The sequence below is a fragment of the Pseudomonas sp. FP2294 genome, from assembly GCF_030687625.1.
GTDB classification, from domain to species: Bacteria; Pseudomonadota; Gammaproteobacteria; order Pseudomonadales; family Pseudomonadaceae; genus Aquipseudomonas; species Aquipseudomonas shahriarae.
This window is the reverse complement of record NZ_CP117441.1, coordinates 3,606,945-3,662,757: the sequence shown is the minus strand read 5'-3', so window position 1 is coordinate 3,662,757 and position 55,813 is coordinate 3,606,945. Positions and strand designations below refer to the sequence as shown.

Genomic DNA, 55,813 nt, shown 5'->3' with positions numbered 1-55,813 from the left:
CAGGCGGCGCAGTTCGAGCGCATCGACGCCGAAGTCGCGCAGTTGATCGACGACGCCGTGCGCCTGGCCAAGTCCGATCCCAAGCCCCAGGCCGCCGACCTGCTCAGCGATGTCTACGTCGCCTACCGCTCATAACAACAAGACCCGGAGAGAATTTCATGGCTCGTAAAATCAGTTATCAGCAGGCAATCAACGAAGCCCTGGCCCAGGAAATGCGCCGCGACCAGAGCGTCTTTATCATCGGCCAGGATGTGTCCGGCGGCACCGGGGCCCCTGGCGAGCAGGATGCCTGGGGCGGCGTGCTGGGCGTCACCAAGGGCCTGTACCCGGAGTTCCCTGACCGCGTGCTGGATGCGCCGCTGTCCGAAGTCGGTTACGTGGGCATGGCCGTCGGCGCCGCCACCCGGGGCATGCGCCCGGTGTGCGAGTTGATGTTCGTCGACTTTATTGGCTGCTGCCTCGACCAGTTGCTCAACCAGGCCGCCAAGTTTCGCTACATGTTCGGTGGCAAGACCACCACGCCCCTGGTGGTGCGCGCCATGTACGGCGCCGGCCTGCGCGCTGCGGCCCAGCATTCGCAGATGCTCACCTCGATGTGGACGCACATCCCCGGCCTGAAGGTGGTGTGCCCGGCCACGCCCTATGACGCCAAGGGCATGCTGATCCAGGCGATCCGCGACAACGACCCGGTGATTTTCCTTGAGCACAAGATGCTCTATAGCCTGCAAGGCGAAGTACCGGAGGAGCTGTATACCGTGCCCTTTGGCGAGGCCAACTTTGTGCGCGAAGGCAACGACGTGACCCTGGTGACCTACGGGCGCATGGTGCATGTGGCCCTGGAAGCTGCGGCCAACCTGGCGCGCCAGGGTATCGACTGCGAAGTGCTGGACCTGCGCACCACCAGCCCGCTGGATGAAGACAGCATCCTTGAAAGCGTGGAAAAAACCGGGCGCCTGGTGGTGATCGACGAGTCCAACCCACGCTGCTCGATTGCCACGGATATCAGCGCCCTGGTGGCCCAGCGTGGGTTTTCCTTCCTGCGTGCGCCGATTGAGATGGTCACCGCGCCGCATACGCCGGTGCCGTTTTCCGATGCCCTGGAGGACCTGTACATCCCCGACGCGGCGAAGATCGAGGCCGCGGTGCGCAAGATCGCTGACAAGAGGACTGCGGCATGATCCATACCTTGACCATGCCCAAGTGGGGGCTGTCGATGACTGAAGGCCGGGTCGATGTCTGGCTCAAGCAGCCGGGCGACCGGGTAGAGAAGGGCGAGGAAGTGCTCGACGTGGAGACCGACAAGATCTCCAGCAGTGTCGAGGCGCCGTTCAGTGGGGTGTTACGCCGAGTGCTGGCGCAGAGCGATGAGACCTTACCGGTGGGTGCATTACTGGGGATTGTGGTGGAGGGTGAAGCCACCGAGGCAGAAATCGACGGCGTGATCGACAGCTTCAATGCCGGCTTTGTCTCCAGCAGCGCCGAGGCGCAGGCGTCGGGGCCGAGTGCGCAGAAAGTCGAGCTGGGCGGGCGCCTGCTGCGCTACCTCGACCTTGGCGAGGGCGGCCTACCGCTGGTGCTGATCCACGGGTTTGGCGGCGACTTGAACAACTGGCTGTTCAACCATCCGGCCCTGGCCGCCGAGCGCCGAGTGATCGCCCTCGACTTGCCGGGGCATGGCGAGTCGGGCAAGCACTTGCACAGTGGCGATGCTGAGGAATTGAGCCAGGCGGTGCTGGCCTTGCTCGATCACCTCAAGCTCGACCGGGTGCACCTGGCCGGGCACTCCATGGGCGGATTGGTTTCGCTGACGGTGGCGCGTCAGGCACCGCAGCGGGTCGCCTCCCTGGTATTGATCGCCAGCGCCGGCCTGGGGGCGGATATCAACGGTGATTACCTGCAGGGATTCACCGAGGCCAATAACCGCAACGCGCTCAAGCCGCAGCTGGTGCAACTGTTCAGCGACCCGGCGCTGGTCACGCGGCAGATGCTGGAGGACATGCTCAAGTTCAAGCGCCTGGAGGGGGTTGATCAGGCGTTGCGTCAACTCAATGCCAAGCTGTTCGACGGCGGGCGACAGATGCTTGACCTGCGTTCGGTGGTGGGGCAGCAGCCGAGCCTGGTGATCTGGGGCAGTGACGACGCCATTATCCCGGTACGGCATGCCCAGGGGTTGCAGGCCCAGGTGGAGGTCTTGCCGGGGCAGGGACATATGGTGCAGTTGGAGGCGGCGGAGCAAGTGAATAAGTTGCTGAGTCTCTTCCTCAAATCTCAAGCCTGATAGCAATCAAATGTGGGAGCGGGCTTGCTCGCGAATACGGTGGGTCAGTCAGACATTCATTGCCTGACACACCGCTTTCGCGAGCAAGCCCGCTCCCACAGGGTTGACCTTGTATCAACCATGACGCTTGAGGGTTTCGCTGGGCAGTTCCTTGAACAACGCGCGGTAGCTATTGGAAAACCGCCCCAGATGCCAGAACGACCAATTCATCGCCACCTCGGCCACCGTGGTCTCGGTTGAGCTCAACAACTCGCGCCGTGCGCCGTTCAACCGGCGCAGGCGCAACCACTGCGCCGGGCTCATCCCGGTGTAGGTCTTGAAGCCCTGTTGCAACTGGCGCAACGGCACGCCGGCAATCTGCGCCAGTTGCAGCAGGTTGACGGTCTCATCCGGCGCATCCGCCGCCCACGCGCCGATGCGCGCCATCAGCCGGCGTTCTTCACTGCGGCGCTGCAATGAGTAGCGATCCAGGCACACGCAGGCGTTGTCGAGGATAAACAGGCAATCGTCGAGCAGTTGCCGGGTGAGGGCGTCGCGGCTGATCGGGTCGATCTCACTGGACAAGCGCGTCAGGGTGCCACTGAGCCAGCGGCTGAACAGCGCGTTCTGTTGGCAGGTCAACGGCGCCATGAACAGGCCTTCGAGCCTGGCCACATCCAGGCCATGGCGTTGCACGAACTGCGGGCCGAACACCACGGCCACTTCCCGGTAGTTTTCCGGGGTGATCCAGGTGTTGCGGCTTTCGCCATTGAGCAGGTACAGCGCGTTGTCGCTGCCGTCGAAACAGAACGCCAGGGCGCCTGGCGGCGCGTTGAAGTGCTGCTCGACGCGGGTGTTCATGCACTCTTCGTACACCTGCACTCCCTGCAGGTCGAGGTAGCGGATCTGCCCGGCAAAATGTCCCGGGGACATCTGCTGGTACTGCTGTACCCAACCGGGTGTCGCACTGCATTGGGCGGCCACATCACCGGTGGTGAAGGCCTGTACGCGCAAAGCTGTTGCCTGTGTCATGGGTGATCCGTGCGCACTCTATTGGTGCGTTGTGGGTCGTGCAAAGTGGATAGATGCCTGGGTAAGGCTGGCCCAAGATAGACCTCAATGCGCCGGGAGTACAAGTCGGCGCAGCACCCAACCCATGCCGAGGTCTTTATGAATGCCCCTTTCGATCAGCTGTCCACCTGGCTGAAAGAACACAAGATTACCGAAGTCGAATGCGTGATCAGCGACCTGACGGGCATTGCCCGCGGCAAGATTGCGCCCACCAACAAGTTCCTGCATGAGCGCGGCATGCGCCTGCCGGAAAGTGTGTTGCTGCAAACGGTAACCGGGGATTTTGTCGACGACGATATCTACTACGACCTGCTGGACCCGGCCGATATCGACATGATCTGCCGCCCGGTGGCCAACGCCACCTACGTGGTGCCGTGGGCCATCGAGCCCACCGCCATTGTGATCCACGACACCTTCGACAAGCAGGGCAACCCCATTGAGTTGTCGCCGCGCAATGTGTTGAAAAAAGTCCTGCAGCTGTATACCGACCAGGGCTGGCAGCCGATTGTCGCGCCGGAAATGGAGTTTTACCTGACCCAGCGCTGCGAAGACCCGGACCTGCCGCTGAAAACCCCGGTGGGCCGGTCCGGGCGTGCCGAGACCGGGCGCCAGTCGTTTTCCATCGACGCGGCCAACGAGTTCGACCCATTGTTTGAAGATGTCTATGACTGGTGCGAAGCCCAGGGCCTGGACCTCGACACGCTGATCCATGAAGACGGCCCGGCACAGATGGAAATCAACTTCCGCCACGGCGACGCCCTCGACCTGGCCGACCAGATCACCGTATTCAAGCGTACCCTGCGTGAAGCGGCGCTCAAGCACAATGTGGCCGCGACCTTTATGGCCAAGCCGGTGGCCGACGAGCCAGGCAGCGCCATGCACCTGCACCAGAGCGTGGTGGAGATCGCCACCGGCAAGCCGGTATTTGTCGACGCCGACGGGCAGATGAGCCCGTTATTCTTGCAGCACATTGGCGGCTTGCAGAAATACATCCCGATGCTGCTGCCGATGTTTGCGCCCAACGTCAACTCGTTCCGCCGCTTCCTGCCCGACACCTCGGCCCCGGTCAACGTGGAGTGGGGCGAAGAAAACCGCACCGTCGGCCTGCGTGTGCCGACTTCCAGCCCCGACGCGATGCGCGTCGAAAACCGTCTGCCTGGGGCCGATGCCAACCCCTACCTGGCCATCGCCGCCAGCCTGTTGTGCGGCTACCTGGGGATGATCGAGAAGATCGAACCGAGCGCTCCGGTGGAAGGCCGTGCCTATGAGCGGCGCAACCTGCGCCTGCCGATCACCATCGAAGATGCCCTGGCGCGCATGGAGGCCTGCGACACGGTCAAGCAGTACCTGGGGGACAAGTTCGTGCGCGGGTATGTCGCGGTGAAACGCGCCGAGCATGAGAATTTCAAGCGGGTGATCAGCTCCTGGGAGCGTGAGTTCCTGTTGCTGAGTGTCTGACTCCACCATCAACCATAAAAAAAGGTGTCGATATGCGTCTCGTCAAACAGCTCCTCCCACTGGCCCTCGCCGCAGTGTTCAGCAGCGCCAGCCATGCCGCGCCGACGGTCAGTGTCTACAACTGGACTGATTACATCGGCGAGACCACCCTGGCCGACTTCCAGGCCAAGACGGGAATCAAGGTGGTCTACGACGTGTTCGACTCCAATGAAACCCTGGAGGGCAAGCTGCTGGCGGGGCGTACCGGGTATGACGTGGTGGTACCGTCCAATCACTTCCTGGGGCGCCAGGTAAAGGCCGGGGCGTTCCTTGAATTGGACCGCGCGCAACTGCCCAACTACCCGAACCTGGACCCCAAGTTGCTCAAGCTGCTGGAGCAGAACGACCCTGGCAATGCCCATGCGGTGCCCTACCTGTGGGGCACCAATGGCATCGGCTATAACGTCGACAAGGTCAAGCAAGTGCTGGGCATCGACCACATTGATTCGTGGGCGGTGATGTTCGAGCCCGAGAACCTGAAGAAACTGCAGCAATGCGGGGTGGCGTTCCTCGATTCGGCAGATGAAGCATTCCCGGCGATCCTCAACTATATGGGCATGGACCCGCGCAGCGAGACGGCCGGCGATTATGCCAAGGCCGAGGCCAAGCTGCTGACCCTGCGTCCGTACATCACCTATTTCCATTCCTCCAAATACATCTCGGACCTGGCCAACGGCGATATCTGCGTGGCCTTCGGTTACTCCGGCGATGTGTTCCAGGCCGCCAACCGCGCCAAGGAAGCCAAGAATGGCGTGAACATCGCCTATGCAATTCCCAAGGAGGGCAGCAACCTGTGGTTCGACTTGCTGGCGATTCCCGCAGACGCCACCAACCCGAAACAGGCCCACGCGTTTATCAACGACCTGCTGGACCCCGAAGTCATCGCCAAGATCAGCACCTATGTCGGCTACGCCAACGCCAACCTGGCGGCGAAGACTTTCATGGCGCCGGAACTGGTGAATAACCCCGAGGTGTACCCGCCCCAGGACGTGCTCGACAAACTGTACATTTCCACCACCCCCAGCCCGGCCATCATGCGTGTGATGACCCGGGCCTGGAGCAAAGTGAAGTCCAACCGATGAATCAGTCCCAAGACCATGCCCGTTCCTATTACCTGGCGTCGGCCAATGCCATGCCCCAGCGCGCGGCGCTGGCCGAGGACCTGAGCGCCGATGTGTGTGTGATCGGCGGCGGCTTTACCGGCGTCAACACCGCGATTGAACTGGCCCAGCGCGGCCTGTCGGTGATCCTCCTGGAAGCCCGGCGCATCGGCTGGGGCGCCAGCGGGCGCAATGGCGGGCAGTTGATCCGGGGGATCGGCCATGACGTCTCGGGTTTTGCCCGGCATGTGGGCGAGGAGGGCGTGCGTTACCTGCAACGGGCCGGGATCGACTCGGTAGCGTTGGTCGGTGAGCGCATCCGGGAGCATGGGATCGACTGCGACCTGCGCTGGGGCTTTTGCGAGTTGGCCAATACACCGGCGCAATTTGCTGCGTTCAAGGGGGAGCAGGAAAGCCTCGCGGCCCTTGGGTACCTGCCTGAAACCCGCCTGGTGGCGGCGCAGGATATGGCGCAGGTGGTCGGCTCTCAACTGTACGCCGGGGGCCTGGTGGACATGGGCTCGGGCCACTTGCATCCGCTGAACCTGGTATTGGGCGAGGCCCGTGTGGCCGAGGCGCTGGGTGTGCGGATTTTCGAGCACAGCGCGGTGCTGCAATTGATCCATGGCGACACCGTGCAGGTGCGCTGCGCCGGCGGCAGCGTGCGGGCTGGTAGCCTGGTGTTGGCGTGCAATGCGCACCTCGACGAACTGGAGCCGCGCCTGAGTGGCAAGGTGCTGCCGGCCGGCAGCTATATCATCGCCACCGAACCGTTGCCGGCTGCGCTCGCCGACGAACTGATCCCGCAGAACCTGGCGCTGTGCGACCAGAAAGTCGGCCTGGACTACTACCGGCTTTCCGCCGACCGTCGGCTGTTGTTCGGTGGCGCCTGTCATTATTCGGGACGTGACCCGGTCGATATCGCCGCGTACATGCGGCCGAAGATGCTCAAGGTATTCCCGCAACTGGCCAACACCGCCATCGACTTCCAATGGGGCGGCAAGATCGGGATTACCGCCAATCGCTTTCCCCAGGTCGGGCGGTTGCAGCAGTACCCCAACGTGTTTTACGCCCAGGGCTATTCCGGGCATGGGCTTAACGTCACGCACTGGTGCGCACGGCTGCTGGCCGAGGGGATCCACGCAGGTGTCAGCCAGGGCCTGGACACCTTCAGCCGGGTGCCGCACATGACCTTTCCCGGCGGCAAGGCTTTACGCTCGCCGTTACTGGCGCTGGGCATGGTGTGGTACCGGCTTCGGGAAATGCTGGGATAGGTGGGTAGCGGTTTAAAACACTGCATGATCGGATCCAATACGCTATAACCCCTCGGTCGCTGTGTCATTCCGAGGCCCCGCTTTTCATGCAGAACCCTTTGCAACGCCCGTTGTGGCAGGTGTACCTGTTCTTTCTTGCGCCGATGGTGCTGTCCAACTTCCTCCAGAGTTTTTCCGGCACCCTCAATGGCATTTATGTCGGGCAGATGCTCGGCACCCAGGCGCTGGCGGCGGTGTCGGGGATGTTTCCCATCGTGTTCTTTTTTATCGCCCTGGTGATTGGCCTGGGGGCGGGCGCCTCGGTGCTGATCGGCCAGGCCTGGGGCGCGGGGGAAACCGCACTGGTCAAGGTCATCACCGGCGCGACCCTGACCCTGGGGGCGTTGATCGGGATTCTCGCCGCCGTGCTCGGCAGCCTGTTCGCCCGCCCGGCCATGCACGCGCTGGGCACGCCGCTGGATGTGCTGGACGACGCCGTCGGCTATGCCCAGGTGATGATGCTGATCATGCCGTTGCTGCTGGTGTTCATCCTCTACACCCAATTGCTGCGAGGCGTGAGCGATACGGTGTCGCCGTTGCTGGCGCTGATGGTTTCAACGGTGGTCGGCCTGGTGCTGACCCCGGCCCTGATCCGCGGCTGGCTGGGGCTGGCGCCCATGGGCATCCAGAGCGCGGCCTATGCCGGCCTGGTGGCCAACGCCGTGGCCATGCTGTTTCTGGTGCTGCGCCTGCGCCATAAAAACCATGTGATGGCGCCGGACCGCGCATTACTGGCGGCCTTGCGCCTGGACCGGGCGATCCTCGGCAAAGTCCTGCGCATCGGCCTGCCCACCGGCTTGCAGATGGTGGTGCTGTCGTTGTCGGAGCTGGTGATCCTGGCACTGGTCAACGGCCACGGCTCCCAGGCCACGGCGGCGTATGGCGCGGTGACGCAGATCGTCAACTATGTGCAGTTCCCGGCGCTGTCGATCGCCATCACCGCCTCGATCCTCGGCGCCCAGGCTATTGGCGCCGGGCGCCTGGAACGCATCGGGCCGATCCTGCGCACCGGGCTTGCGATCAACCTGTGCCTGACCGGAGGCCTGATCGTGCTGGGCTACGCCTTGTCCCACTGGCTACTGGGCCTGTTCATCACCGATGATCAGGCGCGGGTCCAGGCCGAACACCTGCTGCACATCATGCTCTGGAGCATTCTGGTGTTCGGCTTCCAGGCAGTGATTGGCGGCATCATGCGCGCCAGTGGCGTGGTGCTGATGCCGGTGGCGATTTCGATCTTCTGCGTGCTGGGCGTGGAACTGCCGGTGGCGTACCTGCTCAATGCACGCTTTGGCCTGGAAGGGGTGTGGATGGCGTTTCCGGTGACTTACCTGGTGATGTTGGGGTTGCAGACGGCGTATTACCGGTTGGTGTGGCGGCATAAGCAGATCAAGCGGTTGGTCTAGAGAGGGCGAGGCGACGGTCAGTAATTGCTCCCATTAATAGGAAGCATTACTATTCACGCCCCGCCTACCCAGTGCACCGTCGATGACTCCCCAGCCGCCCCGCAGACCAGGCTTTTTCGCGTACTACGAAGAGTTGGTCGGGACCTGGACGCGTCGCTTGCGCAATCGCCAGCAGGCCGAGGACCTGGCCCACGATACGTTTGTGCGGGTATTGGAGTCCAAGTCGGCGCGGGTCGAGCAGCCGCGTGCCTATTTGCACCAGACGGCGCGCAATATCGCGGTGGATGCCTATCGGCGTGCAGACCGGCGCGAAGCACTGGAACTGCAAGGCCTTGACCAGAGTGCGCCGCACAGTGGCGACCCGGAGCATTTCATGCACGCCGTCCAGTTGGCGGACTCCATCGAGCGGGCCCTGGCCGAATTGCCCCTCAATTGCCGCAGGATTTTCATCTGGCAAAAAATCGAAGGCATGACCCAACAGGAAATCGCCGAGCGCCTGGGGCTTTCTAAAAACATGGTGGAAAAGTATATGATCCGCACCCTGCGGCATCTGCGCGAGCGCCTGGATGCGCTGGCCCCATGACCAATGCCCGCTTTGAAACAGGACCTTCCATGATGGATACCCGCGAGTGTGCCTGTGGCAGCGCAACGGTGCGCGACGAGGCGGCGCAGTGGTTTGTGCGTCTGCAGGACCCGCCCCTGAGCGTTGAGGACCAGGGTCTTTTTGACAGTTGGTGTAGGGAGCATCCCGCGCACCAGTATGAGTTCGAGGTGCTGCAGGGGCTGTGGAGCGCCGCCGACCTGCTGCCCAAGGTGCGTTTGCAGGCCCTGCTCGATAGGCCTGTGCCGCGCAAGCGTCGCGGGGCCGCGGGCTATGCCATGGCGGCCAGCGTGCTGGCGGTGGCCGTCGGCCTTGGGTTGTTCAGTGGCCTGGACCACCCGCGCGGCTATGAGGCGGAATTCAGCACCGGGTTGGGCGAGCAGCGACAGGTGGCGTTGCCGGATGGCTCGCTGATGGACCTCAACAGCCGTAGCGTGGTGGCGGTGCATTACGAAAAGGGCCGGCGTGGGATCGAACTCAAGCAGGGTGAAGCGCTGTTCAGCGTTGAGCACGACACTCACCGGCCTTTTGTGGTGCAGGCCGGGGCAGGGCAGGTGACGGTCACCGGGACCCGGTTTGACGTGCGCCGCGACGATGACCAGACCCGCGTGGTGGTCGAGGCCGGAACGGTCAAGGTACAAGGGCAGGCTGCCCAGCCAGCGGTCACCCTGACCGCCGGCCTCGGTACCTCGATCGACCGTCAGGGCGCGGTCGCGGCGGCCCGCCCGGTCAACGCCCAGGCACTGCTGGCCTGGCAGACCGGCAAGCTGGTGTTCAACGATGCCAGCCTGGCCGAGGTGGCCCGGGAAGTCTCGCGCTACCGCGAAAAACCCTTGCGGGTCAGCGCTGCCGCCAGCGAGCTGCGCCTGACCAGCGTGTTCAAATCCGATGACACCGATGCCTTGCTCAAGGCCCTGCCGCACATTCTGCCGGTGGCCCTGCGCACGCTGCCCGACGGTAGCCAGGAAATAATTTCACGCTAGGTTCAGGTTTTTTCCGAGTTCTTCGTCTTCTTGTCCAACTGCAACTGGTTTGCATTAACAGCCGCGCTTTCTTGGGATTACGACGTGACAAAACTCGCTGCGAACAACAATAAAACTGCCCGCTGGGCGCCATTGGCCCTGGCCCTGGCGATCAGTACTGCGGCCTATGCCGACGATGCCATCCACATCAAGGCCCAGCCACTGGGGGCGGCACTGAGCCAATTGGGCCAGCAAACCTCACTGCAAGTGTTTTTCAGCCCGCAGATGGTGGCCGGCAAACAAGCCCCGGCCGTCGATGGCAACCTGTCGCCGGAGCAGGCCCTGCGCCAGTTGCTGCAAGGCAGCGGCCTGGACTACCAGATCGACTCGGGTTCGGTGACATTGCATCCCCTCGCCACTGGCACCGGTGAAGCCGGTTCCCCCCTGGAACTTGGCACGACCGCGATCCAGGTGGTGGGCGACTGGCTGGGCGATGCCAACGCCGAAGTGGTGCAGAACCATCCCGGCGCGCGTACCGTGATCCGGCGCGAGGCTATGGTAGAGCAGGGCGCGATGAACGTCGGTGACGTGCTGCGCCGGGTGCCTGGGGTGCAGGTGCAGGAATCCAACGGTACCGGTGGCAGCGATATTTCCCTCAACGTCGGCGTACGCGGTCTGACATCGCGCTTGTCGCCGCGCTCCACAGTGTTGATCGACGGCATTCCTGCGGCGTTCGCACCCTATGGCCAGCCCCAGTTGTCGATGGCACCGATTTCCGCCGGTAACCTGGAGAGCATCGACGTGGTACGCGGCGCCGGTTCCGTGCGGTATGGCCCACAGAACGTCGGCGGCGTGATCAACTTCGTGACCCGGGCGATCCCCGAGACCTTTTCCGGTGAAGTCGGCACCACCCTGCAGACCTCGTCCCATGGCGGCTGGAAACATGTCGACAACGCTTTTATCGGCGGCACCGCAGACAACGGCATTGGCATGGCGCTCCTGTATTCCGGGGTCAATGGCAACGGTTATCGCGACAGCAACAACGGGAACGACATTGACGATGTGATCCTCAAGACCCACTGGGCGCCGACCGATCAAGACGATTTCACCCTCAATTTCCATTACTACGACGCCAGCGCCGACATGCCCGGCGGCCTGACCCAGAAGCAGTTCGACGCCAACCCTTACCAGTCGGTGCGCGACTGGGACAACTTCAGTGGCCGGCGCAAGGATGTGTCCTTCAAGTACATCCGCCAGATCGACGACCGCACCCAGGCCGAAGTGCTGACCTATTATTCCGACAGTTTCCGGGGCAGCAACATCGCCAACCGTGACCTGAAAACCCTCAGCTCCTACCCGCGGACCTACTACACGTTCGGCATCGAGCCACGGGTGTCCCATGTGTTCGAGCTGGGCCCGACCACCCAGGAAGCCAGTATCGGCTATCGCTACTTGAAAGAAGGCATGCACGAGCAGGCCACCAGTCTCAACCTGATCAACAACGTGCCGACGCCGGGTGGCCAGAGTGACGGCCATGTGTACCAGGACCGCACCGGTGGCACTGAGGCCAACGCGTTCTATATTGATGACAAGATCGACGTGGGCAAGTGGACGATTACCCCCGGTATCCGCTTTGAAAGCATCCGCACCCAATGGCATGACCGCCCGGTGGTGGCGCTCAATGGTTCCCGCACCCAGGAGAAGCACCGCGCGATCAAGAACAACGAACCGTTGCCGGCGCTGAGCGTGATGTACCACGTGTCCGATGCCTGGAAGCTGTTCGCCAACTATGAAACATCCTTCGGCAGCCTGCAGTATTTCCAGCTGGGCCAGGGCGGAAATGGCGACCAGACGGCCAACGGCCTGCAACCGGAAAAGGCCAAGACCTACGAGATCGGCACCCGCTACAACGACAACGTCTGGGGCGGCGAAGTGACGCTGTTTTACATCGACTTCTCCGATGAGTTGCAATACGTCAGCAATGACGTGGGCTGGACCAACCTGGGCGCGACCAAACACACGGGTATCGAAGCTTCGGCCCATTACGACCTGGCCGACCTCGACCCACGTCTGGAGGGCCTGAGTGCCAATGCCGGCTTTACCTACACCAAGGCGACCGCTGAAGGTGATGTGGCGTTCAAGGGCCGTGACCTGCCGTTGTACTCCCGGCAAGTGGCGACCCTGGGGCTGCGTTATGCCGTCAATCACTGGACCCATAACCTGGACGCGTATGCCCAGTCCGGCCAGCGCGCGCCAGGCACCACCAACACCTATATCACCGAACCGACCGCCGACGGCCAGTACGGGGATATCCCGGGGTATGTTTCCGTCAATGTGCGCAGTGGCTATGACTTCGGCCCGCAACTGTCGAACCTGAAGTTGGGTGTCGGGGTGAAAAACGTGTTTGACCAGCAGCACTTCACCCGTTCCAGCGACAACAACGCCGGGATTTACCTGGGTGAGCCACGCACCTTCTTTGTACAGGCGAGCGTGGGGTTCTGACGGGGAATCGTCGCCTGCCGGCGACGATTTTTCTATTGATGGGGGGCGTCGCTGCTGACGCCCTTCCACGCGCTTTTCCTCTTGGCCTTTCTCTTGCTCCTTACGATCCTTCAGCCGAGGTTGAAGGGGACGTTGGCGGGCTTCCTACCTTTTTTAGGCGATTTTCGTCGCTTTCCGGAACCGAACTCCCCCAGTCCGCCACATACACAATTAGCCCACTGTGCACAGACATCCGGTGATCAATTTATCGCCTGGGTGCTTCGGACGGTGAGGTACATCGTGTCAACAAGCCGCACTGGAGAACATTATGTCGGTACCTGCGTTCAATCAGCCTGTCGTCAATCTACCGAATGACGCCATGCGTCACGAGGCCGAGGCCAACACCACGGGCGCTGCGGCGTCGGCCGCCGGGCCAGCCGCCAAGGGGCCTAGTTTCAGCGGGCCAGAGAGCAAGTCTGGGCCGGTGTTTGCGGCTGCACAGCCGATGGCACAAGGCGCCGCCGGCGTACAGGCCGATGCCGCCCGGGGGGGCAGGCCCCCGCTCCCTGGGAGCCCGCCGCCAAGGCCCTTCCCGCAGCAACCCGATCCGATCTATTCAAAGCGCAGCCATGATCAGTTGGCCCAGCAACTTCTGGATAATTTCAAGGCGTTCAACGATCCGAAAAACCCGGACTACATTACGCCGCAGGGGTTGAAAGCAAAGGCTGAAACACCCCTGACAAAGTACCCGCACAAGAATCAGGACATCCGGCTGGCCAGGGAAATCATGAAGCGTCCGGACCTGCTCAAAGCGCTTGACCGTGATGGTCGTACGGGGGGGCTGGATGCTCAGATCAGCCGTCAAAACATCTATGACGTCATCCGCTCTGATAACCCCTTGAAGTACAAGGACGATGAACAACTCGCCAAGGACATGCTGAAGAATTTCAATCAGCTCAAAGGCAGTTTCTGGAGCAAAGACATCAAGGTCGCCGATCTCAATGCCAGGGCCCAGCGCCCGTTGACAGGTAACCCTCATCGGGACCAACTCACCCACCTGGCGAGGGAGGTCTTCAACCGCTCCAACTTGCTGCAACAAATGGACAACGTTGCTAGCCCCGACTATGACGGCAGGATCAGCAAGCGTGGGTTGAAGAAGTTGTCCCATTAAACCGCCGGTATTGCACTGGGAGCACACAACCGGGAAGCGCCGCGAGTCTTTCGCGGTATTTCCCGGTTCGACCAGGGTTGCCAGTCTTGCGGATGACCGCTCTGGCTGGGGCTGCACGTGTCCACTTATCGCCTGCCACTTCGCTGATCAGGAACTGTTTTCAGCGGTTTGCCACATAACGTGTATCTGACGGCCTTTATGACGCCGGCAGTTTCACTCAAAGAGAGGGTGTTGACATGACTTCAACGTCGTTTGGAACTCAAACTCCCGGCCTGCCGCAATCCCTTCTTGCTCCACCTTGCGAAAACACGACGCAGAGACAACTTTTCGATGCCCAGAATCAGGCTGTGCCGGGAGGGGAAGGCACCGAAGCCCAACGGGTAAGGAATTTTTCCGGCCAGTACACCTTCAAGGCCCCGGCGGCGGATGACTTCGCCAAAGGCATGCAGTCCTACCGCGCCACTGCCGTCCCAACCACCACCATGCAGACGCCTGCGGGTACGACGAGCGGGTTGATCAATGCCATAAAAGCCTTGCTGGGCGGTTCTCGATCAGGAGCATTGTCGCCCCGAGAACCTGACTGAGGGCCGCGCCCAGGACTGACCATTGTTTACATACAGACATCGAAATTGATCGGGTGCCCCGGAACCATTGCCGGTGGTTGGCCACATACTTTGCGCTTGCTGGAAACCCACCCTTGCACTGACGGTGGTGGCAGCCGGTCTGAGTATGGATCTAGAAAAGGTGGATATGAACATGGCAATTGACGGTGGGGTACCTCTCCTGCGGCCCGATGTTACGAGCCGCCATGAAGCGATACCGGATGACGCACAACAGAAAGCTCATGCTGCTTCAAGCGAGACCACGCCGCGTGGCTGGCAGGCCGATAATCAACCTTTGCCCAGCACTATCCGCTCTTCGGGATTCCGCCGCCCGTTGCGGTGGGCCACGCCCGATGAGGTCATGCTGCATCATCAGGAGCTGAGAAACGCGCCCTCGACGCGTACCCCCAATGTGAACCCCTACACCCAATTGCCGGACCGCCAGTTAGTCAAGGCGCTGGGTGACCATTTTTCCGTGCTGGAAAATTTTCATGAAAAATGAAGGACTGAAACTGTCGTCGCTGCGGCGAATTGCCAGTGCAAAAATGACTGACACACCGGCGCTCAACAACGCCATTCTGCTGGCCAGGGCACTGGTCCAGCGCCCGCGGTTGATCGAAGCGATCCTTGACGAAGAGGGGTTTATAACGCGGCAAAGTCTGGAGCGGGCGGTACAGGGTGTGTTTGGCAACAGCGACCCCAATGCCTTCAGTCCGGATCCTTTTCACGCCAAGACCAATGTCGAGTTGGTGCTGGCGTTCAGGGCCGCTTTTGATGAACTGCGTGACAGATCCCGGGACCGCACGGGCTTTTTTGAGAGTGTCGGCTACGTCCAGATCGAACGGCTTGTGTCAATCAGTAAGGATCCGGATGAAACGGACCAGAACGGTGCCGTTATCCGAGACCCTGCCACGGGGTTACCGAAAAAAATGTACAGCGAACAACTGGTGTATATGTCAAAAAACCTGGTGGACCGTCCCAGGCTTTTGAGTTCCCTGGAACGCATCCATTCTGGCTGGCGACGTATTTACGGTAGTCATTACCAGAAGGGATGGCTGAGCAACAAAGACCTTGACGGCTGGCTTGAAAACACTAGAGACCTGTAGCGCCTGGGGGCCTTACACCCGCAGTATTTTGCCGCTGATCGCCACCGCCAACAGCAGCACGGCGATCAACACAAAGGCCACGCTCAGGCTGCTGCCGTGGGCGATAAAACCAATCAGCGCGGGGCCTGCGAGAATACCGGCATATCCCAGGGTGGTAATGGCGGGCACCGCAATGTGCTCCGGCATGACCGTTTGCTTGCCCACCGCGGTGTACAGCACCGGCACGATATTCGAACAGCCGGCACCGACCAGGGCATAACCCAGCAGGGCGGTTTCCCATGCCGGGAGCAGGGTGGCCAGCAGCATGCCGGCGGTGGCCAGCAAACCACCGATCACGATCACCCGTTTGGCACCCAGGCGGCGCACAATGGCATCGCCGGTCAGGCGGCCGAGGGTCATGGTCAAGGCAAACGCCGCATAACCCAGGCCCGCGTAGGCTTCGTCGAGGCCGCGTTCGTCACTGAGAAACACCGCGCTCCAATCGAGCACGGCACCCTCTGCCAGGAATACGATAAAACACAGGCAGCCGATAAACAGCACCACCCCATGGGGGATGGCGAAGGGCGGGCCGGAGCTTTCGCTGCCGTAGGGCAACAAGTGCGGGGCCGCCTTGAGCAAGGCGCCCAGGGTAATCACGATAACCACCAGGGTGGCCGAAAGCGGTGACAGCCCCAGGCCGAGCAGCGCACTGACACCTGCCGCCCCCACAATCCCCCCCAGGCTGAACAGCCCATGGAAGCCCGACATCATGGTTTTGCCACTGGCCCGCTCAACAATCACTGCCTGCAGGTTGACGGTGGAGTCCACCGTGCCCAGGCCTGCACCAAACAGAAACAATCCGGCCATCAGCAAGGGTATCGAGCTGACCGTGGCCAGCATCGGCAAGGCCACGCAGAGCAGCAGCGTCCCGGCGCTCAACACGCGGCGGCAGCCGAAGCGTGACGCCAGCGCGCCGGCCACCGGCATGGCAATGATCGACCCCACTCCCAGGCACAACAGCAACAGGCCCAGGGTGCCTTCGTTGAGCTGCGCGCGGGCCTTGGCATAGGGGACCAACGGTGCCCAGGCCGCGATGCCGAAGCCGGCAATAAAAAACGCGATACGGGTCGACATTTGTTCCAGGCGTCCCGGAACCACAGGCGCCTGGGGGGGGATGGCAGTCATGAATATCCTTGGTTTTGCGTTCAGCGAACGATGTCCAGCGCGACATCCTTGCACATCAGGCCCTATCGAGCGAGCCAGGTTCCCTTGCGGGCCGCGAAGTTTTTACTGACAACACGGAACACTTTTACCGTGGATCACCACACAGAGGTTATCGGGCCTGCTTGAGGTGGCCTGGAGGGTGCGTAATCCCTGTGAGTAGCGTTGAACCCCAGGCTGCTTGCACAGGATTACCACCTTCCAGGCCACTTCTGCGCGTGGGTCAGTTGGGGGTTGGGAGATATGCCCTGACTTGCACCACGTCGGCGCCAGCGACCCGCACCAGGAGGGTGCCACGGGGCGTGGTTTCCTGGCCGATGTAACTCTCCACCAGCACCCGATCCGCAGCCGTGGCGTGCAGCGATAGCTTATGGGGTTTGCGCAGCAGCTTTCGAGCCTGGGCGTCCACCGGGAATGACGGCTGGCCCCGGCGCACACTGTCGCAAAACGCTACTGCCACGGCCCGTGGCGGCGGTGGTGGCGGCGAGGGCAGGTTGGCTGCGGTGAACAGCAGGTTGAGCTGCTCGGCGGTGGCGACGGCACGGGGGAAACCGGTAAAGGCCGAGGCCACCAGCAGCAGTTCAGTCAGCTCCCCAGGCGCCAGGCCTTGGGCCAGGCTGGTCTTGAAATGCACGCTCAACGGCGGGCCGACCATACCGGCGGCGACGATCGCGGCAAAGATCGCTGCTTCCTGCAAGCGCGGATCAAGGCCCGGGCGCTCGTGCAGATAGCCGTACACCACACCGACCGCCAATTCGCCCAGGGCCGGCGCGGTATGGAACAACGCATCCAGGCGTGCGCCGCCATCCGGTACCCGCTCAATGAATGTTTTGCGGCCGGCGCGGTAAAGCGTTTCAACGGGGCTCTGCGGGGCAAGTGTCTTCATGGTGCATCCTCCAGGAAAATGAGGACGGCGTTTGCTCGACTGCGCACGGACTTCGGCCTGATGAAAACGTCCATCCAGCGACGCAGTAGTGTAGGGCGCGCTGGTTTTTTTGCCATGCTCGGCGCGCTCGCTGTTGGTGTCCTACGCTGAGATCGCCCACAATCGCCAGGCACTTTTCCCATGGCTGACCATCGGCGGATGCTGAGGTGATCTCACAATGACCCTGTTCTACGACGCTCGCGGCAATATCTACGGTGTGGCCAGCCCGGCCCTGTTGCGCAGCCGGGGCATTGCCGTGCCCGATAACGCCGCCCTGGCCGCCAGCACTCGCCAGGCGTGGACGGGGCTGGCGATAGCGTCCGAATGTGGCTGGGGGACGTCGCTGCGCCCAGCCGAGGCCAAGGCCTTTCGCTGCGACGGTTTGCTGGTCGGGCCGTTCCAGGCTGCACCGCCGTATGACCTGCTGATCGTCAATACCGACGGTTCCCTGGCCGAGCGCAGCGGCAATGGCTTGACGATCTTTGCCCAGGCCCTGACGGACGCGGGGCTGATGACCCAGGCCTGCGAGCTACGGGTACACCACGATCAACCTGATGGGGTGACGCCGCTGGTGACCGGGGTTGAACCGGCGGTCTATGGGGAGCTCCATGGGTTCTGGCTGGCACTGGGGCAGCCAGCATTCGGGCCGCAGGCAGTGGCAGCGATGGGGCCGGAAAGCGCCGAGCCTGGCCCAGTGAATGAGCTGGCTGCGATCAACCCGCAATGGACCCGCAGCCAATTTGTGCGTATCGGCAACCCCCATTGCGTGACCTTGGTCGAACACGTATCGGCCTTGCCGGACAATCGGCAGATGCACCAACCTGATCTGTTCGAGCCGTTGAAAGCGATTGCCTTCGCTCCTCCCGCAGGTGATGGCCGGCCCTGTGCGGCCGGGGTCAACCTGCAATGGGCAGCGCGAGACTCTGCCAATCGGCTGATTGCCCGGGTGTTCGAGCGCGGTGAGGGGCCCACGGCATCCTCCGGGACCAGTGCCAGCGCAGTGGCCTGTGCGGCATGGCGGGCGGGTTGGGTCGAGGCGGGAGAGGTGGCCGTGGTGATGCCGGGCGGTACGGCGCCAGTACGCTTGCACGTTCAGGCAGATGCGCTGCTGGGTGTCAGCCTGTTCGGGACCGCGATGCTTCAAGGCTGAGGTACGTGATGGCTTAACTAAGTGTCAGTTGTTTCTTTATTGTTTAGTTATTGTTTGAAGCGTCGCGTAAGGAAGTTCCTGCTGTTAGGGCTTGCTTTGTTTTGAGGATTTCTCATCTTGTAAAAGAGACTTCCATTGTGTCCGTACGAAACTTCTTTTTTATTTTCAAAGCGCCGAATTCTCGTGGATCTCGCTAATCTTTAGAGCGTTCAGGCACTTCTTTGGCCGCAGGTTTTTTGTTTGGCGGGAGGGAGTATTTCAGTCAGATAGTGGATGGCGGGTAACAACGGATGGTGAGTGCGTTTGTTTCGTCACGTTTCAACTTTATTGTTCAAGGCATGGAGACAGACTTCCAAGTACTGGCATTCAAAGGCCGCGAAGCCCTTGACCAGCCCTACTTCATCGAAGTGCAACTGGTCAGCGAAAACCCCGGCCTTGACCTAGAAGCATTGCTGCACCAGCCGGCCTATCTAGGCTTCGGTGAAATGGGCGAAGGTTTGCACGGGCAGGTGTATGCCGTCGGTCGCGATGACCCCGGGGGCCGGCTCACTCGTTATCGCCTGACCCTGGCGCCGCGCCTGGCGTGGCTGGAGCATCGGCGCGACCAGCGCATCTTTCAACAACGCAGCGTGCCGCAGATCATCGCGGCCGTGCTCGAGCACCACGGCATCCTGGCCGACGCGTATGCCTTCGAGTTGGGTCCGGTGGTCTATCCGCCCCGCACGTTCTGTGTGCAATACGCGGAAACCGACCTGCACTTCCTCCAGAGGCTGTGTGAGGAGGAGGGGATTCACTACCACTTTCGCCACAGCCCGGACGCCCATGTATTGGTGTTTGGGGATGACCAGACGGTGTTCCGTCGCCTGCCTGCACAGCGTTATCGCCCTGCCAACGGGCCGGCCGCCGAGGCACGGGTGATCCAGCGTTTCGATGTGCGCCTGGCGACGCGCAGCCGCCAGGCAGTGCGCCGTGATCACGACTTCGAGCATCCTTCACGGCGTTTGCAGGAACACGCCGGGGCTGCATCGGTGCTGCCTCTTGAGGACTACCATTACCCCGCCGGGTTTACCGGCCATGCGCGGGGTGTGCAATTGGCGCGTCGCAGCCTGGAGCGCCATCAGCGCGACCGTCACCGGGCCTTGGGCAAGAGTGATCAACCGGCGTTGTGCAGTGGTCATTTCCTGCCGTTGCACGATCACCCGCAGCCTGCCTGCAATGACTTGTGGCTGCTTACGTCGGTGCGTCACGAGGGGTATCAACCCCAGGCGCTGGAGGAGGCGATGCCCGCTGGCGACAGGTTCCAGGGCTATCGCAACCGCTTCAACGCCACGCCCTGGCGTGCGATCCACCGCCCGGCGCTCAAGCATCCCAAGCCAACCATTACCGGCAGCCAGACAGCCACTGTGACGGGCCCGGTGGGCGAGGAGGTGCATTGCGATGCCTACGGCCGGGTGAAGGTGCGTTTTCACTGGGATCGCCTGGACAAGGCCAGTGATAAAAGCAGTTGTTGGGTACGGGTGGCCTCCGGCTGGGCGGGCGACGGTTTTGGCGCGATCATGACGCCCCGGGTCGGCATGGAGGTGCTGGTGACCTTCCTGGAGGGCGACCCGGACCGGCCATTGATCAACGGTTGTCTGCCCAATGCGCGGCACATGCCGCCTTATCCACTGCCGCAACACAAGACCTGCAGCGTATTGCGCAGTCGCAGTTCCCCCGGTGGTGCGGGCGGCAACGAACTGCACCTGGAGGACCGCCTGGGTGAAGAGCTTATCTACCTGCGGGCCCAGCGGGACTGGCAGCAGCAGGTAGGCCGTGACAGCCACCTGGAAGTCGGCGGGGAGCGGCGGGAAACCATTCGCGGCCCGAGCACGGTGCGCCTGGAAAGCGCCGAACAGCGACATGTCAGTGGTGATCGCAAGGTGGTCCTGGGTGCGAGCGATCACCTCCAGGTGCAGGGCGATAGCCTGGCCTATATCGGCCAGGCCCTGGTGATCGAGGCAGGGCAACAGGTTCATCTCAAGGCGGGTGCCAGCCTGGTGATCGACGCTGGCGCGCAGTTGAGCCTCAAGGCCGGAGGCGAGCATGTGCTGATCCAGGCCGGTGGGATCTTCAGCAGCCGCCCGATTACCCAGGGTGGCCAACCGGCCGTTGCGCGCTCGGCCAGCCCTGCGGGTGCGGCCGTCAGCGGTGCGGAAATTTCAGCGGCCCAGGCTGTCGTCATGAGCATGGCCCGGCAACTGGATGCGGACTTCTGCCCGGTATGTGAACGCTGCCGCGAAGGCGTGTGCGACATCCGCGGGAGGGCGGCCTGATGCTGCGTACACCGGGCCAATGGATGACCCAACAGCAGCAGGCAGGACGCCGGCTGTGTTTGATTCTTGAGGGAAACAGCAACGCCCGTCAGCCGCTGATGGCGCCTCGCAACCTGGGGCAATGTTGCAGCCTTTACGGTGGCAGTGCAGTGGCGGCACTGGCGGCTGACGGGCCGGTGATCCTGCTTGTGGAGCAGTTCGATGAGCCTGCGCTTGTGGGGTTGCTCGAGCACCCTGAGATGAACTGGGGCTGGCTGGGCAGCTTGCCCGACGCGGACCTGGGCGACGTCATCGAGCATTGGCAGGCGCGGATGCTGGTGGGGCCACCGGGCAATCAGGCCCTGTACCGTTTCCACGACAACCGCACCCTGGGGCGTGCGCTGACCAGCGTGCCGGTAGCGCAATGGCCGGCCTATCTCGGGCCACTGATCAGCGTCTGCTACTGGCACGAAGAGCAATGGTGCTGCGCCAACAACCCAGCGCCCGGAAAGTACCCGATACCCGACCCCGCTCCTTGGCTCAACATCCCCAACCCCCAGGCCTCGGCCATTTTGCAGGCGAATATCCTGCGCTACCTGCTGGCCGAACACAGCGAAAGCCTTGCGGCGTTGGTCGAGTTCCAGGATCCAGGGGGATGGCTGGCCCAGGTACTGGACGAGGCCCGCAGTTGGCAATGGTACGGCGCTCTGCAACTGGAGTTTTTGGTGGTGCGGCGTTTGGCAGAGGCAACCGGGCCCAGGGTGATTCAGTGGCAGCCGCTGAAGGGGGAGGCGCCGGAGGAACACTTCAGGCGGGTGGCTGAGCAGTGGCGCACGTTGGGGCAAGCATGAGTAACCAGGCGTGTGGAGTTCTGCTGGTGCTGGGTATGGCCTGGACATCGGGGTGTGCGGTGGTGCCCGTTGATCGCTTTACCTTGGAGGTGGATTTGCCAGCCAATTTCCGCGTTAAAAGCGCCGCTAACTACAGCCCCGCAGCAGGTGAACGTTGCACCTTGCCTTGGCGTCGAGGCAAAAGGCCCGAGCGGAAGATTTTTAGTGTTCCCTACAGCCCGGTAGCCAGCCGCGTGACCCAGGCGCTGCCCCTGACTGAAACAGTCGAGGGCTGCCCGTTGGTATTGCGCAGCGTGGAGTTTGATTTTTATGCGCGGTGGGGCGCGCGCGATACGGATGTTGGCGGAGATATTGCGGCTATCCATATTCAGGATCGTTTAGACGCGGATGGGCCGGGGAGGCCTGAGTCGGGGGTGCTGGAGTTGCAAGCACGATGCAGGTGGTTCTTTCGCACAGTGGGGCCGGTGCATGCGATCAGGAAAATCCTCATGTGCAGATCAGTGGACGCAAATGGGCTTTCAAGTAAAGCGTCGGCAGGCGGCGCTGTGCAACGAGATCGACTGGCGGGGCAAAAACTCAGGCTGGTGTTGAACCTGTCTGACGAAGAGCTACCTGCCTTTGACGATAACTGGGTAGCTGTTCCAAACGGCTGGAGGCGGTGCCAGGGTGAGAGTTTCGAAGATATGTTCGCGTACTGCCGGGGCAATACGACCGACTTCAAACCTATAAAAATGCCTGATGGACGTATCTGTGATGTTTATCCAACGTGTAACTAACAGGGAGTGAAGTCATGGAGTTGGAGGCATGGAAGCAGGAGTTTTTCAGTGACAAGATGCCGGCGTGCCCACGGCGAGGGCACTGGGTGAGTTTTTGTTTGATCGATGAAACCGGCAATGGCAAGAATTATGGGGGGCTGCCGTACTCGTTCCATGACAGTGCCGGGCAACAATACAGCGGTAGATTGAATGGAGAGGGCTTCGCCAAAATAACGGATTTTTATTGTGGTCCTGTGGTGCTTACGTTGGATGAGCCCTATGCCGGGACAGAAGCACCGTATCACCGACTGGCGACGCGCCTGACTTACAAACTACCCATCACCGAACTTCAGGTTCGCGCCGAACGAAGCGAGTTTTCTACCGGGGATGGCCAGCGTCTTGAGGGCAACCCAGCAAGGCGACAAGCCGATCGGTTCTACCAGGTCGAAGTGCGCGATCTGGTTCGCCATGTTGCCCACCTGCCACCGCTGGCGCCACGGTCTCACGGCCCCCAGCCACATGCCCTGAAAATGATGGCCGACCTTGGGTTTGGCCCACCCCAGCCCGAGTTGTCGGGCGTGGTGCTGTTCCCCAACCAGCACACGGCGCTGGAAGTCCGACCCCTGCGGGCACTGCGCCCGATGCTGTCGAGGGACGACGAATTCTGTGCCTTGAACCTGTACCAACTGGCATTGATGGCGACCTTGAGTTACTGCCGTTTTGGCCAGGAGCCGGCCACTCACCCGCAAGATGAAGTCCATTTTCCTCTGGACCCCAGCATCGGCCATCTATTTGCTGAAAAACTCGCGGGGTATCAGCAGGCCTGGAGGGTCGATGCCGAGCAAGTCCGGCGTTTTTACCCGCTGTATGAGGATGTCCCATACTCGCGGCGTTTCGAGATCCTGCCCTTCGACCCTCAGTTGTATCCGCAGAACAGTCCGCAGCTGGAGGCGAGGCAGGAGCATCCGGCACGCCTGCATTTTTTCGATGACGAAGAGCAGGGTACGGATACCCAGGCCTTTATCAGCCATCACGATGAAGTGGTGCTGATTGCGGTGCGGGGCACGGCCAGTGCGGCGGATGGCCTGCGTGACGCGAATGCCCACCAGGTACCTTTCGCGGACGGCATCGGTAAGGTCCATGAAGGCTTTTACCAGGCGTACCGTGCCTTGCGTGACTTTGTATTGCGCTATCTGGATCAGTTCTACAGCGGCCAACGCATCGTGATTTGTGGCCACAGCCTGGGTGGGGCCATCGCTTTGTTGCTGGCCGAGGGACTGCGCCGGGTCAAGGATGCCGGCTACAACGTGCTGCTGTACACCTACGGTGCCCCGCGCGCCGCCGATGCTGAATTCACAGGGGGAGCGGCTGCCCTGGTTCACCATCGTATCGTCAACCACAATGATCCGGTCCCCAGCGTGCCGGCGACCTGGATGAACACCACGGCCAAGCTATGGGTGCCGGGCGCCGTGACCTTATTCGGCGCGCCCGCGCCGGGAGGCCTGTTGTTTGCTGCGGGGCTGGTGCGGCTCGGTGGACAGCCCTATCGGCATCACGGCGAGCTGCAACACTTCATGCCGATCATCCTGGCGGACGGCACACAGTCCTCGGTGCTGTGGCAGCCCGGTTGTGCGTCGGTGCAGGAGGCGGCGTGTAATCGCGCTTTGCGTTTGCACGGCGATATGCCCGAGCGTGACAACCTGCTCAAGCAACTGTTCCAGGCCAGCCAGCACTTCATGGTTGCTAGCTACGTGCCGGCGGCGTGGGCCACGTTACGCCGCTGGCAACAGACACTGGAGAACAGCGGCTCCCTGGTGACGGCACGGGAATACGCATTGATCGACCACGCGCTGAGCACCCTGCGCCGACAACTGCAGGACAAGCAGCTCGAGCTGCACCGTCGCAGCCCGGCGAATGGACGCGGCCATGAGCATTACGATGCCTTGACCGCTGAAATCGATCGATTGCAAACCAGTCGCCAGCGCCTGGAAAGCCTGCGCTGGCGCCGCGTGGAAGGGCGCGATGTATACGGCAGTCACGCTTCATCCTCAAACCTGCAACCCAGCCTGGCTCGTTGGTTCAGCCACCCGGAAAACCATGAGTTGCCCCAGGTGGCAAGCATCCCGCCGGCCTTCGAGGGCGATCGGGACAAGGGCCAGACACTGGACCTGGACTCGATCGTTTAGCCTCGCGGGTTACAAAAATGTCACCTGCGCTGGCTGGCGTTTCATCAACACTTTGCCGTTGCGGATCGAATACAGCGCCAGGCCCTGGCTGCGAATGACTTCATAGTCGCTGTTTGCCGACAGGATCAGCAGGTTCGCCGGTCGCCCGGGCTCCAGGCCGTAGCGGTCGCCCAGGGCCATGGCTTTGGCGCTGTTGTCGGTGACCAGGTCCAAGGCCCTTTGCAGGTTGCTGTAGCCGAGCATATGGCAGATATGCAGCCCGGCCTCGAGCACCCGCAGGATATTGCCGTTGCCCAGTGGGTACCAGGGATCGACGATGGAGTCCTGGCCAAAGCAGACGTTCATGCCGGCCTCCAACAGTTCGTTGACCCGGGTCACACCCCGGCGTTTCGGGAAGTTGTCGAAGCGGCCTTGCAGGTGAATGCTTTCGGTGGGGCAGGAAACAAAACTGATGCCCGAGTGGCCCAGCAGGCGGAACAGCTTGGCGCAGTAGGCATTGTCGTAGGAGCCCATGGCTGTGGTGTGGCTGGCGGTGACCCGGCTGCCCATATCGCGACTGCGGGCTTCTTCGGCCAGCACTTCGAGGAAGCGCGAGTGCGGGTCGTCGGTTTCATCGCAATGCACGTCGACCAGGCAGCCGGTGCGTTCGGCCAGGTCCATAAGGAACTTGACCGAGCTGACCCCTTGGTCGCGGGTGTACTCGAAATGGGGAATGCCGCCCACCACATCGGCGCCCAGGCGAATGGCTTCTTCCATCAGTTCGCGGCCATTGCGGTAGGACTCGATGCCTTCCTGGGGAAACGCCACGATCTGCAGGTCGATCAGGTGGCCGCTCTCCTGGCGGACTTCGAGCATGGCCTTGAGTGCGGTCAAGTCCGGGTCGGTGACGTCCACGTGGGTGCGCACATGCTGGATACCATGGGCCGCCAGGGCCTGGATGGTCTGCTTGGCGCGGGTCTTGGTGTCCTCCTGGGTGATGGTGGCCTTGCGCTCGCCCCAGCATTCGATCCCTTCAAACAGCGTCCCGCTCATATTCCAGCGCGGCTCGCCGGCGGTGAGGGTGGCGTCGAGGTGGATATGCGGCTCGACAAATGGCGGTACCACCAGGTTGCCAGCGGCGTCCAAGTCGTCTGGCCCCAGGGTCGGCGCGGCGGTTTGTGGGGTAATGCTGGCGATCCGGCCATGTTCCAGGTGCAGATCATGCAGGCCTTCACGGTTGCGCAGGCGGGCGTTGATGATATGCATGGGCAAGTTCCTCTTGGGCAAAAAGCAATCAGGCAGACAGCCGCCAGATCATCAGCGCGACGCCGATGTCCAGACGGTCATTGGGGTTGTCCAGCGACAGCCCGCACAGGGCCTCGATGCGCTGGACGCGATGGGTCAGGGTGTTGCGGTGGACCGCCAACCGCAGGGCAGCAGCCACAAGGTTACCATTGTCCAGGAACCACGCTTGCAGGGTCGGCATCAGGCTCGGGCCGTGACGTTGATCATGGCGCAGCAGGGGCCCCAGGCGTTCCTGGAGAAACTGGTCGAGCAACCCGCGATCGCGCACCGCGCTCAGTAGCTTCAGCACCCCGAGTTCATCGTAGACACAGATACCGGCATGTTCACCAAAGCGCCGGGCGACCGCCAGCGCCTGGCGCGCTTCATCCAGGGCCTGGGCCAGGCCGGCTGGCGGATGTTTTGCCGCGCTCAAGCCGATGCACAGCTTCAGCGGGGCCAGGCGCAGGTTCAGGGGCTTGAGCCAGTTTGCCAGGCGTTGCCGGTTGTCACCGGCGGGCAGCAGCAAGGTCCACTGCCCAGCCCTGCCGAGCACGGGCAGACGCGAAGGATGCTCGGCGGCGAACTGGCGCAATCGGCGAGTAATGCCATCGTGCTGGCGGGCCAACTGAGCTTCGGCGTCCGCGGCCACGGTTTGCGCAAATAGCGCCTCGCCACCGTCCAGTTGCAACTGCACCACCTGCCAATCCCCGTCCAGCGGCATGCCCAGCTGGCTGGCGCGATGCAGCAGCAGGTCGAGGGACTGATAGTCGCCCGCCAACAGGCGCTCCAGCACCTCATGCCGTGAGCGTCCGAGTTGCTCGGCCTCGATCAGCGCGGAGCCGATGGCCTGGGTCACCAGGACCATCTTCAGGGAATAAGGCTGTTCGATCAGCGGCATGCCGACGGCGTCGGCAGCTTCCAGCAGTCCAGGGGGGATTGCCTGGATGTAAGCCGGCCCGGTCAGGATTACCAGGCCGGCGACTTGCCGCGCGCAGGCTTCGTCGAGCAAGCGCAAAAGGTTGGCCTCGTCACGGGGATGGTTGATGCCGGTGACGAACACCAGTTCGCCGCCCAGCACCCACTCGGCAATACCGCTGTTCTCGGCTACATAAGGCCAGCGCACGCCATTATCCAGGCCTGCGCTACCCGCCCGCAGGCTCATGCACTCCAGCCCCGGCAGGGCCAGTACATCCGCCACCGTCAGGTTCATGCCTGGGCGTCAGCCGATGGCACCCGCACCCGCAGGACGGCGGTGAGCGCGATGTAGGTAGCGGCCGCAGCGATAATCCCCACCAGTGGCGCGACCCACGGTGAGCTGAAGGCCAGCACCGTACCCACGGCATAGGCAATCAGCCCCGGCCAATTGAAGGCCGGCAAGCGCACATCTGCCAGCCGTGGATAGTGGCCGCGGTAGCGATAGAAAAAGTCGGCCATGATCACCCCGCCAATCGGTGGGATCACTGTGCCCAGCAAAATCAGGTAGGGCACCAGCATGTCGTACATGCCCAGCAAGGCAAGCAGGGTGCCTATCACCGCGCCGACCAGGGTCACGGTCTTGCGGCGCCTGGTGCGCAGCAGGTTGCAGCCGGCGACGGCAAAGTTGTAGATGGTGTTGTCCTGGGTACTCCAGATATTGAGCAGCAGCATGGCCATCGCCGCCATGGCGAAACCTTGCAGCAGCAACACCTCCACCACATCCGGTTGCTGATAGACGATGGCGCCGTAGGCACCGATCAGCACCATCAGGCCGTTGCCGACAAAAAAGCCGATCAGGCTGGCCAGCACCGCCACCTTGGCCGAGCGGGAAAAGCGCGTCCAGTTGGTGGCCTGGGTGGCACCGCTGACAAAGGTGCCAAACACCAGGGTAATGGCCGTGGACAAATCCAACTCATTGCTGGGCACTACGGCGAGCAAACCTTCCAGCCCGCCGACTTTTACCGTGGCCACCCACATCGACAGCAACAACAGCAGGCCCATGGCCGGGACTGCAATGTAAGAGAGAATTTCCAGCCCCCGATAGCCCACGTAGGCCGTGGCGCAGAACGCCAGGCCGAACAACACCATCAGTGCCAGTACGCTGCCCTGGCTCAACTCGAAATACTTGCCCAGCACCACGGCCGCCGTGGCGGTGCCCCAGGCGTACCAGCCAATCTGGGTGAAACCCAGGATCAGGTCACTCAACTTGCTGCCCACTTCGCCAAAGCAGAAACGCCCCATCAGCACCGAGTTCAAGCCGCTCTTGAAGGCGATGTACCCCAGGCCTGCGGCGTAGATACCCAACAGCAGGTTACCCAGGGCCACGACCCCGAGCATCTGGGTAAAACTGAAGGCCACCCCCAGCTTGCCGCCAGCAAACATGGTCGCGGTAAAAAAGGTGAAGCCCAGCAACACCATGGCCGTGGAGCCAAGGCCCTTGCGTGCATGCATGGGCACTTCGCTGAGAGGGTAATCGTTGCCCGGTTCGTTCTGCGTCATGTGCCGTTCCCCTGTGAGTGACGCAGGGCCTGTTGCAGCGCCCGTGCCAACTGTCGGGCAGTGATGGGTGCACGGTGAGCACTGTGCAGGTTGCACAATATTTGGGGGTGGGTAGGGCAGGGAGGCGGAATGGCTTGTGGGTTGTGCCCAGCCCGGCACTAAAGTGGTGCGGCGGTGATACAAATGGGATCACCGGTCCAGGGTGTCAGTCGAACAGGGTCTGGGTGATTTCCCCACGGTGAAAGGCGAAGGCTGCTTCAAGATCACTTTCGATGGTGCGGCCGCGTGACAGGGGCGGCAGGTTGTCGAGGCTGAAGAAGCCGACGTCGGTGGTTTCAAAGCCTGCCACGGGGGCGGCCTGGTCGGTGCGTTCGCAAAGGAAGTACAACTTGTAGAAGTCGCGTACGTCAGGTCGATACAGGCCCTTGGCTTTGTGGGTCACGCTGTACAGCGCCCGTGCGGTAACGCTCAACCCGGCCTCTTCGCGAAGTTCCTTGATGATGTTTTCCGCAGCGGATAACCCGATATCGGCGTAGCCACCCGGCAATGCCCAGCAGCCATCCGTTGCTTCGCGCACCAGTAGGATCCGGTCGCCTTCAATCAGCGCGCCACGTACATCAATCATCGGCGTTGAATAACGCTGGGCGAAGTCCGAAACCAGGCCGGTAATGCGCTCCAGAGGCACTTGCCCCAATTGCGCGAGCATGCTGTGGGCAATATGGGCGATCTCTTCCAGGCGTTCGCGCTCGAAGTCATCCGTGCAAAAGTGCAGCCCGGTAGAGGCCAGTGCCTGCAAACGCTTGGCCTGTGCCAGCCAGGTGGATTCCATGGTGTGGTTCCTTGGTTTGCTTCAAAACCTGGTTTTATTCGCTGCTATCGTCGAGGGCAAGCCAGGGATGGAGCAATCCATGGCGAGGGAGGTGTCCCCTCGGTTTTGTAGAGGTGCTTTATTCACCGCGATAAATACAGCCACTGGTGCAGGTCTCATGGATACGAATGGCGCTGAGTTCCGGCAACAGCGGCTTCAGCTCATTCCATATCCACTTGGCCAGTACTTCGCTGGTAGGGTTTTCCAGGCCGGGGATGTCGTTGAGGTAGTTGTGGTCGAGGCGCTCATAGAGCGGCTTGAAAATCGCCTTGATCTCCGAGAAATCACGGATCCAGCCGGTATGCGGATCGAGGTCGCCGCTCAGGTGGATGGCCACCTTGAAGGAGTGGCCGTGCAGGCGCCCGCACTTGTGGCCTTCGGGGACGTGGGGCAGGCGGTGGGCGGACTCGAATGTAAACTCTTTGAAAATTTCCACGGTATGACCTGTAAGGCAGGAGTTTCTAGGGCTGTGTGCGATTGTCAGTGTGGGGTGAGCGCTTTATGGGCCCAGGTGACCGACTTGGCGCGCATTCTAACCTGTTTTATCGGGCAACCAGGCGGCGTGCGTAAAGCGCTGTTACTCCTGGGACCATAACGTTGTACTGACCTTGACCCCATCCCCACACGGCAATGAGCGCTGCGACCCTCGGCGCTCCAGTTCGGCATACGCACGGGCACACTGCACCTGGCTTTGGGCAGCGGCGTTATCAATGCTGATATTGCCGGTGGTTTCAGACACCAGGTTGCCGTTTTTCTCCAGCCGGATCAGTGGCCGTTCGGGCTGCATTTCAAAGCGACTTTTCGTCGGTTCGGTACTCAGTGCCAGGTCGGTGGGGGCTGCCGGCAACTGATCTTCGGTGACGCCATAGCGCGTGAGAAGCGAGAGATTGGGCAAGTCCTGCGCGCTTGCCTGGCCTGCCGCCAGAAGCAGGAACATGCCAAGGCTGTACATTTTTTTGCGATTAGAATGCATGGTTGTATCTTTCCAAAGTTGTTTCCTGGTGGGCTGGATTGAAGAACAACTTATTATTATCGCAACCACGTTTAGGGCAGGGTGTATCCAGCCAGAAAGAAGAGCCGTGGCGGTTACCGAACTGCGTACCTGGTTCATAAACCTTGAACGAGGAAGGGCTGAAACTGGTGTTACTGCAACCAGTAATCAGGGCGGTAGTGACGAGGCCCAGGAACTTTATGGGTTTCATAAGGGGGAGGTCCGCGTTGAATTTATCAGTGTTTTACAGGGTTGCCCGCAAGCCAGGCAGCTCGTTGCAGGGCTAGGCTTCTTCGCTCTCGAACTCCAGCAAGTCGCCTGGCTGGCAATCCAGGGCGATACACAGCTTGTTCAGGGTTTCGAGTTTAACGCCTTTGATCTTTCCGTTTTTCAATAGCGATAGATTGGCTTCGGTAATCCCAATGGCATCTGCCAGTTGGTTGGAGCGAATCTTCTTCTTCGCCATCATGACGTCCAATCGAATAATGATTGTCATGGGTTAGATGATGCTTTTGTTTTCATCGTCGATAACTTTTGATTCGGCCACTGTTGATGAGAATGCACACAGAAAGATGCCTTGTATGATCGCATACATAGCGCCGGATGATACACCCAAGGTAAGGGTGAACGTACGCTCGCCGGGCGCTACGCCAATTTGCGGAAAAATAAGGCCTGCTGGCTCAGAGCGCAATCAAGCGCTCACCCAGATGGCCACTATCGGCCAGTTCAAGGAACTCATCGCCCAGCCGCTGGCTTTCACTCATCGCGGTTTGCCAGTACTGATTGCGTCGCGCGTCATCCCCCATAAAGCGCTTGAAGTCGCTGCGATCCGGCAATTTGCCGTGGGGCAGGCGGGCCAGGTAGTCCCGTGAGGGGGCCACCAGCAACACATCCTGCAGACCCTGTGGGCTACTGCGCCGCCACGGCAGGCTCTTGTCAAACCAGCCGGGGATGACTCGATCAGTGAAGTGCGGGTACAGAACAATGTCATCGCCGTGGTAGGGCAGGTCGAGGTGGTAGTCCAGCAGGCCACCATCGCGATAGGTGCCGGCACCGGCGCCCGGCAAGTCGCGTACGCCTTGCATCACCATAGGGATCGAGCCGGACGCCAGCAGGGCCTGGCGCAGGTTGCCCGGTTCCAGGGCGAGAAAGCGCGAAGGGAAATCCGTGAGCGGGTGCAGTGGCGGCGCCTGGCGCGGGTCGTGGATGATCAGCCGTTCAAAATGCCGGGACAGCCGCGCACGGCCGCGCAGGTTATCGGCGATCACCGAGGACAGGCCCAGGCCCAGGCGCCCACGGTGATCGTCGGCCAACAGGCCATGGCTTTTGACCACGACTATATTCAGACGATAGTGCGGGTTATCCAATAGCGACGCATCGCGCCCGGCCAGCAGGTCGTCGAGCATGCGCTGGCAGCTCTGGCTGACCTCGGCCATGGTCACGCCCTTGGCAAAGCGTTGCTCGTTATACAGGCGCCCGAGGTCGAGCAGGCCCTGTACCGGATCCGGCAGGCAGGCACTGGCAAAGCGCCAGGAACCGATCGACGCGCCGATCAGCGCACGCTCGCGGGGGGCACGCGCCAGCCAGTCACCGAACAGCGCCAAGTCCAGACCCTGAATGCCCAGGGCCTTGGGACCACCGGCCGCGCCGGGCAGAATCCCCACATCGGCAGGCTGGAGGCCTTGTTCGCGAATGCGTGCAAAAGCGCGTTGGCCAGCCTTGAGCGTCAGGGCGGGGAACTTGATGTGAATGGCCGTCATACCGATCTCTGTGCAGGCGAGCCGGGCAGTATAGGAAATATTCCCCGGAGCCTGGCAAGGTGTTGTGGGACAATTGCCATGGTGGCAATTCAGTTTCAGTTAAGTTGCGACCCGTACTGTGGGGGCCGTAGGCAAAACATCCTGAAATGGAGAACGATCATGAAAACCCTCACAATTATCACCGCCAGTATCATCGCCCTCACCAGCGGCCTGGCCCAGGCGCGGGACCTGGGGCCGGATGAAGCGCTGAAATTGCGTGACGCTGGTACCATCCAGTCTTTCGAGAAGCTCAATGCCGCCGCCCTGGCCAAGCACCCAGGTGGCACGGTGCATGAAACCGAGCTGGAGCAGGAATACGGCAAGTATATTTACCAGGTTGACCTGCGCGATGCCCAGGGCGTCGAGTGGGATGTGGAATTGGACGCTGTCACCGGGCAAGTCCTCAAGGATCATCAGGATACGTAATGAAGGTAAATCTACGCACCGGCAGTCGACTGGCGCTGGTGCTCCTGGCCTTTTGCTCGGTGGTGGCTGCCCGGGACCTCAACCAGGATGAAGCCCTGGAATTGCGTCAGCAAGGGGTGATTCTGTCCCTGGAGCAACTGCTGCAGCAGGCCATGGCCCGGCATCCCGGTGCCAGGTTGCTGGAGGCTGAGCTTGAGAGCAAACACGGCAGTTACGTCTATGAGGTGGAGCTGGTGACCACCGATGGCGTGGTCCGGGAAATCAAACTGGACGCGACCACCGGCGCGCTGCTTGAAGACGAGGAAGATGACTGATGCGCCTGCTTCTGGTGGAAGATCACGTACCGTTGGCTGATGAACTGATGGCCGGGCTGAAAGCCCAGGGCTATGCCGTGGATTGGCTGGCGGACGGTCGCGATGCGGTGTATCAGGGGCGCAGCGAGCCGTATGACCTGATCATCCTCGATCTGGGCCTGCCTGGCTTGCCGGGGCTTGAGGTGCTGAGCCAGTGGCGCGCCGCCGCGCTGGCGACCCCGGTGTTGATCCTCACCGCCCGCGATTCCTGGGCCGAGCGCATCGCAGGGCTCAAGGCCGGGGCCGACGATTACCTGAGCAAGCCGTTCCACCCCGAGGAGTTGTACCTGCGCATCCAGGCCTTGCTGCGCCGTTCCCATGGCCAGGCCAATCAGCCGACCTTGCAGGCGGCGGGCTTGCACCTGGATGAAGGCCGTCAGTGCGTGATGCGCGACGGTGCCGAGGTGCAACTGACCGCTGCCGAGTTTCGCCTGCTGCGCTACTTCATGCTGCATCCCGAACAAATCCTTTCCAAAAGCCATCTGGCCGAGCACCTGTATGACGGCGAGACCGAGCGCGACTCCAATGTCCTCGAGGTCCACGTCAACCATCTGCGGCGCAAGCTCGGGCGCAGCGTGATTGAAACCCGGCGTGGCCAGGGTTATCGCTTTGGCGCCAGCCCCGCGTGAGGTCGATCCAGCGGCGGCTGAGCCTGGGGCTGATCAGCGTGATGGTGATCGTCGGCCTGGTGCTGGCGCAGACCAGCCTGTGGCTGTTCGAAGTGGGTCTGCAGCGCTACCTGGAAGCGGGTCTGCGCAACGACAGCGAAAACCTGCTGGTGGCCCTGGTGCGTGGGCCCGGCGGCGTGCAACTGGATGAACAGCGCTTGTCACCGGCCTATCAACGGCCGTTTTCCGGGCATTATTTCCGTATCGACTTCAGCGACAACCACTGGCGCTCCCGTTCATTGTGGGACCAGGAACTGCCGCAACTGCCCCAGGCCGGCCTGAAGGGCAACCTGCAATTGGGCCCGGAAGGCCAGCAACTGCTGGTCCTGCGATCGGACTACAAGCGTTTTGGCCAGTCGATTTCCATCAGCGTGGCTCAAGACTACACGCCCGTGCGGGAAAGTTTTCGCCTGATGCGCCAGGTCGGCCTGGTCCTCGGGCTGGCGGCGCTGCTGCTGATCCTGATCCTGCAACGGGTCACCGTACGCCGGGCCCTGCGCCCGCTGGAAACTGCGCGCGAGCAGATTGCACAGCTGCAACAAGGCCAGCGCTCGCAACTGGATACCCAGGTGCCGGTGGAGCTGGAGCCGCTGGTGGCGCAGATCAACCACCTGTTGGCCCATACCGAAGACAGCCTCAAACGCTCGCGCAACGCCCTGGGTAACCTCGGCCATGCCTTGAAGACCCCGCTGGCGGTATTGTTGAGCGTGGCTTCCAGCGAGCAGCTCAAGGACCAGCCACAATTGGCCAAGTTGTTGCGCGAGCAGTTGCAGCAGGTGCAGCAACGGCTCAACCGCGAACTCAACCGCGCGCGCCTGGCCGGTGAAACCCTGCCCGGCGCGCTGTTCGACTGCGACAGCGAACTGCCGGGCTTGCTGGCGACCCTGAACATGATCCACGGCGAACACCTGGAGTTGAGCTACCAGGTTCGCCCCGGCTTGCAACTGCCCTGGGACCGCGAAGACTTGCTGGAGCTCTTGGGCAACCTGCTGGACAACGCCTGCAAATGGGCGGATGCCGAAGTGCGTTTGAGCATTGAGCAGACCCCGGAGTGTTTTCAACTGATCGTCGAAGATGACGGCCCGGGTATTCCCGAGGCCCAGCGCGACCAGGTTTTCAGTCGTGGCACCCGCCTGGATGAACAGACCGATGGCCATGGCCTGGGGCTGGGCATCGTGCGGGACATTGTCGATGTATGGGGCGGTACATTGCGGTTGCAAGAGAGCCCACTGGGCGGGCTCAAAGTGTTGATCGAACTGCCCCGGCGCCACACCTGACCGGTGGATACGGGTGCCGATTTGCAACAAGACTTTTCTTACAGAACCTGGCTCGCGTAAATTCGCTTATAACAGCCACCACGCAGGCCGTGTGGAACAGGTTAAAGGCACCAGGATTTTCTCTGTTTCGCGCGCGGCAGCTACCATAGGGCTCGTCAGCCGGTCACGCGGCTGCTCGGTACCTAATAAGAAGGATAAAAGGTGAATCTATGCAAATGACCAAACGCTTGAGCCTGTTTGCTGCTGCCGCAGCCCTTGTCGCCAGTTCCTCGGCACTCGCCGCCCCAACCTTTATCAACGTCCTGACCGGTGGCACCAGCGGCGTGTACTACCCGATTGGGGTGGCGTTGTCACAGCTGTACAGCAACGGTATAGACGGATCGAAGACCTCGGTGCAGGCCACCAAGGCGTCGGTGGAAAACCTCAACCTGCTGCAAGCCGGTCGCGGCGAGCTGGCCTTTGCCCTCGGTGACTCGGTCGCCGATGCCTGGAATGGCGTGCAAGACGCCGGCTTCAAGGCTCCCTTGAAAAAACTGCGGGCGATTGCCGGCACCTACCCCAACTACATCCAGATCGTCGCCAGCAAGGAGTCTGGCATCACCACCCTGGAAGATCTGAAAAACAAGCGTATCTCCGTCGGCGCGCCGAAATCCGGTACCGAGCTGAACGCCCGCGCCATCTTCAAGGCTGCTGGCCTGAGCTATGAAGACATGGGCAAGGTCGAGTTTCTGCCGTACGCCGAGTCGGTCGAGTTAATCAAGAACCGCCAGTTGGATGCCACCCTGCAGTCCTCGGGCCTGGGCATGGCGGCGATCCGCGACCTGGCCGCGACCCTGCCGATAACCTTCGTTGCCATCCCGGCGGATATCACGGCGAAGATCGATAACGCTGCCTACCAGGGCGCGGTGATCCCGGCGGGCACTTATGACGGTCAGGACAGCGATGTAGCGACTGTGGCCATCACCAACATCCTGGTCAGCCATGACGGCGTGACCGATGAGGTGGCCTACCAGATGACCAAGCTCATGTTCGACAACCTCGATCGTCTGGGTAACGCCCACTCGGCGGCCAAAGATATCAAGTTGCAGGGCGCGGCCAAGGGCCTGCCTATCCCACTGCATCCGGGCGCCGAGCGTTTCTACAAGGAAGCGGGCGCACTGTAAGGCCCAGGTGGGTGCGGTGCGCAGTGCCAAGCGCTGCGCGCTATGCCAGAGCGGTGAATAGCCTGGCGCGCACAACGCGCCAGGCTTGTTGGCATGTCGATGTTGTAACGTGGGAGTGACCTGCATGAGTGAGCACGATCAAGGCCTTGCCGCCAGTCCCAGGGATTGGCCGCGAGCGCTGTTCTACGTCGCGCTGTTGTTTTCCGTCTTCCAAATCATTACCGCGGCCTTTCATCCGGTCTCCAGCCAGATTCTGCGGGCCGTGCATGTGGGCTTTCTGTTGCTGGTGGTGTTTCTGTGTTTCCCGGCGCGTGGCAATGCTCAGCCCTGGCAGCCGATGGCCTGGCTGCTGGGGCTGGCCGGAATGGCCACGGCGTTCTACCAGTGGTATTTCGAAGCCGACTTGATTCAACGCTCTGGCGACCTGACCGATAGCGATATGGTCATCGGTCTGGTGCTGATTGTGCTGGTGTTTGAGGCGGCGCGGCGGGTGATGGGGATTGCCCTGCCGTTGATCTGTGCGCTGTTCCTGGCCTACGGCCTGTTCGGCCAGTACCTGCCGGGCGATCTGATGCACCGCGGCTATGCCATCGACCAGATCGTCAACCAACTGGCCTTTGGCACCGAGGGGCTGTATGGCACGCCGACCTATGTATCGGCCACGTACATCTTCCTGTTTATCCTGTTCGGTGCGTTCCTTGAACAGGCCGGAATGATCAAGCTGTTCACCGATTTCGCCATGGGCCTGTTCGGCCACAAACTCGGTGGCCCGGCCAAGGTTTCCGTGGTGTCGTCGGCGCTGATGGGCACCATCACCGGTTCGGGGGTGGCCAACGTGGTCACCACCGGCCAATTCACCATCCCGTTGATGAAGCGCTTCGGCTACAAGTCGGCGTTTGCCGGTGGCGTGGAAGCGACCTCGTCGATGGGCAGCCAGATCATGCCGCCGATCATGGGCGCAGTGGCCTTTATCATGGCCGAGACGATCAACGTGCCGTTCTTCGAGGTGGCCAAGGCCGCGTTGATTCCGGCCATGCTGTACTTCGGCTCGGTATTCTGGATGGTTCACCTGGAAGCCAAGCGCTCCAACCTGCGTGGCCTGCCCAAGGACGAATGCCCGAACCCCTGGGCCGCGGTGAAGCAGCGCTGGTATCTGTTGATTCCGCTGTTTGTGCTGATCTACCTGCTGTTCTCCGGGCGCACGCCGCTGTTCTCCGGCATGGTCGGCCTGGCCCTGACGTCCATTGTGATTCTCGGCTCGGCGATCATCCTGCGGGTCTCGTCCAAGGTGATGCGTTTTGTCTTCTGGATCGTCCTGGGTCTGCTTTGCGCGGGCTTCTTCCGGCTCGGTATCGGCATGGTGTTCGGGGTGGTGGCGCTGCTGGTGGCGGTGTGCTGGTTTATCAAAGGCGGCCGCGACACCCTGACCATCTGCCTGCATGCGCTGGTAGAGGGCGCACGGCACGCGGTACCGGTGGGGATTGCCTGCGCCCTGGTGGGGGTGATTATCGGTGTCGTGTCGCTGACCGGGGTGGCGTCCACCTTTGCCGGTTACATCCTTGCCATTGGCCAGGACAGCCTGTTCCTGTCGCTGGTGCTCACCATGCTCACTTGCCTGGTGCTGGGCATGGGGATCCCGACCATTCCCAACTACATCATCACCAGTTCGATCGCTGCACCGGCACTGCTGGACCTCGGCGTACCGCTGATTGTCTCGCATATGTTCGTGTTCTATTTCGGCATCATGGCCGACCTCACACCGCCGGTGGCATTGGCCTGTTTCGCGGCGGCACCGATTGCCAGGGAGAGCGGCCTGAAGATCAGCTTTTGGGCGGTACGCATCGCGGTGGCGGGGTTCGTTGTGCCGTTTATGGCGGTGTACGAGCCGGCGCTGATGCTGCAGGGCGATAGCCTGCTGGCCACACTGTATGTGGTGGCCAAAGCGTTGCTGGCCATTGGTATCTGGGGCGCGGTATTTACCGGCTACTTGCAAGCCAGGCTGAGTTGGTGGGAGCGCCTGCTGGGCTTCTTCGCCGGTGGTAGCCTGATTCTGGCGACGCCGTTAAGCGATGAAATCGGCTTCGTCATGGTGGGGCTGTTGATCGCACAGCACTGCTGGCGGGCCCATCGTGCCCAGGCGGCCACTGCGTGATCGGTCTGTGTCTGGGCTTGGCGGGCGCGGTATGGGCACAAGTGCCTACGCCTGTGGTCACCCTGGCCTGGACGCATACGATTGAGAAAGTGCGCTGGGAAGAGGATTACCGTGTAACGCCTGAGGGCCTGGTGTTGGGCGAGGCGCGGGTCAAGGGTTCCGGGGCCGGTATGGAGATCCCGCACGGCGCCGAACTGCGTGAGGGCAGTTGGCATTACCAGCGTCAGTTGCCACCCTTGCAGCCCCTGCGCCTGGGCCGCACCCCCGAGGCCGGGGATTATCAACTGTGTTTCAACCAGCAGTGCCAGTGGCTGAGTGCCTGGCTCGGCCCGCCCCAGGCGAGCCAGCCGGCGGTAGAGCTGTGGGGGTGTGAGCTGGAGGTTGCGTCCAGCCCCCGGCCCCGCACCTTTTAACCGCGATCAGACCCGGAACTGGTCCATCAACCCCTGTTGCTGATTGGCCAGGCTATTGAGCGTCTGGCTGACCCGCGCCGATTCATTGGCTTGTTCCGACAGCGACTCGGTCACATCACGAATCGTCGCCACGTTGCTGTTGATCTCCTCGGCCACCGCGCTTTGCTGCTCGGCGGCGCTGGCGATCTGCAGGTTCATGTCGCTGATCACCGTCACCGCATCGCCGATCTGGCGCAATGCCGTGACGGCCTGGCCGACCTGTTCGACACTGCCCTGGGCCTGGCGATGGCTGTTGCTCATGGAGCTCACCACTTCCTGGGTGCCGTTTTGCAACTGTTCGATCACCTGGCGGGTTTCTTCCACCGACTCCTGAGTGCGCCGTGCGAGGTTGCGCACCTCGTCCGCCACCACCGCAAAACCACGCCCGGCTTCACCGGCACGGGCGGCTTCGATGGCGGCGTTGAGGGCCAGCAGGTTGGTTTGTTCGGCAATCGCGCGGATCACTTCCAGCACTGAACCGATCTGCTCGCTATTGGCTGCCAGACCTTCGACCTGGGCCATCGCCGTGCTCATGTCGGCAGCCAGGTGGCCGATGCTGGTGGTGGTGCGGTCGATCACCGTCAGGCCTTCGCGGGTGGCCTGGTCGGCATCCCGTGCAGCGTGTGCCGCCTGCGCGGCGCTGCGGGCGACGTCCTGGGCGGTGGCGCTCATTTCGTGGGAGGCGGTGGCCACCTGATCCACCTGGCGGTACTGCTGCTCCATGCCGGCACTGGTCTGGCTGGCGATTGCCGCTGATTGGTCGGCGGTGCTGCGCGCGTCCTGCACCGAGCGTTTGACCTCGGCAATGATCGGTTGCAGTTTGTCGAGGAAGCGGTTGAACCAACTGGCCAGTTCGCCCAGCTCGTCGCGCTTGTCGTAGGCCAGGCGCCGGGTCAGGTCGCCTTCGCCGCTGGCGATATCCTCCAGCATATGGGCCACGCCGAGGATCGGCCGGGTGACACTGCGGGCCATCAGCCACACCAGTAGCAAACCGACGATGGCGGCGAGCAGGCCCAGGCCAAGTTCCAGCAGGGTGCCTTTGGTGTTGTCGGCATCCAGCTCGGCCTTGAGGGTTTCGGCGGGGCCGATCAGGACTTTTTCCGGCACATCCAGCAACACGCCCCAGGACTTGCCATTGGGAATGGGCTGGAACGGTGCCAGCACCTTGAGTTGATGGTCGGTACGCAGGCTGTAGGTCTGGGTGCTGCCGGCCATGGCGCTGATCAGTTGTGCGCCGCTGGCGGTATCCACACTGTCCAGGCGCTGGCTGAGCTTGCTCGCATCCGGGCTGTAGCCGGCCAGCAAACCCACTGGGCTGATGATGCTGACGTTGGTCTGGCCGTCATACAGCTCGCGGCTGGCATTCTGGCTGACTGCCTGCAGGCTGTTGAGGTTGATGTCCACCGACAGCGAGGCGATGACTTTGCCATTGGCCATGAGCGGGAACACGATGCTGGTCAGCAAGACGTTGTGCCCGTCGATCACATAGAAGTACGGCTCGATCACACACGGCTTGAGGGTGGAGCGTGGGCAGGTGAACCAGGTGTTGGCCTTCTCGCCGCTGGGGCCGACGCTGGTGTCGGACATATCGCTTTCCGGCAGCGCCATCGAGGTCAGGGTGCCGGGTGTCGGCTGCGACCAGTACAGGGCAAAGCGTCCCTTTTCATTGCTGCCCAGCTCCGCTTGGCCGGCGAACAGCTCATCCTTGCCATCCAGGGCATTGGCCTCAAAGACCAGGGACAGGCCCAACAGGTCCGGGTTGGCTTGCAGGGCGGCCTTGACCTGGCGGGTCAGGTCTTCACGCAGGTCGAAGGCATCGAGGAAGCGTTTTTCGGCCTGTTCGCGCAAAAACAGCACCTGGCGCGAAAAGCCATGGCCATATTGGTAGGCGTCCATAAATTGCTGGCGGATGCCCAGCGCCTGCACTTCACCCTGGGCTTCGATGCGCGATTGGGCGGCAACATTAAGCATCTGTGTGCTGGAGGTCTGGACCCGTTGCGAACTCTGGTCCATCCGATACAGCGAAAGACCCACCAGCAGGGTCACGATGCCCAACAGACAAAGGCCGGCGAGGAGGGTGATTTTCCATTGAATGGACAGCTGCCTGAGCGACATGGAGATCCTTAACCTTTCGTTGCGACAGAGATAATCCACGCTATCGGCCGCCGGTTGTTTTTCTTTATTCATACGTTCAATTGAATCTATTCGCGACGTCGTTCTTTGACATGGCGCGCCGGCTGCTGCAAAGTGCGCGGCCTCTAATAAAACTCCCTTTCTGCGTGTGCCGTGGTCGACATCTGGCCGGGGCGCCGGCACGTGTTGTGTTTATATTTCTGTCTTGAGGTAACCATGATTAACGCAGTAATCGCCGCGGTCGGTACCATGCTCGTGCTCAGCCTGTCCCGCGTGCATGTGGTCATCGCGATCATCGTGGGTGCCCTGGTCGGCGGTTTGACCGGTGGCCTGGGGATCGACGCGACGCTCAGCGCGTTCAACAGCGGCTTGGGCGGCGGTGCCACGGTGGCGTTGTCTTACGCATTGCTCGGTGCTTTCGCGGTGGCGATTGCCAAGTCCGGCCTGGCCCATGCCCTGGCGGACAAGGCCCTGCTGCTGGTGGGCCGCCAGGACACCACTGGCGGCAGTTCTGTCAAATGGCTGCTGATCTGCCTGCTGGGAGCGGTGGCGATTGCCTCGCAGAACATCCTGCCGATCCATATCGCCTTTATCCCGCTGCTGGTACCGCCGCTGCTGTATGTGCTGACCAAGTTGCAGATTGACCGGCGCCTGATCGCCTGCGTCATGACCTTCGGCCTGATCACCCCGTACATGTTCCTGCCGGTGGGCTTCGGCAATATCTTCCTCAACCAGATCCTGCTGGCCAATGTCGCCAAGAGCGGGGTGGATATCAGCCAGGTCAACGTTACCCATGCCATGGGTATTCCGGCGCTGGGCATGGTGTTCGGCCTGTTGGTGGCGGTGTTTATCAGTTACCGCAAAAAGCGCATCTACGACCAGCAGAAGATCGAGCGGGTCGAGCAAGTGGCGGTGCAGTACAACCCGCTGACCCTGCTGGTCGCCGGGCTGGCCATTGCCTCGGCCTTTATTATCCAGTTGTGGCTGGACTCGATGATCATCGGTGCCCTGGCGGGTTTCCTGATCTTCTCGGTATCGGGCATCGTGCGCTGGCGCGACACCGATGATCTGTTCACCGAAGGCATGAAAATGATGGCGATGATCGGCTTCATCATGATCGCGGCGTCGGGGTTTGCCGAAGTGCTCAAGGCCACCGGCCAGGTACAGACGCTGGTGCAGGACTCGGCCGATTTTATTGGCCACAGCCGTGGCGTGGGTGCGCTGTTGATGTTGCTGGTGGGCCTGCTGGTGACCATGGGCATCGGTTCGTCGTTTTCCACCGTGCCGATCCTTGCGGCGATTTTTGTGCCGCTGTGTGTGCAACTGGGGTTCAGCCCGCTGGCCATTGTCTGCATCGTCGGCACCGCCGGGGCCCTGGGCGATGCCGGTTCGCCGGCGTCCGACTCCACCCTGGGGCCGACCTCGGGTTTGAACATCGACGGCCAGCACCACCATATCTGGGACACCGTGGTCCCGACCTTCCTGCACTACAACCTGCCGTTGCTGGTATTTGGCTGGTTTGCCGCGATGACCCTGTAACAAGCAGATTCCTACAGTTTTCTCCTTTAGGGCCGTTAACCTCCTAACGTTGCCCTACAAGAGAGAAGATCCATGCGTCTGAGTCTGAAGGCCAAAGTCCTGTCCCTCGCCGTACTGCCGGTGTTGTTGTTTGCCGTGGTCATCAGCCTGACCACCGTGTGGATCCTCAAGGAACAGGCGCGCACCGAGGTGGCCGAAACCCGCCAGCGCCTGCTCAACAACGCCAAGGCCACCCTGCAAAGTTATGTCGAAGTGGCGATGACCACCATCAAGCCGCTGTACGACGCCGCAGCCCCCGGCGATACAGAGGCGCGGGCGCAGGTGGTCAAGCTGTTGTCCAACACAACCTACGGCAAGGACGGCTATTTCTTCGGCTACGACTCCGAAACCATCCGCCTGTTCAAGGGCAACAGCCCCGACGGCGTGGGCAAAAGCTTCAAGGACAACCGTGACCCCAACGGCGTCTACGTCAACCGCGACCTGGTCAGGGTCGGCAAGGACGGCACCCACTACCTGCAATACAGCTCGACCCAGCCGGGGCAAACCGAACTGGTGCCCAAGCTCGGCTACACCGAGTACCTGCCCAAGTGGGACATGGTGATCGGTACTTCGGTCAACCTCGACGGTATCGAGGCCCTGGTCAGCGAAGTCGAAGCCAAGGTCAACGAGCGCATGGAAGGGGTGTTGTTGAGCATTGTCGGCATCGCCGTAATCCTGCTGTTGCTGATCGCTGCAGCGGGCATGCTGCTGGCCAATACCATCCTGCGCCCCTTGCACCTGATGAAAGCCAACCTCGACGATATCGCCGCCGGTGAGGGCGACCTGACCCGGCGCCTGGCAATCACCAGCCAGGACGAGTTGGGTGAACTGGCCGGCTCGTTCAACCGGTTTGTCGACAAGATCCACGGCCTGGTACGCCAGATCACTGACATGACCTCGCAACTGACCGGGCTGGTCAGCCAGGTGTCCGAGCAGGCCCATCGTTCGGAACAGGCCATGGAACGCCAGCGCCAGGAAACCGACCAGGTGGCGACGGCGATCAATGAAATGTCGTCTGCCGCCCATGAAGTGGCCCGCAGTGCCCAGGGCGCGGCCGTGGCGGCGCAGCAGACCGACGCCGAAGGCCAGGCCGCCAAGCGCGTGGTGGATGGCAGCATCGCGCAGATTCATGCGTTGGTGAATGACATCCGCAGCAGTGGCGTGTCCCTGGATAGCCTGCAACAGGACGTGTCGTCGATTGTCAGCGTGCTCGGGGTGATCCGCTCGATTGCCGAGCAGACCAACCTGCTGGCCCTCAACGCCGCCATTGAAGCCGCCCGTGCCGGTGAAGCCGGGCGTGGCTTTGCGGTGGTGGCCGATGAAGTCCGCGCACTGGCCAGCCGCACCCAGCAAAGTACCCAGGAAATCCAGGGCATGATCGACCGCCTGCAAAAAGGCACCGAGGCGGCCGTGGAATCCATGCGCCGCTCCAGCGATGCCGGCGACGGCACCTCGGCCCAGGCCAATGAAGCCGGGGCGTCCCTCGATACCATGGCGCAACTGATCGGGACCATCAACACGATGAACGCGCAGATCGCCAGTGCTGCAGAAGAGCAAACCGCCGTGGCCGAAGAGATCAACCGCAGCGTGCATCAGATTGCCGTGGCGGTGGACAGCGTGGCGGACGAGACCCAGCAGGGCGCACAGACCTCCCGCAGCCTGGCGGAACTGGGGCAGCGGTTGGGGCAGTTGGTGGGGCAGTTCAGGATCTGATCTGGCAATTGCGGTGCTGGTTCTGGCCTCATCGCAGGCAAGCCAGCTCCCACATGTTGAACTGTGAATGCAGTCAAATGTGGGAGCTGGCTTGCCTGCGATGGGGCCCTAACAGCCGCTACACATCCCGCATCAACAACCCAAACCCGATATCCATGTCCAACGGCACCGGCACATACACCGTGTGCCCATCCCCCGGCGCCACCTCAATCGCCTCACCCTTGGCGTTATGCATCATCCCCAGGTCAAAATGGAAGTTCCCCGCCGGGGTCATCAGTTCCAGGTGATTGCCCACGGCAAAGCGGTTCTTCACCTTGACTTCGGCCAGCTCCCCGCGCCGTTCGCCGGTCAATTCCCCGACAAACTGCTGTTGTTCCGAGACGGAGCTGCCGTTCTGGTAGTTCTGGTATTCGTCATGCACGTGGCGGCGCAGGAAACCTTCGGTGTAGCCACGCTGGGCCAGGGACTCAAGGTTGGTCATCAAGCCCCGGTCGAACGCACGACCGGCCACCGCATCATCAATGGCCTGGCGGTACACCTGGGTGGTGCGCGCCACATAAAAGTGGGACTTGGTGCGGCCTTCGATTTTCAACGAATGCACGCCCATCTGCGTCAGGCGCTCGACATGCTGCACCGCCCGCAGGTCCTTGGCGTTCATGATGTAGGTGCCGTGTTCGTCCTCGAAGGCCGGCATCTGCTCATCCGGGCGGTTGGCCTCCTGCAGCAGGAACACCTGGTCGGTGGGCGCGCCAAGGCCCAGGGTCGGCTCGGGCTGATACTGCTGGACGATATCGCCCACGGTGTTTTCGGCCGCGGGTGTGGCCTGGTATTTCCAGCGGCAGGCATTGGTGCAGGTGCCCTGGTTGGCATCGCGCTTGTTCATGTAGCCGGACAACAGGCAACGCCCGGAGTAGGCCATGCACAGCGCGCCATGCACAAACACTTCCAGCTCCATGGCCGGCACGTGCTGGCGGATTTCGGCGATTTCTTCCAGGGACAGCTCCCGCGACAGGATGACCCGGCAGATGCCTTGCTGCTGCCAGAACTCGACACTGGCCCAGTTCACCGTGTTGGCCTGCACCGACAGATGGATCGGCATCTGCGGGAAGTGCCGGCGCACCAGCATGATCAAGCCCGGATCGGACATGATCAGCGCGTCCGGGCCCATGGCGATCACCGGTTCCAGGTCCTTGAGGAAGGTTTTCAGCTTGGCATTGTGCGGCGCGATATTGACCACTACATAAAAGCGCTTGCCCTGGGCCTGCGCCTCGGCGATGCCCAGGGCCAGGTTGGCGTGATCGAACTCGTTATTACGCACCCGCAAGCTGTAGCGCGGCTGGCCGGCGTAGACCGCATCGGCGCCGTAGGCAAAGGCGTAGCGCATGTTTTTCAGGGTGCCGGCAGGGGCGAGCAATTCGGGAGCGAGGACAGGGAGCATGGGATTCAGATCGCAAAAGGGCGGCAGGGTAGCCGAGCCGGGCCTGGCGGTTATTGATCTGGGTCTACGCTGTAGAAATAAAGATGGCACTCGCCGGATGCGCGGTGGACTAAGCAACAGGGCGCGCTGGGCGCCCGACGTTTTTCTGGCACGGATCGGACATGAACCAAACGAATCTGCAATTCAAAACCCTGCTATTGCTGCTGGTCCTGGTGACCCTCGCGTTTTTCTGGATCCTGTTGCCGTTCTACGGCGCGGTGTTCTGGGCGGTTATCCTCGGGATCATCTTTGCGCCTATGCAGCGGCGCCTGCAGCTCAAGTTTGGCTGGAACCGCAACCTCACGTCGCTGTGTACCCTGATGGTGTGCCTAGTGATCGCGATCTTGCCGGTGATCATCACCAGCGCCTTGCTGGTGCAGGAGGGGGCGACGCTGTACAAGAACGTCGAAAGCGGCAAATTGGATGTGGCGGGCTACATCGAGCAATTCAAGAACTTCCTGCCGCCGTACTTCCAGCACCTGCTGGATCGCTTCGGCATGGGCAACCTGGAAGGCCTGCGCGAGAAAATCGTCAAGGGCGCGATGCAGGGCAGCCAGTTCTTTGCCAGCCAGGCATTCAGCTTTGGTCAAGGCACCTTTGATTTCCTGGTGAGCTTTTTCATCATGCTCTACCTGCTGTTCTTCCTGCTGCGCGACGGCCCCGAACTGGTGCGCAAAGTACGCACGGCGGTGCCGCTGGCCGAGCCACAGAAGCGTCGCCTGCAACTGAAGTTCAACCGCGTGGTACGGGCGACCGTCAAGGGCAATGTGCTGGTGGCGGTGACCCAGGGGGCACTGGGTGGCCTGATCTTCTGGTTTCTGGATATTCCCAGTGCGTTGCTCTGGGCGGTGCTGATGGCGTTTCTGTCATTGCTGCCGGCGGTGGGTGCCGGGATTGTGTGGGGGCCGGTAGCCGCGTACTTCCTGCTCAGCGGTTCAATCTGGCAAGGGGTGGTGCTGGCCCTGTTCGGGGTGTTTGTGATCGGCCTGGTGGACAACGTGCTGCGCCCGGTCCTGGTGGGCAAGGACACCAAGATGCCGGATTACCTGATCCTGATCTCGACGCTGGGCGGCCTGTCGGTCTTCGGCCTCAATGGTTTTGTGATCGGGCCGTTGATTGCCGCGCTGTTTATTTCCAGCTGGGGGCTGTTTGTCGAAACCAAACCCCGGGTACGCCTGCCATTGCCCTAAGCCGAGAAGCAGTGCGCCATCTTGCGTGACAGGGCCTGGGCGGCGGGCAGTGAGGTCAGGGGGCCACTGATGGCTTCACCGTCGCGTACCAGGTACCAACAGGCGAGCAAACCCAGCTCGCGAAGGGGGACAGGGACGGCACTGCCGACGACGGACATGATCTGGATAGTGGGCATATCTACCTCCATTGCTGATGGAGGTCACCTTACGGTGGCCCGGCGGCGAGGGAAAATCACCTTGCTCGATAGTCAACATCACTGTCATCGAGGCTGCGCCGGCAGGGTCTCAGTCAACCACCTGGTCCAGCATGTGCAGCACTTCCTGTTCATTGAGCAGGCCCTTGTGGACCAGGTTTTCTGCCAGCAGCGAAAGAAACTTGGCGCTGCGATGGCCTTCCAGGTGCTTGAGCTCGGTCAAGGCGCTATAGACCTTGCTCGAGGTGCAGAGGCCGGCGGTATGATGCGGATTTTGTGTGGGCATGCTGGGCGTCCTTGTTGTTATGGCCTGTTATGGGGGACAGTTTTGATAGTGAGAGTGCCGTGTGACACAAACATGACAGCGCGGCCCCCAATTGGGCAAGTGCACGTTGGCCTTAATAATGTCGGAATTAACAGCCAGGGTTGTCCCCATAACGACCCTGGCGAGATTTATTCAGACCAGGCCACCCATAAAAAAGCCCCGCCGGGTGTGCGGGGCTTTTGCTGCTGGGTTTACCAGCCACGCCCGTAATAGCCGCGGGGCGGGCCGTAGTAGCCACGTGGTGGCCCGTAATATACGGGCGCCCGGCGGTAATACACCGGCTGCTGCACGTACACTGGCGCCGGCTGGTAATAGACCGGTGGCGGGGCGGCATACACCGGCTGTGGCTGGTAATACACCGGTTGCTGCTGCACATACACCGGTCGATCATGGCTGGCGATCACAGAGCCAACTACGGCTGCGCCGACAACCGCACCCAATACGGCCGGGCCACCCCAACCGCCACCATGGGCGGAGGCTTGGCCGGCTACAGCAAGTGCACCGATCAGCAAAGCGATCCTGGGGATTTTACGAATCATGGTCTTTCCTCGGTTGGCCCCTGCGCTTGTGGTCTGCAATCAATAGACTCAAGGATTGTCGCGGGGATACTTTTAAGACAACGTATTTCAGGAAAACAGCACGGCCACTAGGTAAAGGTTGTGTAAGGTCTGTACCGATTTGCTTACTTCGAAGAGGCGTTACCGATGCTGATGAACCCCAACAAGGATACCCAGTTGTGCATGTCGCTGTCGGCCCGTCCGGGCAATTTCGGCCTGCGATTTCATAACCATTTGTATGAGCAGCTGGGGCTGAACTTCTACTACAAAGCGTTCAGCAGCCAGGACTTGAACGGCGCCGTGGCCGGGATCCGTGCCTTGGGGATTCGTGGGTGTGGGGTGTCGATGCCGTTCAAGGAAGCCTGCATCGAGCTGGTCGATGAGCTCGACGAATCGGCCCGCGCCATCGCCTCGATCAACACCATTGTCAACACCGCCGGGCACCTCAAGGCCTACAACACCGACTACATCGCCATCGAGCAACTGCTGCAAAAACACGCGGTGCCCAAGGACTCGACCTTCGCCCTGTACGGCAGCGGCGGCATGGCCAAGGCCGTGGCCAGTGCCTTGCGGGATGGTGGCTATGCCAATGGCGTGATCGTTGCGCGCAATGAAACGGCGGGTCGGGCCCTGGCGCAGAACCTGGGCTATCAGTGGCAGGCGACCTTGGGTGAAGCGCGCCCGCAGATGCTGGTCAACGTGACGCCGATCGGCATGACTGGCGGCGCCCAGGCGCAGGACCTGGCCTTCGAGGCCGACGCAATTGATGCGGCAGACACCGTGTTCGATGTGGTGGCGATCCCCGCCGAAACGCCCTTGATCGTGCGGGGCAGGGCCCAGGGCAAGCGGGTGATTACCGGCCTGGAAGTGATCGCGATCCAGGCCCTGGAGCAGTTCGTGCTGTACACCGGCATCCGGCCGACGGACGAACAGTTCCAGAAGGCCGTGGATTTCGCCCGGCAGTAAACACCGCCGGCCCATGTGGGAGCGGGCAAGCCCTAATGCAACGCAATGCTCAAAGCAGCGAAGATCAAATGTGGGAGCGGGCTTGCTCGCGACGACGTCGGCCCAGCAAACATTGGTGTTGAATGACCCACTGCTTTCGCCAGCAAGCCCGCTCCCACACAAGTCCGCTCCCATAAGGGGGGACGTTTATTCGAGGCGTGACAGGCGCTCTTCCAGCGCCGCAATCCGCGCCTCCAGCTCCTCGATGCGCTCCACGGAAACCCCACTGGCGCTGCTGCGCTCCACCGGGCTACCGCGTGCGGCCAGGATCGCCTCGATATCCGCGGGGTCACCCAGGGAGTGGGTGTAGCGGTCTTCGCGCTGGCCGGCCTGCTTGGGTACCAGTACCGCCAGGTCGCGGGCGATCAGGCGTTCCAGCTGATGCACCACCTGCTCGGCATCTTCAAAATCATGCATGCGCCCGCTGCGGGTCAGCAGTTCGTTGACCGTCTGCGGCCCGCGCAGGAACAGCAGGCCGGTAAGGATCACCTGTGCCGGCACCAGTTCCAGGGCCTTGTCCACGCGGTGTTCCCAGCGGTCGGCGCGACTGCCCATCACCAGCTTGGTAAAACCACGGCCCTCCAGGGCGCGCAGGCTCTGGCCAACCTGGCCCTGGCTGAGGTTCATCACCGGTTCCCGGCTGGTTTTCTGGTTGCAGGCCAGGACCAGGGCGTTGAGGGTCAGCGGGTAGGTTTCCGGGTTAGTGGCCTGTTTCTCGATCAGGCAGCCCAAAACGCGGATTTCCGTGCTGTTCAGGCGCGGCTCGGAAGAGGTGGTGTCGTGCTCGGCGGTCATCGCGCTTTCCCTATGCAGTGAGCCCACTAGCCTAATCCCGAAAAAATAAAAGACAAGCAGCGCTCATGTCTATAATCGCCGCTGTTCAAACCCTGTCACCACTGTCGAGACTGTCATGACTATTTCCCTGTACGCCGCTTCACTTCCGGTCTTCAAGCAAATGCTCAACGCCCTGAGCGATGTGCTGAACAAGGCCGAGGCCCACGCCACCGCCAAGAACATCGACCCTAACGCCTTGCTGCAGGCGCGTCTGTTCCCGGACATGTTCCCGCTGGTCCGTCAGGTACAGATCGCCGTGGATTTTGCCAAGGGCGTTTCCGCGCGCCTGGCTGAGATCGAAGTGCCGAAATACGAAGATACCGAAGTTACCTTCGCTGACCTGCAAGCGCTGATCGCCAAGGTCCTGGCCTTTATCGACACCATCACCCCGGCACAGATCGACGGCAAGGAAGGTATCGAGATCGTCACCCGTCCGGGCACGCCTAAAGAGAAACGCTTCAGCGGCCAGTCCTACTTGCTGACCTACGGCCTGCCGCAGTTCTTCTTCCACGTCACCACCGCCTACGCCTTGCTGCGTCATAACGGTGTGGAAGTGGGCAAGCGTGACTACATGGGCGCGTTCTAAGCCCCGAGTCACACCGCAAAACCAATGTGGGAGCTGGCTTGTATGGGAGCTGGCAAGCCAGCTTCCACCCAAACCAGCGCCCACTTGCTTGCCGGGTTGTGTCAGGCCGGGTTCTTGTCTTCCTGGCCCAGGCACGCCGCAGCGGTGAACAACACGTCGGTAGACGAGTTCAGCGCGGTTTCCGCCGAATCCTGCAAAACCCCGATAATGAAGCCTACGGCCACCACTTGCATGGCGATTTCACTCGGAATGCCGAACAGGCTGCACGCCAGTGGAATCAGCAACAGCGAACCCCCGGCCACACCCGACGCGCCACACGCACAGACCGCCGCAACCACGCTGAGCAGCACGGCGGTCGGCAGGTCGACGGCGATGCCCAAGGTGTGCACGGCCGCCAGGGTCAGCACGGTAATGGTGATCGCGGCGCCGGCCATATTGATGGTCGCACCCAACGGGATCGACACCGAATAGGTGTCTTCATGCAGGCCCAGGCGCTCACTCAACGCCAGGTTGACCGGGATATTGGCCGCCGAACTGCGGGTGAAGAAGGCGGTGATCCCACTTTCACGCAGGCACAACAGCACCAGCGGGTACGGGTTGCGGCGCAGTTTCCAGAACACGATGGCTGGATTGACCACCAGTGCCACGAACAGCATGCAGCCGATCAACACCAGCAACAGGTGCGCATAACCCAGCAAGGCATCGAAGCCGGAAGCAGCCAGGGTCGAGGCCACCAGGCCGAAAATACCCAGGGGGGCGAAGCGAATCACCACGCGCACGATCAGCGTGACGCCGTTGGACAGGTCGGCCAGCACGGTACGGGTGGTTTCCCCGGCATGACGGATCGCGATGCCCATGCCGATGGCCCAGGCCAGGATCCCGATGAAGTTGGCGTTCATCAGGGCGCTGATAGGGTTGTCCACCACGCTGAGCACCAGGCCCTGCATTACCTCGCCAATCCCGCCAGGGGCGCTGACGGCCACGTCATGGGTGCTGAGCACCAGGTTCGAGGGGAAGAGGGTGCTGGCAATGACCGCGACCGCCGCAGCGGAAAAGGTGCCCAGCAGGTACAGGAACAGAATCGGCCGGATATGGGTTTCCTGGCCATGCTTGTGGTTGGCAATCGAGGCCATCACCAGCACAAACACCAGGATTGGCGCCACGGCCTTGAGCGCCGAGACAAATACCTTGCCGATAAACGCGGTGGACAGGGCCGCACTGGGCGACAGCAGGGCCAGTAAGATGCCAGCGGCCAGGCCGATGACAATCTGGGTGACCAGGCTGAGGCGCATAAGTCGTTGAAAGAGAGAGGGAGCAGCAGTCATAAGAGTGTCTCTAGTTTTTTTAATGTGTACAGCGCTATGCAGGGCGCGAAGTCTAACATGCTGTAGGAAATATCCAGTTTACTGCGGCATTCAGTCGCCAAGTCCGTGTGTGGCACGGTCACATTCTGTTAAGATTCGCCATCCTCTTCTTATATCTCTGTCAGCGGGCCTCAAGGCTAACGCTGGCGTCGCCGTTTCTGGAGTTGTGCATGTTGTTGCCCATCCTGCTGCTGTCCGCAGCCGGTTTTACCGTGTTGACCACCGAATTTGTGATTGTCGGGCTATTACCCTCCATCGCTCGCGACCTGGATGTGAGCGTGTCCCAGGCCGGTCTGCTGGTGACTTTGTTTGCCTTTACCGTGGCCGCGTTCGGGCCGTTTCTGACCGCGTATTTCGCGCGTTTCGAGCGCAAGCGTCTGTTTATCAGCATCCTATTGATGTTCGGCGCGGCCAATACCCTGGCGGCCCTGGCGCCGAATATCTGGGTGATGGCCGTGGCCCGCCTGATTCCCGCTCTGGGGCTGCCGGTGTTTTGGGCCCTGGCCAGTGAAACGGCAGTGGACATCGTCGGGCCGGACTACGCTGGCCGGGCGATTGCCAAGATCGGTTTCGGGATTGTCTGCGCTACCGTCTTCGGCATCCCGGTGGGCACCCTGATCTCCGATGCGTTTGGCTGGCGCAGCGCCTTTGGCATCCTCGCCGGGGTGGCGATGCTCAAGGCATTGCTGCTGTTGATCTACCTGCCGGCCACCACCGTGAAAAAGGACGCGGTGACCCTGCGTTCGCAGTTCAAGATCCTGCGCAGCCCGTTGATGCAGGGCCATGTGTTGCTGTCGATCCTGGTCTTCAGCGGCATGTTCACCGCTTACACCTACCTGGCCGATATTCTGGAGCGCCTGGCCGGCTTCGATGGCACCCTGGTGGGCTGGTGCCTGATGGGCTTTGGCGCCGTCGGCCTGATCGGTAACTCCCTGGGCGGGCGCATGGTCGACAAGCATCCGCTGATCGCTTCTATGGTGTTCTGCGGCTTTATGATCGCCGGCATGGTGGCGCTGGTACCGGCGATCCACTCCACCCTCGGCCTGGCGGCGGCCATGGCGATCTGGGGCGTGACCCAGGCGGCGCTGTTTTTGGTCAGCCATGTGCGGTTGATGAAGGCCGCACCCCATGCGCCGGCATTTGCTGCGTCCTTGAACATTGCCGGGGCCAACCTGGGCATTGGCCTGGGCGCGATGGTCGGTGGGCGGGTGATCGACACCATGGGCCTGGGCAGCCTGGGGTTTGCCGCGTCGGGGTTTATCCTGCTGTCGATTCTCCTGGCCCTGTGGCTGATGACCGCCAAGACCCGGGTCGCCTGCGCCTAAAGCGCGGTAAACAGCTCGCGGCGAGCACCTTCGGTAATCGCCACGATGCCGGGGTGCTTGACCTTGCGCTCCACCGAGATGGCATAGAACGACTCGGTGACCGCGTCTGTCTGGCCAATCAATGCCACGCCGTATTGGCGTAGCACTTCCTCGGCAATCACGCTGGGGGCGATAAAAATCCCGCTGCCGGATTGGCCGAACGCCTGCATCAAGGCGCTGTCGTCGAACTCGCCGATAATCTTCGGACGAATCTGCTGCTCGGCGAACCAGCGCTGCAAACGGCTGCGCACCACGGTTTCTGCACCTGGAATCAACAGCGGCGCACCGTGCAGGCATTGTGGGAAATCGCCGCCGTGCAGGTCCGCCAGCGCCTGGGTGGCGAAGAAGCTGATGCCACATTCCCCCAGCTTCTGGCTGTAGCCCTTGATATCCAGGTGGGTCGGCATCGGGCTGTCGGAGATCACCAGGTCCAGGCGCTGGATCGCCAGGTCGGCCAACAGCCGCTCCAGTTTGTCTTCGCGGCAGGTGATGCGCAGCGGCTCGCTCAGCTCCATGGTCGGCGCAATCAGGCGGTAGACGATGGACTTGGGCACCACGTCCGCCACGCCGACACGAAACACAATCTGTTGTTCATTGGGCTGGGCGCGCAACATCGCTTCCAATTCACTGCCGGTCTGGAACATCTGCTCGGCATAGGGCAGGGCCTGGCGCCCGGCCTCGGTCAGTTCCAACTGGCGGCCGACTCGTTGAAACAGTGCGATACCAAATGTCTGCTCCAGCAGGCTGATTTGCCCGCTGATGGTCTGCGGTGTGAGGTTCAGTTGCTCGCAGGCACGCACGATGCTGCCGGTCTTGGCGACCACCCAGAAGTAATGCAGTTGTCGGTAGTTGAGCATCAGGTGCCTCGGTTGCAGAGTGTTACTTCGTATAAATCGAAGTATAAGCGAAAAAAATACGAATTTTCCTGAAGTGTTCGCTTCCTTAGAATGCCTCGCTATCGCGAGCCCAATGCTTGGGCCCAACGGTTCTAACGAGGAATACATCATGAAACTCAATTCCCTGGGCGCGGCGTCGTTGCTTGCGCTTTCATTAGTGGTGCTCAGTGGTTGCGACCAGGTCGAGAAAAGCACGCAGCAGGTGCTGGGCAAAGCCAGCGAAGCGGCCAAGCAGGCCATTGACGACACCCATAAAGCCGCCGAACAGGCGTTGAGCGAAGCGACCCAGGGCTTGATCGCCCCCAAGGACGACGAGCAAGATCAGGACTCCAAGCCTGAGCCAAGTTCCCAAGAAGCTTAATTCCCCGTATACCGAGTCAGGACTGACCTATGGATTATCTTGTACAACTGGCCGCGAGCCCTACCGCCTGGGTGGCCCTGGCGACATTGATCGTCATGGAAATCGTGCTGGGGATCGACAACCTGATCTTCATCTCGATCCTCACCAATAAATTGCCGGAGCAGCACCGGGCCAAGGCACGGCGCATCGGCATCAGCATGGCGCTGATACTGCGCCTGGGCCTGTTGAGCACCATCGCGTTTATTGTGCAATTGACCTCGCCGGTATTCGAAGTCTTTGGCCAGGCGTTTTCGTGGAAGGACATGATCCTGATCGCCGGCGGCCTGTTCCTGGTATGGAAGGCAACCACCGAGATCCACCACAGCATGGACCCGGAGCCCGAAGAGAAGGCCAGCGTCGGCAATACAGTGGCTATTGGCTTTGCCGCGGCCATCGGGCAGATCCTGTTGCTCGACCTGGTGTTCTCTATCGACAGCATCATCACCGCCGTCGGTATGACCGAGCACTTGCCGATCATGATCATTGCTGTGGTGACGTCGGTAATCGTGATGCTGGTGGCGGCTGAACCCCTGGCCAAGTTCATCAACGACAACCCGACCGTGGTCATGCTGGCCCTCGGCTTCTTGATCATGATCGGCATGACCTTGATCGCCGAAGGCTTCGGTGCCCATGTGCCGAAAGGCTACGTGTACGCGGCCATGGCTTTCTCGGCTGCCATCGAGTGCCTGAACATTGCCCGGCGTAATCGCCACAAGCGTTTGCTCGCTGCCCGCCAGTAACCGCTGAACCTCAAAGGCCGGCTGCGCTCACAAGAGCCCAGCCGGCCTTTTGCTGTCTGTTAGAATCCCCGCACTTGATAGTTTGAGGTCCACCATGAACGAGCCGATTCGCCTGACCCAGTACAGCCACGGTGCCGGTTGCGGCTGCAAGATTTCGCCACAGGTGCTGGAAGTGATCCTCGCCGGCAGCGGTGCGCAGAACCTCGACCCCAAGCTCTGGGTGGGTAATGCCTCGCGGGACGACGCGGCGGTGTACGCCATTGATGACGAGCGCGGGGTGGTGTCCACCACGGACTTTTTCATGCCGATCGTTGACGATCCCTTCGATTTCGGGCGCATTGCTGCCACCAACGCCATCAGCGATATCTACGCCATGGGCGGCGATCCGTTGATGGCCATCGCGATTCTCGGCTGGCCGGTCAATGTGCTGGCCCCGGAGATCGCCCGGGAAGTGATTCGCGGTGGCCGTGCGGTGTGCGACGCGGCGGGCATTCCCCTGGCCGGTGGGCACTCCATCGATGCCCCGGAGCCGATCTTCGGCCTGGCCGTCACCGGGCTGGTGCACAAGCGTCATATGAAGCGCAACGACACCGCCACCGCCGGTTGCCGCTTGTACCTGACCAAACCCCTGGGCATCGGCATCCTCAC

54 protein-coding genes and 2 pseudogenes (2 of these 56 only partly in view) are annotated in these 55,813 nt (G+C 61.7%); 36 read left to right on the top strand and 20 right to left on the bottom strand.

Translation table 11 applies throughout. The features are described 5' to 3' along the window. The 3 genes in view from PSH73_RS16190 to PSH73_RS16180 are tightly spaced (at most 23 nt apart) and all read left to right on the top strand, a layout consistent with a single transcriptional unit that may run on beyond the window. Positions 1–135 carry the 3' portion of a thiamine pyrophosphate-dependent dehydrogenase E1 component subunit alpha gene (locus PSH73_RS16190; protein WP_057445001.1) on the top strand. 846 nt of this gene lie to the left of the window's left edge, so only the last 135 of its 981 coding nucleotides appear in the window; its start codon lies off the left edge, out of view; it ends in the stop codon at positions 133–135. Positions 136–158: 23 nt separating this feature from the next. Beyond that, positions 159–1,178, top strand: coding sequence for an alpha-ketoacid dehydrogenase subunit beta (locus PSH73_RS16185; RefSeq protein WP_057438491.1), 1,020 nt, complete (start codon positions 159–161; stop codon positions 1,176–1,178). After that, positions 1,175–2,278, top strand: coding sequence for an acetoin dehydrogenase dihydrolipoyllysine-residue acetyltransferase subunit (locus PSH73_RS16180; RefSeq protein WP_057438492.1), 1,104 nt, complete (start codon positions 1,175–1,177; stop codon positions 2,276–2,278). The genes PSH73_RS16185 and PSH73_RS16180 overlap by 4 nt, the downstream gene beginning before the upstream one ends. A gap of 114 nt (positions 2,279–2,392) precedes the next feature. Here PSH73_RS16180 and PSH73_RS16175 read toward each other — a convergent pair whose 3' ends face one another. Beyond that, positions 2,393–3,289 carry a helix-turn-helix domain-containing protein gene (locus tag PSH73_RS16175; protein ID WP_200656546.1) on the bottom strand — a complete coding sequence of 299 codons (897 nt, stop codon included), beginning with the start codon at positions 3,287–3,289 and terminating at the stop codon, positions 2,393–2,395. 138 nt (positions 3,290–3,427) lie between these two features. Between PSH73_RS16175 and PSH73_RS16170 the strand changes: the two genes are divergently transcribed. The 11 genes from PSH73_RS16170 (at position 3,428) to PSH73_RS16120 (ending at position 15,564) form a co-directional block, all read left to right on the top strand. Continuing rightward, entirely contained in the window at positions 3,428–4,786 is a 1,359-nt protein-coding gene (locus PSH73_RS16170) for a glutamine synthetase family protein (RefSeq protein WP_057959098.1), read from the top strand. A 32-nt stretch (positions 4,787–4,818) separates the two neighbouring features. Then, entirely contained in the window at positions 4,819–5,907 is a 1,089-nt protein-coding gene (locus tag PSH73_RS16165; protein ID WP_169961229.1) for a polyamine ABC transporter substrate-binding protein, read from the top strand. Further along, positions 5,904–7,199, top strand: coding sequence for an FAD-binding oxidoreductase (locus PSH73_RS16160; protein ID WP_057959074.1), 1,296 nt, complete (start codon positions 5,904–5,906; stop codon positions 7,197–7,199). The genes PSH73_RS16165 and PSH73_RS16160 overlap by 4 nt, the downstream gene beginning before the upstream one ends. 86 nt (positions 7,200–7,285) lie before the next feature. Beyond that, positions 7,286–8,641 (top strand): MATE family efflux transporter, encoded by a 1,356-nt coding sequence (locus tag PSH73_RS16155; protein ID WP_120733566.1) that lies wholly within the window; start codon positions 7,286–7,288, stop codon positions 8,639–8,641. 82 nt (positions 8,642–8,723) lie between these two features. Further along, on the top strand, positions 8,724–9,224 hold the full coding sequence (locus tag PSH73_RS16150; protein WP_057438495.1) for a sigma-70 family RNA polymerase sigma factor: 501 nt from the start codon (positions 8,724–8,726) through the stop codon (positions 9,222–9,224). Between the two features lie 32 nt (positions 9,225–9,256). Further along, positions 9,257–10,225: a FecR family protein gene (locus tag PSH73_RS16145; RefSeq protein ID WP_305462720.1), complete on the top strand. Its 969-nt coding sequence runs from the start codon at positions 9,257–9,259 to the stop codon at positions 10,223–10,225. A gap of 84 nt (positions 10,226–10,309) precedes the next feature. Next, entirely contained in the window at positions 10,310–12,706 is a 2,397-nt protein-coding gene (locus tag PSH73_RS16140) for a TonB-dependent receptor (protein ID WP_216312565.1), read from the top strand. Positions 12,707–13,013: 307 nt separating this feature from the next. Further along, positions 13,014–13,856: a hypothetical protein gene (locus PSH73_RS16135; protein WP_233092104.1), complete on the top strand. Its 843-nt coding sequence runs from the start codon at positions 13,014–13,016 to the stop codon at positions 13,854–13,856. A 236-nt stretch (positions 13,857–14,092) separates the two neighbouring features. Further along, the gene (locus PSH73_RS16130; RefSeq protein WP_152987924.1) at positions 14,093–14,440 is read left to right on the top strand and encodes a hypothetical protein; all 348 of its coding nucleotides are present in this window, start codon (positions 14,093–14,095) and stop codon (positions 14,438–14,440) included. A gap of 145 nt (positions 14,441–14,585) precedes the next feature. After that, a complete protein-coding gene (locus tag PSH73_RS16125; protein WP_152987925.1) occupies positions 14,586–14,960 on the top strand; it encodes a hypothetical protein in 375 nt (124 codons plus the stop codon). Beyond that, complete coding sequence (locus PSH73_RS16120) at positions 14,950–15,564, top strand: type III secretion effector protein (protein WP_169990056.1); 615 nt, start codon at positions 14,950–14,952, stop codon at positions 15,562–15,564. Before PSH73_RS16125 ends, PSH73_RS16120 begins: the two co-directional genes overlap by 11 nt. Positions 15,565–15,576: 12 nt before the next feature. Here PSH73_RS16120 and PSH73_RS16115 read toward each other — a convergent pair whose 3' ends face one another. Beyond that, positions 15,577–16,728 carry an MFS transporter gene (locus tag PSH73_RS16115; protein WP_198792685.1) on the bottom strand — a complete coding sequence of 384 codons (1,152 nt, stop codon included), beginning with the start codon at positions 16,726–16,728 and terminating at the stop codon, positions 15,577–15,579. Between the two features lie 259 nt (positions 16,729–16,987). Then, entirely contained in the window at positions 16,988–17,650 is a 663-nt protein-coding gene (locus PSH73_RS16110; RefSeq protein ID WP_057959080.1) for a carboxymuconolactone decarboxylase family protein, read from the bottom strand. A 217-nt stretch (positions 17,651–17,867) separates the two neighbouring features. On the opposite strand from PSH73_RS16110, the gene PSH73_RS16105 reads away from it, so the two are divergent. The 5 genes from PSH73_RS16105 (at position 17,868) to PSH73_RS16085 (ending at position 24,922) form a co-directional block, all read left to right on the top strand. Then, complete coding sequence (locus PSH73_RS16105) at positions 17,868–18,839, top strand: diaminopimelate epimerase (protein WP_120733559.1); 972 nt, start codon at positions 17,868–17,870, stop codon at positions 18,837–18,839. A 290-nt stretch (positions 18,840–19,129) separates the two neighbouring features. Then, positions 19,130–21,151, top strand: coding sequence for a type VI secretion system tip protein VgrG (locus PSH73_RS16100; RefSeq protein WP_198799576.1), 2,022 nt, complete (start codon positions 19,130–19,132; stop codon positions 21,149–21,151). After that, entirely contained in the window at positions 21,151–21,981 is an 831-nt protein-coding gene (locus PSH73_RS16095; protein WP_057438502.1) for a DUF4123 domain-containing protein, read from the top strand. The genes PSH73_RS16100 and PSH73_RS16095 overlap by 1 nt, the downstream gene beginning before the upstream one ends. Continuing rightward, positions 21,978–22,757 (top strand): hypothetical protein, encoded by a 780-nt coding sequence (locus tag PSH73_RS16090; RefSeq protein WP_169990059.1) that lies wholly within the window; start codon positions 21,978–21,980, stop codon positions 22,755–22,757. The genes PSH73_RS16095 and PSH73_RS16090 overlap by 4 nt, the downstream gene beginning before the upstream one ends. A gap of 14 nt (positions 22,758–22,771) precedes the next feature. Continuing rightward, entirely contained in the window at positions 22,772–24,922 is a 2,151-nt protein-coding gene (locus PSH73_RS16085) for a lipase family protein (RefSeq protein ID WP_198818332.1), read from the top strand. A gap of 9 nt (positions 24,923–24,931) precedes the next feature. Here PSH73_RS16085 and codA read toward each other — a convergent pair whose 3' ends face one another. From codA to PSH73_RS16045, 8 genes are all read right to left on the bottom strand, one after another. Then, positions 24,932–26,167, bottom strand: a complete 1,236-nt coding sequence (gene codA / locus PSH73_RS16080; RefSeq protein ID WP_057438504.1) for a cytosine deaminase — start codon at positions 26,165–26,167, stop codon at positions 24,932–24,934. Positions 26,168–26,195: 28 nt separating this feature from the next. Continuing rightward, a complete protein-coding gene (locus tag PSH73_RS16075) occupies positions 26,196–27,395 on the bottom strand; it encodes a PucR family transcriptional regulator (protein WP_305460907.1) in 1,200 nt (399 codons plus the stop codon). Then, on the bottom strand, positions 27,392–28,660 hold the full coding sequence (gene codB, locus PSH73_RS16070) for a cytosine permease (protein WP_305460905.1): 1,269 nt from the start codon (positions 28,658–28,660) through the stop codon (positions 27,392–27,394). The genes PSH73_RS16075 and codB overlap by 4 nt, the downstream gene beginning before the upstream one ends. Before the next feature lie 205 nt (positions 28,661–28,865). After that, a complete protein-coding gene (locus PSH73_RS16065) occupies positions 28,866–29,489 on the bottom strand; it encodes an NUDIX hydrolase (protein WP_057959087.1) in 624 nt (207 codons plus the stop codon). Positions 29,490–29,607: 118 nt separating this feature from the next. Further along, complete coding sequence (queD, locus tag PSH73_RS16060) at positions 29,608–29,964, bottom strand: 6-carboxytetrahydropterin synthase QueD (RefSeq protein WP_003190259.1); 357 nt, start codon at positions 29,962–29,964, stop codon at positions 29,608–29,610. 141 nt (positions 29,965–30,105) lie between these two features. Further along, positions 30,106–30,501 (bottom strand): hypothetical protein, encoded by a 396-nt coding sequence (locus PSH73_RS16055; protein ID WP_057959088.1) that lies wholly within the window; start codon positions 30,499–30,501, stop codon positions 30,106–30,108. 301 nt (positions 30,502–30,802) lie between these two features. Continuing rightward, on the bottom strand, positions 30,803–31,015 hold the full coding sequence (locus tag PSH73_RS16050; protein WP_057439475.1) for a helix-turn-helix transcriptional regulator: 213 nt from the start codon (positions 31,013–31,015) through the stop codon (positions 30,803–30,805). Positions 31,016–31,199: 184 nt separating this feature from the next. After that, complete coding sequence (locus PSH73_RS16045) at positions 31,200–32,279, bottom strand: hypothetical protein (RefSeq protein WP_057959089.1); 1,080 nt, start codon at positions 32,277–32,279, stop codon at positions 31,200–31,202. Between the two features lie 159 nt (positions 32,280–32,438). On the opposite strand from PSH73_RS16045, the gene PSH73_RS16040 reads away from it, so the two are divergent. From PSH73_RS16040 to PSH73_RS16010, 7 genes are all read left to right on the top strand, one after another. After that, entirely contained in the window at positions 32,439–32,744 is a 306-nt protein-coding gene (locus PSH73_RS16040; RefSeq protein WP_057439473.1) for a PepSY domain-containing protein, read from the top strand. After that, positions 32,744–33,058: a PepSY domain-containing protein gene (locus PSH73_RS16035; RefSeq protein ID WP_186626005.1), complete on the top strand. Its 315-nt coding sequence runs from the start codon at positions 32,744–32,746 to the stop codon at positions 33,056–33,058. Before PSH73_RS16040 ends, PSH73_RS16035 begins: the two co-directional genes overlap by 1 nt. Beyond that, a complete protein-coding gene (locus tag PSH73_RS16030) occupies positions 33,058–33,726 on the top strand; it encodes a response regulator transcription factor (RefSeq protein ID WP_057959091.1) in 669 nt (222 codons plus the stop codon). Before PSH73_RS16035 ends, PSH73_RS16030 begins: the two co-directional genes overlap by 1 nt. Continuing rightward, complete coding sequence (locus PSH73_RS16025) at positions 33,723–35,042, top strand: sensor histidine kinase (RefSeq protein ID WP_057959092.1); 1,320 nt, start codon at positions 33,723–33,725, stop codon at positions 35,040–35,042. Before PSH73_RS16030 ends, PSH73_RS16025 begins: the two co-directional genes overlap by 4 nt. A 209-nt stretch (positions 35,043–35,251) precedes the next feature. Continuing rightward, positions 35,252–36,205, top strand: coding sequence for a TAXI family TRAP transporter solute-binding subunit (locus PSH73_RS16020; protein ID WP_057439471.1), 954 nt, complete (start codon positions 35,252–35,254; stop codon positions 36,203–36,205). Between the two features lie 124 nt (positions 36,206–36,329). Next, on the top strand, positions 36,330–38,357 hold the full coding sequence (locus PSH73_RS16015; protein WP_057959093.1) for a TRAP transporter permease: 2,028 nt from the start codon (positions 36,330–36,332) through the stop codon (positions 38,355–38,357). Continuing rightward, complete coding sequence (locus PSH73_RS16010) at positions 38,354–38,770, top strand: DUF1850 domain-containing protein (RefSeq protein WP_120733552.1); 417 nt, start codon at positions 38,354–38,356, stop codon at positions 38,768–38,770. Before PSH73_RS16015 ends, PSH73_RS16010 begins: the two co-directional genes overlap by 4 nt. A gap of 6 nt (positions 38,771–38,776) precedes the next feature. Here the strand turns inward: PSH73_RS16010 and PSH73_RS27055 are convergent, their stop codons facing one another. Both PSH73_RS27055 and PSH73_RS27050 read right to left on the bottom strand, forming a co-directional pair. Continuing rightward, positions 38,777–39,481, bottom strand: a complete 705-nt coding sequence (locus PSH73_RS27055) for a methyl-accepting chemotaxis protein (protein WP_370693743.1) — start codon at positions 39,479–39,481, stop codon at positions 38,777–38,779. A 201-nt stretch (positions 39,482–39,682) separates the two neighbouring features. After that, positions 39,683–39,739: pseudogene (locus PSH73_RS27050) on the bottom strand (hypothetical protein); the annotation flags it as partial. A 1,422-nt stretch (positions 39,740–41,161) separates the two neighbouring features. On the opposite strand from PSH73_RS27050, the gene PSH73_RS16000 reads away from it, so the two are divergent. The 3 genes and pseudogenes from PSH73_RS16000 to PSH73_RS27040 all read left to right on the top strand — a co-directional run bounded on the left by PSH73_RS16000 (position 41,162) and on the right by PSH73_RS27040 (position 44,233). Further along, positions 41,162–42,481 (top strand): Na+/H+ antiporter family protein, encoded by a 1,320-nt coding sequence (locus tag PSH73_RS16000; RefSeq protein WP_169990072.1) that lies wholly within the window; start codon positions 41,162–41,164, stop codon positions 42,479–42,481. A 72-nt stretch (positions 42,482–42,553) separates the two neighbouring features. Next, positions 42,554–43,327, top strand: a pseudogene (locus PSH73_RS27045) (cache domain-containing protein); the annotation flags it as partial. An 84-nt stretch (positions 43,328–43,411) separates the two neighbouring features. Continuing rightward, positions 43,412–44,233 carry a methyl-accepting chemotaxis protein gene (locus tag PSH73_RS27040; protein ID WP_370693742.1) on the top strand — a complete coding sequence of 274 codons (822 nt, stop codon included), beginning with the start codon at positions 43,412–43,414 and terminating at the stop codon, positions 44,231–44,233. A gap of 118 nt (positions 44,234–44,351) precedes the next feature. On the opposite strand, the gene yegQ is transcribed toward PSH73_RS27040, so the two are convergent. After that, positions 44,352–45,671, bottom strand: a complete 1,320-nt coding sequence (gene yegQ, locus PSH73_RS15990; RefSeq protein ID WP_120733550.1) for a tRNA 5-hydroxyuridine modification protein YegQ — start codon at positions 45,669–45,671, stop codon at positions 44,352–44,354. A gap of 161 nt (positions 45,672–45,832) precedes the next feature. Here yegQ and PSH73_RS15985 point away from each other — a divergent pair, with 161 nt between their 5' ends. Further along, positions 45,833–46,900: an AI-2E family transporter gene (locus tag PSH73_RS15985; protein WP_057959102.1), complete on the top strand. Its 1,068-nt coding sequence runs from the start codon at positions 45,833–45,835 to the stop codon at positions 46,898–46,900. Here the strand turns inward: PSH73_RS15985 and PSH73_RS15980 are convergent. The 3 genes from PSH73_RS15980 to PSH73_RS15970 form a co-directional block, all read right to left on the bottom strand. Continuing rightward, entirely contained in the window at positions 46,897–47,076 is a 180-nt protein-coding gene (locus PSH73_RS15980; RefSeq protein ID WP_057959103.1) for a hypothetical protein, read from the bottom strand. The two genes, PSH73_RS15985 and PSH73_RS15980, sit on opposite strands and share 4 nt — an antisense overlap. A 109-nt stretch (positions 47,077–47,185) precedes the next feature. Further along, positions 47,186–47,380, bottom strand: a complete 195-nt coding sequence (locus PSH73_RS15975) for a hypothetical protein (protein ID WP_057959104.1) — start codon at positions 47,378–47,380, stop codon at positions 47,186–47,188. Positions 47,381–47,610: 230 nt separating this feature from the next. Continuing rightward, entirely contained in the window at positions 47,611–47,958 is a 348-nt protein-coding gene (locus PSH73_RS15970; protein ID WP_057439463.1) for a hypothetical protein, read from the bottom strand. 165 nt (positions 47,959–48,123) lie between these two features. On the opposite strand from PSH73_RS15970, the gene PSH73_RS15965 reads away from it, so the two are divergent. Further along, on the top strand, positions 48,124–48,942 hold the full coding sequence (locus PSH73_RS15965) for a shikimate 5-dehydrogenase (protein WP_057959105.1): 819 nt from the start codon (positions 48,124–48,126) through the stop codon (positions 48,940–48,942). 186 nt (positions 48,943–49,128) lie between these two features. Here the strand turns inward: PSH73_RS15965 and PSH73_RS15960 are convergent, their stop codons facing one another. Then, entirely contained in the window at positions 49,129–49,776 is a 648-nt protein-coding gene (locus tag PSH73_RS15960; RefSeq protein WP_057439461.1) for a YceH family protein, read from the bottom strand. Positions 49,777–49,891: 115 nt separating this feature from the next. On the opposite strand from PSH73_RS15960, the gene PSH73_RS15955 reads away from it, so the two are divergent. Next, positions 49,892–50,401 carry a DUF1993 family protein gene (locus PSH73_RS15955; RefSeq protein ID WP_057439460.1) on the top strand — a complete coding sequence of 170 codons (510 nt, stop codon included), beginning with the start codon at positions 49,892–49,894 and terminating at the stop codon, positions 50,399–50,401. 101 nt (positions 50,402–50,502) lie between these two features. Here PSH73_RS15955 and sstT read toward each other — a convergent pair whose 3' ends face one another. Next, positions 50,503–51,726 carry a serine/threonine transporter SstT gene (gene sstT, locus PSH73_RS15950; RefSeq protein ID WP_057959106.1) on the bottom strand — a complete coding sequence of 408 codons (1,224 nt, stop codon included), beginning with the start codon at positions 51,724–51,726 and terminating at the stop codon, positions 50,503–50,505. 209 nt (positions 51,727–51,935) lie between these two features. On the opposite strand from sstT, the gene PSH73_RS15945 reads away from it, so the two are divergent. Next, entirely contained in the window at positions 51,936–53,090 is a 1,155-nt protein-coding gene (locus PSH73_RS15945) for an MFS transporter (RefSeq protein WP_057439459.1), read from the top strand. Here PSH73_RS15945 and nhaR read toward each other — a convergent pair. Beyond that, positions 53,087–53,986 (bottom strand): transcriptional activator NhaR, encoded by a 900-nt coding sequence (gene nhaR, locus PSH73_RS15940; protein ID WP_057959107.1) that lies wholly within the window; start codon positions 53,984–53,986, stop codon positions 53,087–53,089. The genes PSH73_RS15945 and nhaR overlap by 4 nt on opposite strands. A gap of 148 nt (positions 53,987–54,134) precedes the next feature. On the opposite strand from nhaR, the gene PSH73_RS15935 reads away from it, so the two are divergent. The 3 genes from PSH73_RS15935 to selD all read left to right on the top strand — a co-directional run. After that, positions 54,135–54,386, top strand: a complete 252-nt coding sequence (locus tag PSH73_RS15935; RefSeq protein ID WP_057959108.1) for a hypothetical protein — start codon at positions 54,135–54,137, stop codon at positions 54,384–54,386. A 29-nt stretch (positions 54,387–54,415) separates the two neighbouring features. Next, positions 54,416–55,165, top strand: coding sequence for a TerC family protein (locus tag PSH73_RS15930; RefSeq protein WP_057439456.1), 750 nt, complete (start codon positions 54,416–54,418; stop codon positions 55,163–55,165). Between the two features lie 94 nt (positions 55,166–55,259). Further along, positions 55,260–55,813: the 5' portion of a selenide, water dikinase SelD gene (gene selD / locus PSH73_RS15925; RefSeq protein ID WP_057439455.1), read on the top strand. Its footprint extends 481 nt past the window's final position; the window shows 554 of its 1,035 coding nt (coding positions 1–554); the start codon lies at positions 55,260–55,262; its stop codon lies off the right edge, out of view.

What these genes read in the sequence shown, in the direction of transcription:
- PSH73_RS16185 (WP_057438491.1), top strand. Translation starts at nt 159, where the DNA reads ATGGCTCGTAAAATCAGTTATCAGCAGGCAATCAACGAAGCCCTGGCC.
- PSH73_RS16180 (WP_057438492.1), top strand. Translation starts at nt 1,175, where the DNA reads ATGATCCATACCTTGACCATGCCCAAGTGGGGGCTGTCGATGACTGAA.
- PSH73_RS16175 (WP_200656546.1), bottom strand. Translation starts at nt 3,289, where the DNA reads ATGACACAGGCAACAGCTTTGCGCGTACAGGCCTTCACCACCGGTGAT.
- PSH73_RS16170 (WP_057959098.1), top strand. Translation starts at nt 3,428, where the DNA reads ATGAATGCCCCTTTCGATCAGCTGTCCACCTGGCTGAAAGAACACAAG.
- PSH73_RS16165 (WP_169961229.1), top strand. Translation starts at nt 4,819, where the DNA reads ATGCGTCTCGTCAAACAGCTCCTCCCACTGGCCCTCGCCGCAGTGTTC.
- PSH73_RS16160 (WP_057959074.1), top strand. Translation starts at nt 5,904, where the DNA reads ATGAATCAGTCCCAAGACCATGCCCGTTCCTATTACCTGGCGTCGGCC.
- PSH73_RS16155 (WP_120733566.1), top strand. Translation starts at nt 7,286, where the DNA reads ATGCAGAACCCTTTGCAACGCCCGTTGTGGCAGGTGTACCTGTTCTTT.
- PSH73_RS16150 (WP_057438495.1), top strand. Translation starts at nt 8,724, where the DNA reads ATGACTCCCCAGCCGCCCCGCAGACCAGGCTTTTTCGCGTACTACGAA.
- PSH73_RS16145 (WP_305462720.1), top strand. Translation starts at nt 9,257, where the DNA reads ATGGATACCCGCGAGTGTGCCTGTGGCAGCGCAACGGTGCGCGACGAG.
- PSH73_RS16135 (WP_233092104.1), top strand. Translation starts at nt 13,014, where the DNA reads ATGTCGGTACCTGCGTTCAATCAGCCTGTCGTCAATCTACCGAATGAC.
- PSH73_RS16130 (WP_152987924.1), top strand. Translation starts at nt 14,093, where the DNA reads ATGACTTCAACGTCGTTTGGAACTCAAACTCCCGGCCTGCCGCAATCC.
- PSH73_RS16125 (WP_152987925.1), top strand. Translation starts at nt 14,586, where the DNA reads ATGGATCTAGAAAAGGTGGATATGAACATGGCAATTGACGGTGGGGTA.
- PSH73_RS16120 (WP_169990056.1), top strand. Translation starts at nt 14,950, where the DNA reads ATGAAAAATGAAGGACTGAAACTGTCGTCGCTGCGGCGAATTGCCAGT.
- PSH73_RS16115 (WP_198792685.1), bottom strand. Translation starts at nt 16,728, where the DNA reads ATGACTGCCATCCCCCCCCAGGCGCCTGTGGTTCCGGGACGCCTGGAA.
- PSH73_RS16110 (WP_057959080.1), bottom strand. Translation starts at nt 17,650, where the DNA reads ATGAAGACACTTGCCCCGCAGAGCCCCGTTGAAACGCTTTACCGCGCC.
- PSH73_RS16105 (WP_120733559.1), top strand. Translation starts at nt 17,868, where the DNA reads ATGACCCTGTTCTACGACGCTCGCGGCAATATCTACGGTGTGGCCAGC.
- PSH73_RS16100 (WP_198799576.1), top strand. Translation starts at nt 19,130, where the DNA reads ATGGTGAGTGCGTTTGTTTCGTCACGTTTCAACTTTATTGTTCAAGGC.
- PSH73_RS16095 (WP_057438502.1), top strand. Translation starts at nt 21,151, where the DNA reads ATGCTGCGTACACCGGGCCAATGGATGACCCAACAGCAGCAGGCAGGA.
- PSH73_RS16090 (WP_169990059.1), top strand. Translation starts at nt 21,978, where the DNA reads ATGAGTAACCAGGCGTGTGGAGTTCTGCTGGTGCTGGGTATGGCCTGG.
- PSH73_RS16085 (WP_198818332.1), top strand. Translation starts at nt 22,772, where the DNA reads ATGGAGTTGGAGGCATGGAAGCAGGAGTTTTTCAGTGACAAGATGCCG.
- codA (WP_057438504.1), bottom strand. Translation starts at nt 26,167, where the DNA reads ATGCATATCATCAACGCCCGCCTGCGCAACCGTGAAGGCCTGCATGAT.
- PSH73_RS16075 (WP_305460907.1), bottom strand. Translation starts at nt 27,395, where the DNA reads ATGAACCTGACGGTGGCGGATGTACTGGCCCTGCCGGGGCTGGAGTGC.
- codB (WP_305460905.1), bottom strand. Translation starts at nt 28,660, where the DNA reads ATGACGCAGAACGAACCGGGCAACGATTACCCTCTCAGCGAAGTGCCC.
- PSH73_RS16065 (WP_057959087.1), bottom strand. Translation starts at nt 29,489, where the DNA reads ATGGAATCCACCTGGCTGGCACAGGCCAAGCGTTTGCAGGCACTGGCC.
- PSH73_RS16055 (WP_057959088.1), bottom strand. Translation starts at nt 30,501, where the DNA reads ATGCATTCTAATCGCAAAAAAATGTACAGCCTTGGCATGTTCCTGCTT.
- PSH73_RS16050 (WP_057439475.1), bottom strand. Translation starts at nt 31,015, where the DNA reads ATGACAATCATTATTCGATTGGACGTCATGATGGCGAAGAAGAAGATT.
- PSH73_RS16045 (WP_057959089.1), bottom strand. Translation starts at nt 32,279, where the DNA reads ATGACGGCCATTCACATCAAGTTCCCCGCCCTGACGCTCAAGGCTGGC.
- PSH73_RS16040 (WP_057439473.1), top strand. Translation starts at nt 32,439, where the DNA reads ATGAAAACCCTCACAATTATCACCGCCAGTATCATCGCCCTCACCAGC.
- PSH73_RS16035 (WP_186626005.1), top strand. Translation starts at nt 32,744, where the DNA reads ATGAAGGTAAATCTACGCACCGGCAGTCGACTGGCGCTGGTGCTCCTG.
- PSH73_RS16030 (WP_057959091.1), top strand. Translation starts at nt 33,058, where the DNA reads ATGCGCCTGCTTCTGGTGGAAGATCACGTACCGTTGGCTGATGAACTG.
- PSH73_RS16020 (WP_057439471.1), top strand. Translation starts at nt 35,252, where the DNA reads ATGCAAATGACCAAACGCTTGAGCCTGTTTGCTGCTGCCGCAGCCCTT.
- PSH73_RS16015 (WP_057959093.1), top strand. Translation starts at nt 36,330, where the DNA reads ATGAGTGAGCACGATCAAGGCCTTGCCGCCAGTCCCAGGGATTGGCCG.
- PSH73_RS27055 (WP_370693743.1), bottom strand. Translation starts at nt 39,481, where the DNA reads ATGAGCGCCACCGCCCAGGACGTCGCCCGCAGCGCCGCGCAGGCGGCA.
- PSH73_RS27040 (WP_370693742.1), top strand. Translation starts at nt 43,412, where the DNA reads ATGACCTCGCAACTGACCGGGCTGGTCAGCCAGGTGTCCGAGCAGGCC.
- yegQ (WP_120733550.1), bottom strand. Translation starts at nt 45,671, where the DNA reads ATGCTCCCTGTCCTCGCTCCCGAATTGCTCGCCCCTGCCGGCACCCTG.
- PSH73_RS15985 (WP_057959102.1), top strand. Translation starts at nt 45,833, where the DNA reads ATGAACCAAACGAATCTGCAATTCAAAACCCTGCTATTGCTGCTGGTC.
- PSH73_RS15980 (WP_057959103.1), bottom strand. Translation starts at nt 47,076, where the DNA reads ATGCCCACTATCCAGATCATGTCCGTCGTCGGCAGTGCCGTCCCTGTC.
- PSH73_RS15975 (WP_057959104.1), bottom strand. Translation starts at nt 47,380, where the DNA reads ATGCCCACACAAAATCCGCATCATACCGCCGGCCTCTGCACCTCGAGC.
- PSH73_RS15970 (WP_057439463.1), bottom strand. Translation starts at nt 47,958, where the DNA reads ATGATTCGTAAAATCCCCAGGATCGCTTTGCTGATCGGTGCACTTGCT.
- PSH73_RS15965 (WP_057959105.1), top strand. Translation starts at nt 48,124, where the DNA reads ATGCTGATGAACCCCAACAAGGATACCCAGTTGTGCATGTCGCTGTCG.
- PSH73_RS15960 (WP_057439461.1), bottom strand. Translation starts at nt 49,776, where the DNA reads ATGACCGCCGAGCACGACACCACCTCTTCCGAGCCGCGCCTGAACAGC.
- PSH73_RS15955 (WP_057439460.1), top strand. Translation starts at nt 49,892, where the DNA reads ATGACTATTTCCCTGTACGCCGCTTCACTTCCGGTCTTCAAGCAAATG.
- sstT (WP_057959106.1), bottom strand. Translation starts at nt 51,726, where the DNA reads ATGACTGCTGCTCCCTCTCTCTTTCAACGACTTATGCGCCTCAGCCTG.
- PSH73_RS15945 (WP_057439459.1), top strand. Translation starts at nt 51,936, where the DNA reads ATGTTGTTGCCCATCCTGCTGCTGTCCGCAGCCGGTTTTACCGTGTTG.
- nhaR (WP_057959107.1), bottom strand. Translation starts at nt 53,986, where the DNA reads ATGCTCAACTACCGACAACTGCATTACTTCTGGGTGGTCGCCAAGACC.
- PSH73_RS15935 (WP_057959108.1), top strand. Translation starts at nt 54,135, where the DNA reads ATGAAACTCAATTCCCTGGGCGCGGCGTCGTTGCTTGCGCTTTCATTA.
- PSH73_RS15930 (WP_057439456.1), top strand. Translation starts at nt 54,416, where the DNA reads ATGGATTATCTTGTACAACTGGCCGCGAGCCCTACCGCCTGGGTGGCC.